This is a genomic window from Marinobacter oulmenensis (genome assembly GCF_014201735.1).
Lineage (GTDB): Bacteria > Pseudomonadota > Gammaproteobacteria > Pseudomonadales > Oleiphilaceae > Marinobacter > Marinobacter oulmenensis.
The window spans coordinates 571,400-629,070 of record NZ_JACHFE010000002.1 but is presented as its reverse complement, the minus strand read 5'-3'; the positions used below and the strand labels follow the sequence as shown (position 1 = coordinate 629,070).

General features: G+C 58.3%; 49 protein-coding genes and 3 tRNA genes (2 of these 52 running past the window's edge). 44 read left to right on the top strand and 8 right to left on the bottom strand.

Going from position 1 to position 57,671, the window contains the following annotated elements; genetic code table 11:
* The 4 genes from ybgF to nadA form a co-directional block, all read left to right on the top strand.
* On the top strand, nucleotides 1-42 hold the 3' end of the coding sequence (gene ybgF, locus HNR38_RS06115) for a tol-pal system protein YbgF (protein ID WP_183700790.1). It extends 732 nt beyond the left edge of the window; 42 of the gene's 774 nt are visible here — the last part of the coding sequence; the start codon falls outside the window, past its left edge; the stop codon is at nucleotides 40-42.
* A gap of 113 nt (nucleotides 43-155) precedes the next feature.
* Nucleotides 156-231 (top strand) — tRNA-Lys (locus HNR38_RS06110).
* A gap of 58 nt (nucleotides 232-289) precedes the next feature.
* Nucleotides 290-365, top strand: a tRNA-Lys gene (locus HNR38_RS06105).
* A gap of 193 nt (nucleotides 366-558) precedes the next feature.
* Entirely contained in the window at nucleotides 559-1,620 is a 1,062-nt protein-coding gene (gene nadA / locus HNR38_RS06100) for a quinolinate synthase NadA (RefSeq protein WP_183700788.1), read from the top strand.
* On the opposite strand, the gene HNR38_RS06095 is transcribed toward nadA, so the two are convergent.
* A complete protein-coding gene (locus HNR38_RS06095; protein WP_183700786.1) occupies nucleotides 1,621-3,093 on the bottom strand; it encodes a M48 family metalloprotease in 1,473 nt (490 codons plus the stop codon). It lies immediately after the preceding gene.
* Between the two features lie 174 nt (nucleotides 3,094-3,267).
* On the opposite strand from HNR38_RS06095, the gene HNR38_RS06090 reads away from it, so the two are divergent.
* From HNR38_RS06090 to HNR38_RS06070, 5 genes are all read left to right on the top strand, one after another.
* Nucleotides 3,268-3,495 carry a sulfurtransferase TusA family protein gene (locus tag HNR38_RS06090; protein WP_183700785.1) on the top strand — a complete coding sequence of 76 codons (228 nt, stop codon included), beginning with the start codon at nucleotides 3,268-3,270 and terminating at the stop codon, nucleotides 3,493-3,495.
* Nucleotides 3,496-3,510: 15 nt separating this feature from the next.
* Nucleotides 3,511-4,587, top strand: a complete 1,077-nt coding sequence (locus tag HNR38_RS06085) for an AI-2E family transporter (RefSeq protein WP_183700783.1) — start codon at nucleotides 3,511-3,513, stop codon at nucleotides 4,585-4,587.
* 68 nt (nucleotides 4,588-4,655) lie between these two features.
* On the top strand, nucleotides 4,656-6,224 hold the full coding sequence (locus HNR38_RS06080; protein ID WP_183700780.1) for a hypothetical protein: 1,569 nt from the start codon (nucleotides 4,656-4,658) through the stop codon (nucleotides 6,222-6,224).
* An 86-nt stretch (nucleotides 6,225-6,310) separates the two neighbouring features.
* Entirely contained in the window at nucleotides 6,311-7,453 is a 1,143-nt protein-coding gene (locus tag HNR38_RS06075; RefSeq protein WP_183700778.1) for a hypothetical protein, read from the top strand.
* 2 nt (nucleotides 7,454-7,455) lie between these two features.
* Nucleotides 7,456-8,733 (top strand): beta propeller repeat protein, encoded by a 1,278-nt coding sequence (locus HNR38_RS06070; protein ID WP_183700776.1) that lies wholly within the window; start codon nucleotides 7,456-7,458, stop codon nucleotides 8,731-8,733.
* A gap of 98 nt (nucleotides 8,734-8,831) precedes the next feature.
* Here the strand turns inward: HNR38_RS06070 and HNR38_RS06065 are convergent, their stop codons facing one another.
* The gene (locus HNR38_RS06065; protein WP_183700774.1) at nucleotides 8,832-9,299 is read right to left on the bottom strand and encodes a peroxiredoxin; all 468 of its coding nucleotides are present in this window, start codon (nucleotides 9,297-9,299) and stop codon (nucleotides 8,832-8,834) included.
* Between the two features lie 74 nt (nucleotides 9,300-9,373).
* Between HNR38_RS06065 and dapA the strand changes: the two genes are divergently transcribed.
* From dapA to HNR38_RS06045, 4 genes are read left to right on the top strand one after another with little or no spacing between them, the layout of a single operon-like run.
* Nucleotides 9,374-10,252 (top strand): 4-hydroxy-tetrahydrodipicolinate synthase, encoded by an 879-nt coding sequence (gene dapA / locus HNR38_RS06060; protein ID WP_183700772.1) that lies wholly within the window; start codon nucleotides 9,374-9,376, stop codon nucleotides 10,250-10,252.
* Between the two features lie 35 nt (nucleotides 10,253-10,287).
* Nucleotides 10,288-11,382 carry an outer membrane protein assembly factor BamC gene (gene bamC, locus HNR38_RS06055; RefSeq protein WP_183700770.1) on the top strand — a complete coding sequence of 365 codons (1,095 nt, stop codon included), beginning with the start codon at nucleotides 10,288-10,290 and terminating at the stop codon, nucleotides 11,380-11,382.
* Nucleotides 11,383-11,422: 40 nt separating this feature from the next.
* A complete protein-coding gene (purC, locus tag HNR38_RS06050; protein ID WP_183700768.1) occupies nucleotides 11,423-12,136 on the top strand; it encodes a phosphoribosylaminoimidazolesuccinocarboxamide synthase in 714 nt (237 codons plus the stop codon).
* Between the two features lie 40 nt (nucleotides 12,137-12,176).
* Nucleotides 12,177-13,184: an NAD-dependent epimerase/dehydratase family protein gene (locus HNR38_RS06045; protein WP_183700766.1), complete on the top strand. Its 1,008-nt coding sequence runs from the start codon at nucleotides 12,177-12,179 to the stop codon at nucleotides 13,182-13,184.
* 15 nt (nucleotides 13,185-13,199) lie between these two features.
* Here HNR38_RS06045 and HNR38_RS06040 read toward each other — a convergent pair whose 3' ends face one another.
* Nucleotides 13,200-14,003, bottom strand: a complete 804-nt coding sequence (locus HNR38_RS06040; RefSeq protein ID WP_183700764.1) for a pseudouridine synthase family protein — start codon at nucleotides 14,001-14,003, stop codon at nucleotides 13,200-13,202.
* A gap of 76 nt (nucleotides 14,004-14,079) precedes the next feature.
* Here HNR38_RS06040 and HNR38_RS06035 point away from each other — a divergent pair, with 76 nt between their 5' ends.
* From HNR38_RS06035 to HNR38_RS06025, 3 genes are all read left to right on the top strand, one after another.
* Complete coding sequence (locus tag HNR38_RS06035) at nucleotides 14,080-14,253, top strand: DUF2897 family protein (protein WP_183700762.1); 174 nt, start codon at nucleotides 14,080-14,082, stop codon at nucleotides 14,251-14,253.
* Entirely contained in the window at nucleotides 14,243-15,031 is a 789-nt protein-coding gene (locus HNR38_RS06030; RefSeq protein ID WP_246362414.1) for a fructosamine kinase family protein, read from the top strand. Before HNR38_RS06035 ends, HNR38_RS06030 begins: the two co-directional genes overlap by 11 nt.
* 152 nt (nucleotides 15,032-15,183) lie before the next feature.
* Entirely contained in the window at nucleotides 15,184-16,929 is a 1,746-nt protein-coding gene (locus tag HNR38_RS06025; protein WP_183700760.1) for a diguanylate cyclase, read from the top strand.
* Between the two features lie 95 nt (nucleotides 16,930-17,024).
* On the opposite strand, the gene HNR38_RS06020 is transcribed toward HNR38_RS06025, so the two are convergent.
* Nucleotides 17,025-17,101 (bottom strand) — tRNA-Val (locus HNR38_RS06020).
* A 163-nt stretch (nucleotides 17,102-17,264) separates the two neighbouring features.
* Between HNR38_RS06020 and HNR38_RS06015 the strand changes: the two genes are divergently transcribed.
* The gene (locus tag HNR38_RS06015) at nucleotides 17,265-17,681 is read left to right on the top strand and encodes a helix-turn-helix domain-containing protein (RefSeq protein WP_183700758.1); all 417 of its coding nucleotides are present in this window, start codon (nucleotides 17,265-17,267) and stop codon (nucleotides 17,679-17,681) included.
* Here the strand turns inward: HNR38_RS06015 and galU are convergent, their stop codons facing one another.
* A complete protein-coding gene (gene galU / locus HNR38_RS06010; RefSeq protein ID WP_183700756.1) occupies nucleotides 17,682-18,521 on the bottom strand; it encodes a UTP--glucose-1-phosphate uridylyltransferase GalU in 840 nt (279 codons plus the stop codon).
* 546 nt (nucleotides 18,522-19,067) lie between these two features.
* Between galU and HNR38_RS06005 the strand changes: the two genes are divergently transcribed.
* The 9 genes from HNR38_RS06005 to prpD all read left to right on the top strand — a co-directional run bounded on the left by HNR38_RS06005 (nucleotide 19,068) and on the right by prpD (nucleotide 32,535).
* Nucleotides 19,068-19,997 (top strand): ShlB/FhaC/HecB family hemolysin secretion/activation protein, encoded by a 930-nt coding sequence (locus HNR38_RS06005; RefSeq protein ID WP_183700754.1) that lies wholly within the window; start codon nucleotides 19,068-19,070, stop codon nucleotides 19,995-19,997.
* A 140-nt stretch (nucleotides 19,998-20,137) separates the two neighbouring features.
* Nucleotides 20,138-21,691, top strand: a complete 1,554-nt coding sequence (locus HNR38_RS06000; RefSeq protein ID WP_183700751.1) for an OpgD/OpgG family glucan biosynthesis protein — start codon at nucleotides 20,138-20,140, stop codon at nucleotides 21,689-21,691.
* Between the two features lie 303 nt (nucleotides 21,692-21,994).
* On the top strand, nucleotides 21,995-24,100 hold the full coding sequence (gene mdoH / locus HNR38_RS05995; RefSeq protein ID WP_246362412.1) for a glucans biosynthesis glucosyltransferase MdoH: 2,106 nt from the start codon (nucleotides 21,995-21,997) through the stop codon (nucleotides 24,098-24,100).
* Nucleotides 24,101-24,207: 107 nt separating this feature from the next.
* Complete coding sequence (locus HNR38_RS05990) at nucleotides 24,208-24,888, top strand: GntR family transcriptional regulator (protein ID WP_183700747.1); 681 nt, start codon at nucleotides 24,208-24,210, stop codon at nucleotides 24,886-24,888.
* A gap of 17 nt (nucleotides 24,889-24,905) precedes the next feature.
* Complete coding sequence (gene prpB / locus HNR38_RS05985) at nucleotides 24,906-25,793, top strand: methylisocitrate lyase (RefSeq protein ID WP_183700746.1); 888 nt, start codon at nucleotides 24,906-24,908, stop codon at nucleotides 25,791-25,793.
* 36 nt (nucleotides 25,794-25,829) lie between these two features.
* Nucleotides 25,830-26,963, top strand: a complete 1,134-nt coding sequence (gene prpC / locus HNR38_RS05980) for a bifunctional 2-methylcitrate synthase/citrate synthase (RefSeq protein ID WP_183700744.1) — start codon at nucleotides 25,830-25,832, stop codon at nucleotides 26,961-26,963.
* Between the two features lie 102 nt (nucleotides 26,964-27,065).
* On the top strand, nucleotides 27,066-29,690 hold the full coding sequence (gene acnD, locus HNR38_RS05975) for a Fe/S-dependent 2-methylisocitrate dehydratase AcnD (protein WP_183700742.1): 2,625 nt from the start codon (nucleotides 27,066-27,068) through the stop codon (nucleotides 29,688-29,690).
* A 51-nt stretch (nucleotides 29,691-29,741) separates the two neighbouring features.
* Complete coding sequence (gene prpF / locus HNR38_RS05970) at nucleotides 29,742-30,920, top strand: 2-methylaconitate cis-trans isomerase PrpF (RefSeq protein ID WP_183700740.1); 1,179 nt, start codon at nucleotides 29,742-29,744, stop codon at nucleotides 30,918-30,920.
* 130 nt (nucleotides 30,921-31,050) lie between these two features.
* The gene (gene prpD, locus HNR38_RS05965) at nucleotides 31,051-32,535 is read left to right on the top strand and encodes a 2-methylcitrate dehydratase (protein WP_183700738.1); all 1,485 of its coding nucleotides are present in this window, start codon (nucleotides 31,051-31,053) and stop codon (nucleotides 32,533-32,535) included.
* 36 nt (nucleotides 32,536-32,571) lie between these two features.
* Here prpD and HNR38_RS05960 read toward each other — a convergent pair whose 3' ends face one another.
* From HNR38_RS05960 to HNR38_RS05950, 3 genes are all read right to left on the bottom strand, one after another.
* Nucleotides 32,572-34,554: a PA14 domain-containing protein gene (locus HNR38_RS05960; RefSeq protein ID WP_183700737.1), complete on the bottom strand. Its 1,983-nt coding sequence runs from the start codon at nucleotides 34,552-34,554 to the stop codon at nucleotides 32,572-32,574.
* Between the two features lie 109 nt (nucleotides 34,555-34,663).
* Nucleotides 34,664-35,713 carry an ExeA family protein gene (locus HNR38_RS05955; protein WP_183700736.1) on the bottom strand — a complete coding sequence of 350 codons (1,050 nt, stop codon included), beginning with the start codon at nucleotides 35,711-35,713 and terminating at the stop codon, nucleotides 34,664-34,666.
* A gap of 22 nt (nucleotides 35,714-35,735) precedes the next feature.
* The gene (locus HNR38_RS05950) at nucleotides 35,736-36,644 is read right to left on the bottom strand and encodes an XrtA system polysaccharide deacetylase (protein ID WP_246362408.1); all 909 of its coding nucleotides are present in this window, start codon (nucleotides 36,642-36,644) and stop codon (nucleotides 35,736-35,738) included.
* A 261-nt stretch (nucleotides 36,645-36,905) separates the two neighbouring features.
* On the opposite strand from HNR38_RS05950, the gene HNR38_RS05945 reads away from it, so the two are divergent.
* The 18 genes from HNR38_RS05945 to HNR38_RS05860 all read left to right on the top strand — a co-directional run.
* Nucleotides 36,906-38,312, top strand: coding sequence for a TIGR03013 family XrtA/PEP-CTERM system glycosyltransferase (locus HNR38_RS05945; protein WP_183700735.1), 1,407 nt, complete (start codon nucleotides 36,906-36,908; stop codon nucleotides 38,310-38,312).
* A gap of 31 nt (nucleotides 38,313-38,343) precedes the next feature.
* Complete coding sequence (locus HNR38_RS05940) at nucleotides 38,344-38,982, top strand: XrtA/PEP-CTERM system exopolysaccharide export protein (RefSeq protein ID WP_246362405.1); 639 nt, start codon at nucleotides 38,344-38,346, stop codon at nucleotides 38,980-38,982.
* Nucleotides 38,982-40,553, top strand: coding sequence for an XrtA system polysaccharide chain length determinant (locus tag HNR38_RS05935; RefSeq protein ID WP_183700734.1), 1,572 nt, complete (start codon nucleotides 38,982-38,984; stop codon nucleotides 40,551-40,553). Before HNR38_RS05940 ends, HNR38_RS05935 begins: the two co-directional genes overlap by 1 nt.
* Nucleotides 40,553-41,428 (top strand): P-loop NTPase family protein, encoded by an 876-nt coding sequence (locus tag HNR38_RS05930; RefSeq protein WP_183700733.1) that lies wholly within the window; start codon nucleotides 40,553-40,555, stop codon nucleotides 41,426-41,428. Before HNR38_RS05935 ends, HNR38_RS05930 begins: the two co-directional genes overlap by 1 nt.
* Nucleotides 41,429-41,432: 4 nt before the next feature.
* Entirely contained in the window at nucleotides 41,433-42,782 is a 1,350-nt protein-coding gene (locus HNR38_RS05925) for a hypothetical protein (protein WP_183700731.1), read from the top strand.
* A gap of 76 nt (nucleotides 42,783-42,858) precedes the next feature.
* Complete coding sequence (locus tag HNR38_RS05920; RefSeq protein ID WP_183700729.1) at nucleotides 42,859-43,971, top strand: GNAT family N-acetyltransferase; 1,113 nt, start codon at nucleotides 42,859-42,861, stop codon at nucleotides 43,969-43,971.
* Nucleotides 43,968-45,197: a TIGR03087 family PEP-CTERM/XrtA system glycosyltransferase gene (locus HNR38_RS05915; protein WP_183700727.1), complete on the top strand. Its 1,230-nt coding sequence runs from the start codon at nucleotides 43,968-43,970 to the stop codon at nucleotides 45,195-45,197. Before HNR38_RS05920 ends, HNR38_RS05915 begins: the two co-directional genes overlap by 4 nt.
* On the top strand, nucleotides 45,194-45,784 hold the full coding sequence (locus HNR38_RS17490; protein WP_183700725.1) for an acyltransferase: 591 nt from the start codon (nucleotides 45,194-45,196) through the stop codon (nucleotides 45,782-45,784). The genes HNR38_RS05915 and HNR38_RS17490 overlap by 4 nt, the downstream gene beginning before the upstream one ends.
* A gap of 14 nt (nucleotides 45,785-45,798) precedes the next feature.
* A complete protein-coding gene (locus HNR38_RS05905) occupies nucleotides 45,799-48,264 on the top strand; it encodes a hypothetical protein (RefSeq protein WP_246362402.1) in 2,466 nt (821 codons plus the stop codon).
* A complete protein-coding gene (locus HNR38_RS05900; RefSeq protein ID WP_246362399.1) occupies nucleotides 48,261-49,211 on the top strand; it encodes a glycosyltransferase family 2 protein in 951 nt (316 codons plus the stop codon). Before HNR38_RS05905 ends, HNR38_RS05900 begins: the two co-directional genes overlap by 4 nt.
* Nucleotides 49,208-50,335 (top strand): glycosyltransferase, encoded by a 1,128-nt coding sequence (locus HNR38_RS05895; RefSeq protein WP_183700721.1) that lies wholly within the window; start codon nucleotides 49,208-49,210, stop codon nucleotides 50,333-50,335. Before HNR38_RS05900 ends, HNR38_RS05895 begins: the two co-directional genes overlap by 4 nt.
* The gene (locus tag HNR38_RS05890) at nucleotides 50,328-51,311 is read left to right on the top strand and encodes a polysaccharide deacetylase family protein (protein WP_183700719.1); all 984 of its coding nucleotides are present in this window, start codon (nucleotides 50,328-50,330) and stop codon (nucleotides 51,309-51,311) included. The genes HNR38_RS05895 and HNR38_RS05890 overlap by 8 nt, the downstream gene beginning before the upstream one ends.
* Nucleotides 51,304-52,353: a GNAT family N-acetyltransferase gene (locus HNR38_RS05885; RefSeq protein WP_183700717.1), complete on the top strand. Its 1,050-nt coding sequence runs from the start codon at nucleotides 51,304-51,306 to the stop codon at nucleotides 52,351-52,353. The genes HNR38_RS05890 and HNR38_RS05885 overlap by 8 nt, the downstream gene beginning before the upstream one ends.
* Before the next feature lie 11 nt (nucleotides 52,354-52,364).
* Complete coding sequence (gene asnB / locus HNR38_RS05880; RefSeq protein WP_183700715.1) at nucleotides 52,365-54,299, top strand: asparagine synthase (glutamine-hydrolyzing); 1,935 nt, start codon at nucleotides 52,365-52,367, stop codon at nucleotides 54,297-54,299.
* 18 nt (nucleotides 54,300-54,317) lie between these two features.
* On the top strand, nucleotides 54,318-55,484 hold the full coding sequence (locus HNR38_RS05875) for a glycosyltransferase family 4 protein (RefSeq protein WP_183700713.1): 1,167 nt from the start codon (nucleotides 54,318-54,320) through the stop codon (nucleotides 55,482-55,484).
* Nucleotides 55,484-56,356, top strand: coding sequence for a glycosyltransferase family A protein (locus HNR38_RS05870; RefSeq protein ID WP_183700711.1), 873 nt, complete (start codon nucleotides 55,484-55,486; stop codon nucleotides 56,354-56,356). Before HNR38_RS05875 ends, HNR38_RS05870 begins: the two co-directional genes overlap by 1 nt.
* Nucleotides 56,353-57,483 (top strand): glycosyltransferase, encoded by a 1,131-nt coding sequence (locus HNR38_RS05865; protein WP_183700709.1) that lies wholly within the window; start codon nucleotides 56,353-56,355, stop codon nucleotides 57,481-57,483. The genes HNR38_RS05870 and HNR38_RS05865 overlap by 4 nt, the downstream gene beginning before the upstream one ends.
* A 1-nt stretch (nucleotide 57,484) precedes the next feature.
* Nucleotides 57,485-57,671, top strand: the 5' portion of a protein-coding gene (locus HNR38_RS05860) for an O-antigen ligase family protein (RefSeq protein ID WP_183700707.1). The gene runs 1,091 nt beyond the window's last position; only the first 187 of its 1,278 coding nucleotides appear in the window; it begins with the start codon at nucleotides 57,485-57,487; the stop codon falls past the right edge of the window.

The window sequence follows — 57,671 nt, the reverse complement described above, 5'->3', positions numbered from 1 at the left end:
GCAGAACTTGCCCGGAAATACCTGGACAAGGCCTCTGGTTGAGCGTTTTCTGAGCGCATTGGTGGCGTGCTGACCAGCGACTGAAAAATTTGGGGCAATCCCGGAAAAAGGGGTTGATCAAGCAAAAAAATTCAGTACTATATGCGCCTCGTTCGGGGTCGTTAGCTCAGTTGGTAGAGCAGTTGGCTTTTAACCAATTGGTCGAAGGTTCGAATCCTTCACGACCCACCATTATTCAGGGGCCTGCCCGTGCAGGGCTCGCCGGATGGAAAGCCGGCAAACCAGTTGAGGGTCGTTAGCTCAGTTGGTAGAGCAGTTGGCTTTTAACCAATTGGTCGAAGGTTCGAATCCTTCACGACCCACCAACATGCAAGACCGGACTTATAACCGGATTGCGAAAAAAGAGCCTTCGGGCTCTTTTTTTTTGGCTGCACGAACCCATATTCCGGGACAGTGGGCATTGGCATTCGATAGACTGCCACCGCTGTATGACAGGTCCGTGAAGCCGGGCCTTGAAGTGATATACTCCTCCGGTAAATGTTATTCAGAGATCCAGCCATGACTCGAACGCAAGACCGTATTCTCGTTCAGGAACACCTGGCCCACCAGGCCGAGCCCAAACCTCTGACCGAGTCAGAGAAGGCCGAACTGGAAGCGCGCATCAAGGAGACCCTGAAGGAGAAGGATGCGGTTCTGGTCGCCCATTACTACACCGACCCCGATATCCAGCGGCTGGCTGAAGAAACCGGCGGCTGCGTGGCCGATTCGCTCGAAATGGCCCGTTTCGGTAACCAGCATCCGGCATCCACCGTGGTCGTTGCCGGTGTACGCTTCATGGGGGAAACCGCCAAGATCCTGAATCCGGAGAAACGCGTGCTCATGCCGACCCTGGAGGCAACCTGCTCCCTGGACGTGGGCTGCCCGGCGGACGAGTTTGCCGAGTTCTGCGATCAGCATCCGGACCGGACCGTGGTGGTTTATGCCAACACGTCTGCGGCGGTCAAGGCCCGCGCGGACTGGGTGGTCACCTCCAGTTGCGCCCAGGCCATCGTTGAGAATCTGGATGCCAGGGGTGAAAAAATCCTCTGGGCACCGGACAAGCACCTGGGCCACTACGTGCAGAAGACCACCGGTGCTGACGTCCTGCTCTGGGATGGTTCCTGCATTGTTCATGAGGAGTTCAAGTTCCGCGGGCTTGAGGATCTCAAGGCCCTCTACCCGGATGCGGCAGTGCTGGTTCATCCGGAGTCCCCGGATGCGGTGGTTGAGGCGGCCGATGTGGTGGGCTCCACGTCACAGCTGATTCATGCGGTGCAGACGCTGCCGAATGAAGAGTTTATCGTGGCCACCGATAACGGCATCTTCTACAAGATGCAGCAACTGGCGCCCAACAAGACCCTGATTGAGGCGCCTACAGCAGGCAATGGTGCAACCTGCCGCAGCTGTGCCCACTGCCCGTGGATGGCGATGAACGGTCTGGAAAACCTGTTGCGGGTGCTGCAGGAAGGGGATCAGGAAGTGCATGTGGACCCGGAGCTTCGGGAAGATGCACTGCGCCCGCTTCGCCGCATGCTCGACTTTACTGCCGATATGAATCTCAAGGCCGCCGGTAACGCCTGATTACCGGTTTCTGGCCTGCATCCGCTCGCTGATTTCGCCCAGGCGCTCGCTGATCACCTGACGTTCCGTGGAACTGGCCGGCAGGATGTCCTGGGCCTGGCGTAGTTGGCGCTGGGCGGATGTCAGGTCTCCCATCAGCAGGTAGTATTCCGCCCGCGCCCGGTGCACACCGACAATATTGCGGGCCATGCCTTCCGCTTCGGCCAGTTTCAGCCAGAGCAGCTCCTGCTCCGGGTGCTGGCGTGCGAGTTCCTCAAGCAGGTCGGCTGCTGTCGCGCCATTGCCGTCCCCCAGTTCGGCCATGGCCAGGGTGTAACTGATTGGATAATTCTCGGGGTTACGGGCCAGGGCCTGTTTGAGCAGTTCCCGGGCGCTATCGTAATTCTCATGGTCTATCAGTACTTCTGCCAGGGTCACCTGGAAAGTGATCCGGCCTGGATTGCCGTCAAGAAGCTCCCTCAGTACCTGTTCAGCCCGGTCATACTCCCGGTTCTCCTGATAGGCTACTGCCAGTCCGTAACGCAGGGCTTCGAGGTGATCAGGATCGTCTTTCTCGAGTTCGGATTCGAAGGTCCTGATCGCCAGCTCCGGTGATTTGGCGTAATGCACCTGCAGGCGGTGACGCATCAGGTGGTATTCCTGACTGTCGGCCACCCGTTGGCCCGAATACTGACTGGCCCGGTTCCAGGTGTCGGCCACCCGGCTCTGGGTCAGTGGGTGCGTGGAGAGGTATTCGGGCAGCCGGTTGCCCTGCAGGCGGTTGCGCCGCATCATGATTTCGAACATTTCCGGCATACCCCGGGGGTCCAACCCGGCACTGGCAAGGATTTCCATGCCCACCCGGTCGGCTTCCTTTTCGTGGGCCCGGCTATAGGCCAGCATGTTCTGCATGGTCATCGCCTGGGTACCGGCGATTGCGGCAAGCCCGATGTCGGACTGGGTGACGGCAGAGAGAATAATACCGGCGATCATGCCGGCCACGGTCAGGGGTGTTGTGGTCTCCTGCTGCTCCATGCGCCGCGCGAAGTGGTGCTGGCTAAGGTGAGCCAGTTCGTGGGCCAGCACAGAGGCAAACTGCTGTTCGGTGGCGGCATTCAGGAACAGCCCACCGTTGACGCCAACAATGCCGCCGGGCACGGCAAAGGCGTTGATCGCCGAGTTATCAATAATGACCAGCTGCAGATCCCGGTTTTCCAGCGGCGCCGAGGGTACCAGGCGATAGGTGATGTTGCCGAGATAGTCGTAGACCAATGGGTCCTGGATGGTGCGGGTCGAGCGCCGGATGGAGGACATGACCTGTTGGCCGATTTCATTTTCTAACTGATCGGAGAGCAGTCCGCCGTTACCTCCAATGTCCGGAAGGTTCTGGCTCTGGGCCAGTGCCGGGATGATGGCTGTGCTTAACAGAGCGGTCAGCAGTACCAGGATGTGTATGGCCCGGCAGTTAGCCAGACGGCTGATCGTGTGTTTCATGAAATCCTGCGTCACCCCTGATGCATTGGTTGCCGGTTCGTTACAGTGTCTCTTAGACACTGTTTCTCGGGCAAAAGTTCTCTGATTATTAGCAAGTCTTGAGATGCAATAGGGTAACACCCCCGGCATAATGCCCGCTTGTCTGTTATCTGAATGTTAATGGTAGAACGAATTATGGCTGAGCGAGTCTTGGATGCCAGTGGTCTTCGGTGCCCGATGCCGCTGCTGAAAACCAAACTGGAACTCAATGGTATGTCTGCCGGTGAACGGTTGCAGGTGATTGCCACCGATGCCGGCTCATCCCGGGACATTCCCGCCTGGGTGGATATGAGCGCCCACGCCCTGATCAGCCAATCGGAGGATCATGGCGAGTACCGTTTCGTGATAGAGTGCGGCGGTTAATTCCCGGAGTCTTACATGGTCAGAATCTTACGCGGACTTGCGCATAAATACTTTTCCGACGAGGAAGCGGTCATCCTGTTCCTGCTTCTGGTGGCGGGGACTGTCTTCATTATCTGGTTCGGCGCCATGCTGGCCCCGGCCATCGCGTCGTTGATTATTGCTTTTATCCTGCAGGGGCTGGTTGCCAAGCTTAACCGGCTGGGGATCCCCGAACTCCTGGCCATCATTGGTGTGTTTGTGGTCTTTCTGGGCGGGCTGATCGGTTTCCTGTTCGGTCTGCTGCCATTGATCTGGACCCAGGTCAGCAACCTGGCGGCTGAGGCTCCCCGCATTATCGGTGAGTTGCAGACCTATCTCGAACTGCTTCCCCAGCGTTACCCGCAACTGGTGTCGGTGGAGGCCGTTAACTCGGTGTATCAGGAAATATCCACCGAGGCCGGGCGTCTGACCCAGTGGCTGGTGTCTTTCTCCCTGTCCAGTATTCCGGATGTGGTGGCACTGCTGATTTACATTGTGCTGGTGCCGATTCTGGTGTTCTTTTTCCTGAAAGACCGGCGGGTACTGGTCAATTCCATCGCCCGGCTGCTGCCGCCCCAGCGGCCGATGATGGTGCGCATCTGGCACGAAGTGAATCTGCAGTGCGCGAACTACGTTCGTGGCAAGGCGCTGGAAATCGTCATTGTCGGCGGCGTTACCTACCTGGCCTTCAAGGTGCTGGGCATGCCCTACGCGGCGCTGTTGTCTCTGCTGGTGGGGCTGAGCGTGGTGATTCCCTATATCGGTGCGGCCGTGGTCACCATCCCGGTGGCCATGATTGGCCTGTTTGCCTTCGGCTGGGGCAGCCAGTTTATCTGGGTAATGGTGGCCTATGGCGTGATTCAGGCGCTGGATGGTAACGTTCTGGTGCCCATTCTGTTTTCCGAGGTGAACAATCTGCACCCGGTGGCGATTATCGTGGCGGTGCTCTTTTTCGGCGGCATTTGGGGTCTGTGGGGTGTGTTTTTCGCCATTCCGCTGGCCACCATGCTCAAGGCGGTGTTTGCCGCCTGGCCGGTGAAGGAAACAGTGCCACCACCGACCATTGAAGAATGAGGGGGTGCCCGGAGCGTTATAGGGTTTAGAGGCGGAGTTCCAGGGACAGGCTTGATGGATGTAAAAGGATGAGTTCGCCGGATATCTTGTATTACCACCATGATCGTGTCGATCTGCGTGGCGTGGCTTGGCTGGTCGCTATGGTCGGTCTGGCCGTGTTGGCGATCGCTCTACCGATTATCCACAAACACACCTCAGAGCCGGCCACGTTGACCATCGGCGTGATCGCCGTGGCCATCTGGCTCACGGTACTGGCGGTATTCGGCTGGCATATCCGTCGTGCACGGGGGCGTGCAGACACGATAACAATCGATGGTTCGGGGTTTGTTTCCCATCTGTTCGGGCGTGTCGATTTTGCCGATATTGAAAGCCATGCCGTTGACTGGGATGTCGGGCTCTTGCGCTGGGAGCGCAGTGCGCCGTCGTTACGGTTGACGCTGGCCGACCAGCGGCGTCTCTGTTTCCATCTGGATGCACGCCACTATTGCGAGGACCTTCTGGATTACGTGGCGTTTGTCGATACGGTGCGCGCACGAATTCAGGCGTTGTCGGACGAGGCTTCTCCAGCCCCTTCGGTGCTTGGCTGTGCAGGTGTGTTCGCCGATTCGCCGGCGGCTCGTCAGCAAGTTGCCAAGGCCGCAACCAGCACAGGTGATACGGCAACACGCGCCGATGTGAGCCAGGAGCCGGCGCCGCAGGCCACGTCCAACGACACTGTTTCGCACCGCCCTGACAGGGCCAGCGATGATCAAACGACGGCGCGCGATGATGCCCGGGGCGCGACGGCCGGTCTTATGAGTCGGGCCAACCAGCAGGCTGAACGCCAGTTCAGGCACCAGATGACGCGCCATAGCAAATGGGCTGCGTTGGCCATGATGCTGCTGCCGCTGACATACGCGATCCGCTCTTGCGACATGAACGGGCTCAGGTCCGGCCCGTTGGACGATGTCGCCGAGCGCGCTCCCGCGGCCCTCGAACAAAGCCGAAGTCTTCTTCAGAGTGCGGTCGCTGAAAAGGGCCCTGTCTATTTATGGAGTAACACCCAGGACGGGGCGGTCAAGCCCGTTCTGGTGCCGAATATCAAGATTCATGGTATTGGCATTGATTCGCTGGATACCATGAACACGGCCGGCAAAGTCCTGGACTTCATCATCAATGATGAGGCCGAAGGTTATCGGATGGGCATCCAGCATGATGCGGCCCTGTCGGTATCCCGCTATTCGAAGATTTCCCTGCGCCCGGTGCAAGGCGAGCAGACCTTGTTCTTTTTCCTGTTGCCGCCCAGGGGCGTGGATGCCGAAAGCCGCACCGGTCGGGCCCTGCCGGATATCAGTTGGCGTGTAAGCTATCGCAACGTCGACGACATCCCGGAACAGATCGACCTGGCCAATCAGCGTCTCCCAATGACGCTGATTGCACGTTGGAGTCAGATGACGCCCGCGCCCCGGCTAATGGTTATGGCCTCCCGTTATCACGGCATGACCGACGCCGCCTTCGATGCGGCGGTGACGCAGGTAAAAGCCGACTTCGAGCGTCGCGGCATTGATACCTCGAACTTTGAAACACGTCGGTTCGATACGGGCACGGTGCGACAGCCCGATGACGATTCCACACTTCGCTCAACAGAGGGTCCGTAATGGCAACCTGTGATTCCACACAGCCGGTTCCTCAGCGTACAGGGGCGATCTTCTTTGTACGCGTGGCCTGTCAGGATCTCAAGCGCATGGCGATCAATGACGGCATGACGGTTTACCGGCTCATCACCGACGGCGGGGTGTTTTTCTTCGATGCGAAACAGTTCGACGTGGAAAGCCTGCAACGCCAGCTACATCACGGCGATACGGTGCTCATCGGCGCGCATCGCCTGCGCGATGGCAGCGCCTGGCTGCACTGGATCAGCGATGCTGATAACAGGGTCTGGGCCGCTGAGCCGGTACGGCGGCGCTGGCTGCCCTCGTTTGCGCTCGCACTATGCTGGGTGCCGATCGCCATCGCGCTGATGTTACCCGGCACTGTTAATCTGGGCTGGAGCTTACTGAGGATCCTGCTGTTCGCGAGTGCCGCGGGCACATTGGGGTGGTCTTTGTATCGGCTGCTGCTGGAATGCCACCCCGGGCGACGCCGGCTGTGGGCCGCGCTGGATGGGCTTCGTAATGGCCGGCAGCCAGCCTTGTCTGCACCCCCGTCCTATGCGAGCGCCCCCGATCTGGCCCTGGCCGACGGTGTATACGATGGCATGGGACTGCTCCAGGGGCCGTTGAGCTATGTTGGCGTGGTGTCGCGCACCTACGGCAGTGGGCGCCACAGCTTTACCATGGACGAATACCAGTTGCGCTGTTCGGGCGAAACCTTCCACTTGCGCGCCGGGGCCTGGGACTGGCTCCGGATGATCGACCCGGTTCTGATCCGCCGGCAGCCGGTGTTCCTGGCTGAAGGTGACCGTGTCGTCCTGCTCACCTCTATGTGCGATGGCGAGGTGCGCGGCCTGCTTAATCATAGTGACGGCAATGCCCATATTGTGTACAAGGGGACACCGCATACGCCGATGGGGCGCCGTATTGTGCTGGGGCTTGCGGCCTTCATCCCGGTGTTCTTCTCGGTCCTGATGCTCAGTTTTGAGGTGTATGGCTGGTATGACCGCGGTGTTGGCCCCGACTACTGGGACTGGATCGGGTTGCTCCAGTTCGGCGGCACGGTGCTACTGATGCTGATGCTGCTCATTGGGGGTGTGGCCCTGATCGGCGAACGTTTCCATCATGGCTATTATCGAAAACGCGCCCACCCACCCATCGAAAGGATTCTGGGTATCGCGTTTCAGTGGCGGTTACGTCAGCGCCGAAGTCCAACGGTTAATGAGATGTTCTGACCATGGTCCCTGTATGGATACGGCCGTGGGTGCTCACGGCATTGCTCTGTTACGCGGTATTTGGCTTCTACTGGTACCTGTTTGTTGGCTATGCCGATGGCTGGCACAACCAGCCGAAACAGCATCTGGCCACGAAGCTGGCCGAGCCGGTGGACTGGAGCGAGCTGAAGACCGCGGCGGCGGGCGAAGATGTGTTGCTGAGCGTCGCCTCGACCGGCCGGGACGGAGAGGTCGAAGCCTGTACGCGTGAGGGTCGCTGTCCCGATGCCTGCCAGGCCGGTGGGCGCGTGGCGACAGGCGATGCGCGCCCGGTGCTCAACTGCCTGTTATCCACTCCTGAAGCCGATCCGAGCGATCCCGAGCAACAGGTTGAGCGCATGTTACGGCAGCGGGACCCGCTTGGCCTGAGCTATCTGTTGCGCAGCACTGATGGCCGGTTGGCCGTCGTCGCTCGCCTGCAGGGCGACGTCAAGAACCTGCAGTGCGGGCCGAATGGCGTGTGCTACCTCATTGCCGAACTGCCGGGTATCGCGAACCGGACGGTTTTCGTTTCAAACGATTTCGGCCATCACTGGCGTGTCGCCGCCCGGAACGTACTTGAAAAAGCCTATGTACCGAAAATCATCGGTATTGACGATCAGCGAGTCTGGGTCGATGGCTTCCAGACTATCTACCTGTCGGAAGACAGAGGCCAGCACTGGCGCATACTCGCGACCGACGACCGGCTGCGCGAATACGATGCCAGCGTGGTCGGCAAGGAGTCACACAGCGACCGCACGAGTGATCGCTTTCGGTGGCATCTGGATGATGCCGGCCAGCTTTATGCCTTCACCGGTGACCGTTACAGCACAGTTTCGGGGGTGGGTATCTACCGGCTCAATGCCCGCACTGGCGAGATCCTCTCCGCCGCCCGCCGCGACGGCAGCCTGACCAGGATCGAAAACGGCCCCGGCGGCCAGCTCTTTGGCCTCTACCGGAGTCCCGAACCCACTCGCCATACCCTGTATCGCCTGCATCAGGGGCAGTGGTCGCCGGTGCTTACGGCCGGTAATGCCCGACTGGGTAGCCTGTACGCCAGCGAGAACGCGCTCATCGTCGAAAAAGGCCGTGGCGATGGTCGCCATATGCTGCTCAGCCGCGATGGCGGCGAACACTGGCAAGCGATGGACGATATCTATATCGAAGGGCGTATGAGCATTGACCCGGCGGGCGTTGGCTGGCTACGCATGGGCTACCGCAATAGCGAGGGGTATTACGGTTATCGCTGGGTGCGGCCGTAGGCAGCAGGCGAGGCCTCATACCAGACCACTATCGTGATTTCCGGCACGGGTGCGCATCGCCTGTTTCTGCTTGCAGCTTTGCTGGTATGAGAGCGGGCCTAGAGCCCCCGCACGGCCTCCAGCACTTCGTCGGCATGGCCCTTGACCTTGACGCCGCGCCATTCCTGACGGAGAACGCCCCCGGCATCAAACAGGAAGGTGCTGCGCTCGATGCCCATGTGTTCCTTGCCATAAAGCTTCTTGGGCTTGATGACGTCGAACAGTTTGCACAGGGCTTCGTCCCGGTCAGAAATCAGGTGGAACGGAAAGTTCTGCTTGGCCCGGAAGTTTTCATGGGCTTTCAGGCCATCGCGGGACACGCCGAGGATGACAGTGTCCAGTTCCTCGAACTGTTCCATGCGGTCGCGGAAGTCCTGTCCTTCAGTTGTGCAGCCCGGAGTATTGTCTTTCGGGTAGAAATAGATGACGATGTTTTTCCCCCGCAGGTCCGCTGGCCGGATGGTCTGATCACCGGTTGCCGGAGCCTCGAAATCGGGAATGGGCTGGTTCAATGCTACGGATGACATGACATCTCCTTCAGTACTCTTGTGTCAGTTCAGGCCCAACATTACCATATCGGTTTTATTCGGACGGAGCTTTTATGATTACGGGTAGCCTTGTCGCACTGGTCACGCCCATGCACCCCAATGGTGACATTCACTGGGAGCATCTGGATAAACTGGTCGATTTCCATATTGAGAACGGCACCAATGGTATCGTGGCGGTTGGCACCACCGGTGAATCCGCGACGCTGGACCCGGATGAGCATATCCGGACCATTGGTCATATTATCGATCGCGTTGCCGGCCGGATTCCCGTAATCGCCGGCACTGGCGGTAACAGTACCCGGGAGGCCATCGAGCTGACCAGCCGTGCCGAAAAGCTGGGTGCCGATGCCTGTCTGCTGGTGGTCCCGTACTACAACAAGCCGACCCAGGAAGGCCTGTACCAGCACTTCAAAGCGATCGCCGAAGCCGTTCCGGGTATGAAACAGATGCTTTATAACGTGCCGGGCCGGACCGCCTGCGACATGCTCAATGAGACCGTTCTGCGCCTGGCAGACATCCCCAATATCGTGGGTATCAAGGATGCCACCGGTAATATCCCCCGGGGGGCGGAACTGATTGAGGCGCTGGATGGTCGGCTGGCCGTGTATTCCGGTGACGATGCTACGGCCGCAGACCTGATGCTGGCAGGCGGCAAAGGTAACGTCTCGGTCACCGCCAATGTAGCCCCCCGTGGCATGGCCGATCTGTGCGCCGCAGCGATCGCCGGTAATGAGGAAGAGACCCAGCGACTGAACGAGCTCCTGATGCCTCTCAACCGCAAGCTTTTCCTTGAAGCCAACCCAATCCCTGTGAAGTGGGCTCTGCAACGGATGGGCATGATCGGTGAGGGCATCCGTCTGCCGCTGACCCAGCTCAGTGAAAAGTTCCACGGTGAGGTGGAAGAAGCACTCAAGGCCTCAGGTGTTCTCTGAGGCCGCAGTAACCACCCCTTAACCGGAGTAACTCGATGCAGGTTCTTTCAGGAGCCCGTTCCAAGACATTGTCCGTTTCCCGGCCGCTGGCCGGGATTCTGTTTTTCTCCGCCCTGGCTGGCTGCAGCCTGGTGGAAGACCGTTCCGAACGTTATGTCAGTGCCCCTGAAGGGGAAATGATTGAGGTGCCGGAGGGCGCCGATGCGTCCCGCATCGGGCAGGCCATGCCGATCCGCAATATCAGTACCAGCGACACCCGCCGATACTATCCGTCCGAATTACCAACACCACCGGATATGACCTCGGAGATCCTCGATGAAAACTATGTGATTGAGGAACTGGATGGCCGTGCCTGGCTGCTGGTCAACGAGGTTCCCGGGCAACTCTGGCCCGCAGTCAGTGCCTGGATGAACGAGACCGGACTGGGAGTGGCGGAACAGAGCCCACAGGCCGGTGTTCTGCAAAGTGAACTGGCCAACTTCAGCAAGCGCAGCCGTGATCTTCTGGGGCTTCCGGGGGAACCGAGTGCCGACGAAGACCGTGTTGTGGTCCAGGCCCGTCTGACACCGGGGGTTCGCCGCAAGACGACGGAGATCCGTGTTCGCAAGCTGACGCTGGAAAGTTCTCCCGAGGGGCTTCTGCCCTGGGACGAGCGGGCATCGGTTTCAGATCAGGCGCTGGCGCAGCAGAAAGAGCTGCTGTCGGGCCTGAGTACCTTCCTGCAGGGAAGGGAGAACAGCAAGTCCGTTTCCCGGGCCGCTTCAGACATGATTTCCCGGCCCCAGGTTAGCCTCATGAAGCACAACGACGTACCGCTGGCGATGCGTGTCGAGCTTGGCTACGACCGTGCCTGGGCCGAGTTGAGCCGCTCTCTGGAAGCCTCCGATGTGGCGGTGGTGGACATGAACCGGGAAGAGGGCTGGTTCCGTGTCGATTTCCGCACGGCGGACGAGCGTGGTGGCGGCTGGCTCTCAAGCCTGGGTAGCTCTCCGGAGCTGGTTCATACCCACACCGTTGATGTGAAGGGTGGAGCCGACGCGGTTCTGGTCACCGTGGACCGGAGTGATGACTATACTGGTGATCACAGCTCCGGTGACCTGCTGACCCTGTTGTTTGACGACCTGAACTGATTCTGGGGGCGGCACAGGCCGCCTTCTTCTGGAGACAAGAATGGAAAAGCGCGAAGAATTGTATGCCGGCAAAGCCAAGTCGGTTTACCGGACCGATGATCCCGAGCGGTTTGTTCTGGCGTTCCGGGATGATACCTCCGCCTTCGACGGCGAGAAAGTGGAGCAGCTCGACCGTAAAGGCATGGTGAACAACAAGTTCAATGCCTTCATCATGGAAAAGCTGGAAGCGGCTGGCGTTCCCACCCACTTTGAACAGCTGCTTTCGAACACCGAGTCACTGGTGCGCAAGCTGGACATGATTCCGGTCGAATGCGTGGTCCGTAATGTGTCCGCTGGCAGTCTTTGTCGCCGGCTTGGTGTTGAGGAAGGCCAGGACCTGAACCCGCCGACCTATGAGCTGTTCCTGAAAAACGACCAGCTCCACGATCCGATGGTCAATGAGTCCCTGGCCGTCACCTTCGGCTGGGCCACGGCGGACGAGCTCAATCAGATGAAAACGCTGACCTATAAGGTCAACGATGTACTCAAGGCCCTGTTCGCCGACGCCGGCATGCTGCTGGTGGATTACAAGCTGGAGTTCGGTCGCAGTGGTGGCACCATCGTTCTGGGCGATGAGTTCAGCCCGGATGGTTGCCGGATCTGGGACCGGGATACCCGCAAGAAGATGGACAAGGACCGCTTCCGCCAGGGTCTTGGCAGCGTCATCGAAACCTACGAGGAAGTGGGGCGGCGCCTGGGCATCGACTTCGACTGATGCCGGGCAGGCGTCACCTGACCTGAAGGGAGAGTAACGGGTGAAAGTTCTGGTAACCGGAACCGCGGGCTTTATCGGCGCGCATCTGGCGCACAGGCTGCTGGATCGTGGCGATCAGGTCATTGGGGTGGATAACGTCAATGACTATTACGATGTGAACCTGAAAGAAGCCCGTCTCGATGGCTTGCGGGGAAAGCCGGGGTTTACCGAAATCCGCCAGGATGTAGCTGACCGTGAGGCCATGGCGGAACTCTTCAGGGCTGAACAGCCGGAGCGGGTGGTGCACCTGGCCGCCCAGGCCGGCGTTCGCTATTCCATCGAAAATCCGAACGCCTACGTGGACGCCAATCTGGTCGGTTTCATGAACATTCTGGAGGGCTGTCGCCACAACGATGTGCAGCATCTGGTGTATGCCTCCAGCAGTTCGGTCTACGGTGCCAACGAGACCATGCCGTTCTCGGTCCACGACAATGTGGACCATCCCCTGAGCCTTTATGCCGCCTCGAAAAAGGCCAATGAGCTGATGGCCCATACCTATAGCCATCTCTACAACCTGCCGACTACCGGCCTGCGCTTTTTTACGGTGTACGGCCCCTGGGGCCGGCCCGACATGGCGCCTTTTATCTTTACCCGCAAGATTCTGGCTGGCGAAACCATTGATGTGTTCAATCATGGCCATCACCAGCGTGACTTCACCTACATTGACGATATTGTTGAAGGGGTTGTTCTCAGTCTTGATCAGGTGGCCACGCCCAATCCGGACTGGCAGGGGCTTGAGCCGGACCCGGGCAGCAGTCGGGCCCCGTATCGGCTTTACAATATTGGCAGCAACAACCCGGTGGAATTGTCTCGATTCATCGAAATCATCGAATCCTGCGTGGGTAAAAAAGCCGACAGGAATCTTTTGCCCATGCAACCTGGCGATGTCCTGGCGACCTACGCCGACGTGAAGGATCTGACCAGAGATGTCGGTTATAGGTCGCAGACCTCCATTGAGGAGGGGATGGCCCGGTTTATCGACTGGTATCGCGGGTTCTACAACGTCTAGCGTTGCCCACCCGGCTCAGGTTGCTGCCGGCTCTTCTCCGAACGCTTGTTGCCGGTTCGTCAAAGGGCAGTGAAACGCCAGGTAAACCGCCTCCAGCCTCAGCCCGTCCGGGTGTGACTCGCCGTAAAGGCGGTCCCCCACAATGGGATGACCGATGCCGGCCAGATGCCGCCGGATCTGGTGCTTGCGCCCGGTCTCGATGATGACTTGCACCCTGCTGGTTCCGCCGTCGGGATCCGTTTTGAGGGTGGATACCCGCGATACCGCGGTTTTGCCATCCAGGGGTGTTTCAATCAGCCGGTCCTGGCAAATCAGTTCTCCTTCCACGCTTGCCTGATACACCTTGGTGACCGTTCGCCCTGAAAACAGTTGCGAAAGAGCTGCTGCCGCCTTGCCGTCATGGGCAATCAGCATCAGTCCCGCAGCGTCCGCATCCAGCCGGTGCACCAGAAAGCTGGGCGTCGCCAGGATGGTTTCCACCAGTCGTAACAGGCTGCAGTGATCGCCCCATTGTGAGCCCTGGGACAGCAGGCCGTGAGGTTTGTGCCAGACGCTGTAACGGCCGGTATTCTCCACCAGGCGAGGCTGCTCGGGATGCCTTGCCAGCACCTGGTCATCATAGAACAGCTGGATATGTGTGCCTGGTTTCAGAAGACGCTTGGCTTTGCGAAGACGGACCGTTTTGCCTTTCACCTGCCACCAGCAGGCACCCTTGGCCATCGCATCCTTTATTTTCTGCTTTGACAGACCGGAGATGTCCGCAAGGGCATCGACGGCTGTGGTGGGAGAGTCGACGGTGGTTTCAAACGTAGCGCGCATAGCCTGGGCTGCTCTGGTTTCCGGGATCAGTCGGGGGCATGTAAACTCATCATTATATATCAAACGGAGTGTGCTCATGCCCCTGATCGGATGGCTGATTCTACTGGCCGCTTTTGCGCTTGTCCTTGGAAGCCTGCTGTTTCTGAAAGACAGCGCCAATATGAAGATTCCCGAGCATCGTCTGGAAAAAATTCGGAAGCGCAAAGCGGAACTGGATGAGCAGGAAAAGCAGAACGGAGATGACTGGTAGTTTTATGGATACGTTCAGCAAAACCAATGAGTCGGGCTTTGCGGATGCCCTGACCTGCGAGGCTCGGGGCCTGGATCTTCTCCGGGAGGCAGTGCAGGCCAGTGGTACCGCCGGTGTTGCCATACCGGAGGTCCTGTCTGTGGATGAAAAGACTCTGGTGATTCCACGCATCTTTGGCAGGCCGGCCACCGCGGACCTGATGGCGGGTCTCGGGGAAGGGCTGGCCGGGATTCATCAGCAACAGGCAACGCGTTACGGTCTGGATCATGACAACTACATCGGGCTTGCGCGCCAGAAGAACACCTGGTCCGACGACTGGGGGCAGTTCTTTCTGGATTACCGGTTGGGCTACCAGGTGGGGCTTATCCGTAACAGTCAGGTGAGGGCAGAGTTTGAACAGGTGTTGTCACGCAATGCGGTGGCGCTGGTTGCCTTTCTCAACCGTCATTGCGACAGGCCGAGCCTGATTCATGGAGATCTCTGGTCGGGGAATGCTCTGTTTGACCGTGAACGGGCCTGGCTCATCGACCCGGCTGTTTACTATGGGGACCGGGAGGCCGATCTGGCGATGACCGAGTTTTTCGGTGGCTTCGAGCCCGCATTCTATCAGGCCTATGACCGGGTCTGGCCCCGGACGATGGCGTACCCCGCTAAACGTAGCATCTACAACCTGTATCATGCCCTGAATCACTACAATCTTTTTGGCAGTGGATATCTTGGCGCCTGCCGGCAACTGCTGCTAGATTTCGAAACTTGCCTGACTTCATCCGAGCGCTGATATTGGCCCTTCCTTATGTGGAATAACTCGATCAAGGGCCTGACCTGATTCGTGAGAAGGGTGGATATGAGGCGGCTGGAGGGGCTGCTCGCCGTATCTCATGAGGGTTTTCCACTGCCTGCGGGGCAGTCTTGGGAGTAGTAAACAATTTCGTGGCCAGGTTTCTTGTACTGATTATGCTGTTGTGCCTCCCGGCTGCGACGTTTGCCTCGGGGAGCGTCACTATTGGGGCCGGGGCGGTTGATCTTGATGTCTTCCCGATGGCCTATTTCGTCGATGAGTCTGGCAATCTCGATTACGAACAGGTCCGAACCCGGGACTTCATTCCGTCAGACAATGAGTTGGCGCTGGGCACCAGAGCGAAGACAACCTGGTCACGCATTCATCTGGTCAACGAGTCGGGACGCTCCCGGCAGCTTTTTCTCCATCATCCCTATGCCTACCACAATCGAGTCGCCGGGTTCTATCTGGAGCGGGCGGGCGAGTTGATTGATCGTCAGGTGCTGGATCTGGACAGGGATCCGGACAGCAGCCTGATGTATCGTGGGACCGCCATCTATGAATTCGAGTTGCCCGCGGGTGCTTCCCGGACGCTCTATGTAGAAAGTGTGTCCTATTCCCATCAATGGTTCTCGCTGCTGTTGCTGGACAAAGAACATTCGCGGCTTGCCCTGGTGGGCCAGTACAACGACATTGCGCTGCTGGTTGGGGTGTTGCTGGCCCTGATTTTCTACAACGTTCTGTTGTTCTTCGCCGCCAGGCGCAAGGAGAACGTGTTCTACTCGCTCTACCTGGTCTCGGGGCTGCTCTGGATTGCGCTTTCCTACGGTTTTATTGCCAACGTGTTCGAGGCCTACGGGGAGGCTGTGTTTCACCTGCACCTGACCCTGATCACCATGCCCATTTTCCTGATCCTGTTCATGACCTCGATTTTCGAGACCCGCCACCAGTATCCGACCGAACACCGGATACTGACGGTTCTGCTGGCGGTGCTGGTGGCCGACTTTATCTACGGTATTTTCGACATCCAGGGGGCGCTGGAGCCTGCAAGTTCACTGGCCGCGGTGATTATGTTTTTCACCATGTCGGTGGCGATCTCCCTGTTTCGCAAGGGCAATCCGTTTGCTGGCTACTTCATTGTCGGCCATTCGTTTTTCCTGTTGTTCAATGCCATTGCGGTGCTTTACTACAAAGGACTGATCGGATTCAGTTACGTTGCCAGCCACGGGGTGGGTATCGGTATCACGCTGGAAGCACTGATGCTGGCGTTCATTATTGCTCACAGAATCCGGATTCTGGAGCGGATCAAGGCTTCCCAGGCTGAGTTGAGGCGACAGGCCACAACAGACCCGCTGACGCGTCTGTATAACCGGCGGTACTTCATGGATGAAGCGGAACATCTTCGCTCACTGGCGCTGCAGGACCGCGTGCGGCTGTGCGTGCTTGCGATCGATGCGGACCGCTTCAAGACGATCAATGACAGCCATGGCCACCAGGTTGGTGACCGGGTTCTGGTAAAACTGGCGGACCTTTTACGCGCCCAGAGCCGGACGACGGACCTGTTGGCGCGCCTGGGCGGTGAGGAGTTTGTCATCCTGCTCCCCGGCTGTGAGGAAGGCGAGGCTGTTGTTGTTGCAGAAAAGCTCCGCAAAGCCGTCGAGGCGACGGATATTGAAGCAGACAGTGACGTTTCCCTGCGTTTTACGATCAGTGTGGGGGTTGCCAGCCTGACTCACGGTGTCGCTCTGGATGTTCTTCTGCACCGGGCGGATCAGGCGCTGTACCAGGCCAAACGCAGTGGGCGTAATCGGGTGAGTGTCTATTCCATAGAGGCGAGCGATGACGGCGAGCTGGTAAGAGCCGGGCAGGGCATGGTGGCCCGGGAGGAGGGCAACTGAGCCGGGGCGGTGTTCTGTGTTCCAGACAAGGGGCCCAGAAACAAAAAAAGCCAGCATTTACGGAACCCGTAACTTGCTGACTTTCCTGGCAGGATTGGTAGGACCACCCAGATTCGAACTGGGGACCTCTACCATGTCAAGGTAGCGCTCTAACCAACTGAGCTATGGTCCTGTGCCCTGCAACGGAGACGAAATATACGGATTTCGCGGGGGTGGGTCAACCTCTTTGGATGGAAAATTTTGCCCGGCCTGGGCGATTGTTTTCAGAGCTGTTTGTACGCTACATTCCCGGAGTGCATCCACCTTCTCCATTACCTGTTCAGGGATATCCGAGCATGCGCTATCTGCAGTCATTTAACCGCCGGTTGCGTCGTATCCGGGAAGCCGGCCACTGGTCCCTGACGGATATTGCTGACATGTGTGATGTGAATGAGGCAGAGGTGCGTTGTTGGGAAGCGATGGATGCCCGAAAGCGGCGTTATCCAGGGGTCGGTGAATTGCTGGACCTTTGCCTGAAAACAGAAACGCCGCTGGAAGATTTGCTCGACATGGACGAAGGGGCTGACAGTGGCCAGTTGGAGTTGCCGGGGCTGGCGTTCAGTAATGGCGATGACCTGTCGGCGGCCCTCAGACAGCTGGAGCAGGAAATCAGCCGAGTTCAGCTGTCTGAAGACGAAATGGAACTGCTGCGCCGGTTTCGTAAAAGCGATAACGATAACCGGCGCATGGTGATGCAGTTGCTGTCCCGCTAATCACGCCTTGCCTTTCTTGTAGACGTTCTCGTAGACATGGTTGGTGGCTTCGACAAAGCCGTCAATGCTGCCGCAGTCAAAACGCCGGCCCTTGAACTGGTAGGCCAGTACACAACCATTCTGGGCCTGTTCGAGCAGGGCGTCGGTGATCTGTACCTCGCCATTCTTGCCGGGCTTGGTTCGTTCAATGATGTCGAAAATATCCGGCGTCAGAATGTAGCGGCCGATGATAGCCAGGTTGCTCGGAGCATCCTCCGGGGCGGGCTTTTCCACCATGTCAGTAATCCGATAGAGGCCATCCTTCATAGCCTCGCCAGCGATTACGCCGTATTTGTGGGTCTCATCCGCCGGCACCTCCTCGATGGCGACGATGGAACAGCGGAACTGGTTGTACAGCCTGACCATCTGCGCCAGAACGCCGTCCCCGTCTTCCGGGCCCAGACAGAAGTCATCGGCAAGTACAACGGCAAACGGATTGTCGCCCACCAGGTTGCGCCCGGTCAGGATGGCATGCCCGAGGCCTTTCATTTCGTTCTGGCGGGTAAAGGCAAAGCTGTTGTTGTTGATCAGGTCCCGGATGGACGCGAGCAGATCTTCCTTACCGGTGCCGGCGATCTGATGTTCCAGCTCAAAGCTGATATCGAAATGATCCTCAATGGCACGTTTGCCACGACCAGTCACAAAACCGAATTCATGGACGCCAGCCTCGGCAGCTTCTTCTACGCCGTACTGCACGAGTGGCTTGTTGACAATCGGCAGGATCTCTTTGGGCATGGCTTTGGTGGCTGGAAGGAAGCGGGTGCCGTAGCCAGCAACGGGGAACAGGCATTTCTTGATCATGTCTTTCATCCTTAACGGTCAGGGTCCTAAGCGTAGCCGCTGCCTGCTTTTGATCAGCGGCATACTCAATGCCATTAGGCAGCACTCACAAATTGTGCCGAGTTTACCCAAGTTGTATTGATTAATGCACGGAGGTGCAATGATTGTAAGAAATGACAGGCCTGAAAGTTACATAATCTTAGGAAAGTAACCGGAAACAATTGATGTTATTTCTTGATATGTAGGTTTAACCGTCAGATTTTACGTAACATTAAAATTGTAAGTGTTGGCAAAAGGCTATGGCTTGTGGAGCCTGTATTTTTTAAAGTTCGTTAACTTATCGATTTTTCCAAGGGTTCCGGCTTGAAATTCTTTATTTTCATTGCCCTGTTCTGGTGCGTGCCAGTTGGCTCCGGGTACGCAATGGGGCAGGTTTCTCCCACAATAAATGAGCTTACCCGGTATTCACAGGATCTTGTGAAATATGCCGCCCGGTATCTTTCAAGTCACCTGGAGTTTTCGGACCATTCTACGGAGGCGAGGGATGAAACGGCTGTTCGCTTCACGATGTCTGAAGCTCACGACGTTGCCGTAAACTATCAGGACTCTGCCTCCCGTCGCCAGGAAGATGAGTCCAAGAGCCTGGAGCTGGATTACTCGTTAGCTATGGCAGGGGGGCGGTTTCACCTTTCCCTGGGTGGCAGTGAATACTCCACCGTTGTTCTGGGAGATGAGGATCGCTTTGACACAGAGAGCGATAACCGGACGCTGTCCTTTTCGGGAGCCCGACCGATGGGGGCCTGGCGAGGGATTGATGTGGAGACGGCCTTCCAGTACTCGACCTTTACCAGTCGCAACTACCGTGAGTCTGCGTGGGTCTCCGATACGTCTCATGAGCTGGCAAACTTCGGGGTTTATTGTTCCAGCGAACAGGCGTTGAAGGGCGGCTTTGTCTGGCAGGGCGATCTGGGGGTTCTGGGAGGCATTGAAAATCGCGAGTTCTCGGGCCCTGATGAGGAATCTTTAACGGACACTGAATATTACAAGATCAATCTGGCCGCTTCTTTGCGGCGCTCGGTTTTTGACTGGAATGTCGGGCTGGACGGGCGTTACCAGATTGCTCCGGATGACCTCGCTTCCTCGGAGTATGTGGTGCTAGCCGGGCCGTCGATGATGCAGGGGTTTAACGGCCAGTCGATGTCAGCCAACGAAGGTGGCTGGATACGGATGAAAGCGCGAAGCCCGGCGTACGCGTCACTATTTGGCAATGCCGTTAACTCCTATCTGGTGGTGTCCTTCCTGAAAGGATGGGCTGCATCCGAGGCAACCAGGGATGGCCCGCGGTTTGAAGCGAGCGCCGGAGAAGTTGCACTCCGCTTCCGGGGCAGGCGGTTTTACGCAGATCTGAGTGTCGGGCGTGTCTTGACGGTGTCGGGGGCGGCCCTGCAACGCCCATCCAATCCTGACATCTCACTATCAATGTCGCTTGGCATCTGAGACCGCCGTCAGCCTCATTCGAGGCTGCTTTAGCCGTTTTATTCACGGCACTTCCTTGCCTTGCTGTTACCAAGATGTCACTTGAGGCCTCGCGTACCCCTGATGCTACATTCTTGGAGTGTCCAGCGAGGGGAGTTCACATGAAAAAGTCTGTCCGTTTTGCCGCCACAACGATCCTGCCGGCAGTTTATCTTATAGCGTTGGCTGGCCATGCTCAGGCGTTTGGGTTTGAAAACGTTGTTGAGCGGGCGCAGGCGCTTTCCGATAAAGAGTACGAAGCTCCCCCTCAGGCGCCGGAATTTCTGCAATCGCTTGAATACCCGGAATTTCAGGCGATTCGATTCAAGCCTCAGGCCAGTCTTTGGCGGCAGGGTAAGTCACGGTATCAGGTGATGATGATGCCGCAGGGGCGCTATTACACCCACCGGGTTAATCTGAATGTCCTCGACCAGGAAGGTGTTCACTCTGTTCCATTCGATAAATCGGATTTCGAATACCCCAGCCCCGAAATTGCAAAGCGGATACCGGCTGATCTGGGGTATGCCGGATTCAAGCTCACTTATCCATTGGAGGGTGAGGGTGTTCAGAACCAGTTTCTGGTGTTCGGGGGAGCGAGTTATTTCCGCGGGGTTGGGGCCGGAGAGGGCTTTGGCCTTTCTGCACGAGGTATTGCCGTGGATACCGGGCTTGCGTCAGGCGAAGAGTTTCCCGCTTTCACCGAGTTCTGGTTGGAGCGTCCGGCTGCTGACAGCGAATCAATGGTGCTGTATGGGCTGCTCGATGGCCCAAGTGTCTCCGGCGCCTACAAGTTTGTGATTCATCCGGGCGAGCAAACCCGCATGGATATTACGGCCCGCCTGTTCTTTCGCCAGGATATTGAGCAGGTGGGGTTGGCACCTCTTACCTCAATGTTTTATTACGGCGAGAACACAGCCAGGCCCAGGGGCGAATGGCGTCCACAAGTCCATGATTCCGATGGCCTGTTGATTCATGAAGGCCGTAGCGGCGAGTGGTTGTGGCGCCCGCTGGTGAACCCATCGGCACTTAGCTTGAGCTTTCACGAGGTGGAACAGTTGAACGGCTTCGGGTTGATCCAAAGGGATCGCGAGTTTGGCCAGTTCGAAGATCTGGAAGCGCGTTACGAGCGGCGTCCCAGTGCCTGGGTTGAACCGAAAGCGGATTGGGGCAAAGGCAGTGTCGTTTTAGTGGAGATTCCGTCCGGCTCTGAAACAAATGACAATGTTGTCGCGTTTTGGACACCGGATGAGGCGGTATCGGCGGGTGAAGAGGTTCATTTTGAGTATTCATTGACGTTTGGCGACCCTTCCATCACTTCCCATCCATCCGGGCGTGCTGTCAAAACCTTTGTCGGTCATGGCAACCGGACAGGAGGGGGAACGGAGGAAGGAGCCCTGAGGTTTGTGGTCGATTTCGCGGGCAAGACGCTTGAGGATCTTGATTCCGAAGCCGCGATTGTCAGTCATGTGGATGGCTCCGATGGCCTGGAAGTTATCGAACATTTTGTGGAATACGTTGAACCAGAGAATGTCTGGAGACTCTCGATACTGGCCAAGCCCGCGCCGGATACCGCACCGGTGATAAGAGGGTACCTCGCCCTTGATGGGACTCCGCTCACCGAAACCTGGACGTATCTTGTGGAGGGCTCCACAAAAAGTCTGGTTGATCCCGAGTGATGGTGCAGGGGGAGGGCGTGGAGTATTCGGTATTTGAGCAGTCTGTTTTAAGAGTCTTCAGATACCTGAATGAAGGGGAGGGGGAGCTTTCCCCCTCCCATTATCGGGAGGTGCTGGCACTTGTTGATACCGTTTTGATTGAGTTTGAGGACGGCGGGTTGAATGACAACGATGCGTTTCTTTCGTTACTGATGGACCGGGTCCTGGCCCAACACTCCTGTGGCCGCATTGACATTCCGGAATGCACTCCACCCCTGAGGCGCGGAAGTATCGGGTATGAATAGGGTAAAGGAACCGGGCTCGTTGGAAGCCCGCCCTCCGAAATGGCGTCGAGTCGCGATTTTCAGGCGTCTGCTACTGGCGATGTTTGTCCTCTCCCAGACGGTTGTTGCCGTGTACTACCTGCTCTGGATTCTGCCCTACCACGGGGGAACCCTGCTTGAGGTGGGTATCGCGGGACTTTTCGGCATTCTTTATGCCTGGATTGCGGTGGGATTCTGGACTGCAGTATTTGGCTTCATGATCAGGTTGTTCGGTGGGGACCGATACAGCCTGTTACGCCGCCACCAAGACGATGAGCTGGAGGCTACGCCACTGGCCAGGACCGCGGTCATTCTACCGATATACCATGAGCCGGTCGGCTGGACGCTCAGTGGGTTGAAAGCGGTTTATCGGGATATTGAGCAGACGGGCAACATCGAGCACTTCGAGTTTTATATCCTGTCAGACAGTCGCGACCCGGATGTCTGGCTGGAAGAACAGGCCTGCTGGCATCGGCTTGTCGAAGAGCTTGGTGCCCAGGGGCGCCTTTTCTATCGCCGGCGAACGGTCAACCTGAATTACAAAAGCGGCAATGTGGCTGATTATCTGCGCCGGTGGGGGCGGCGGAGTAAGTACATGGTGGTATTGGATGCGGATAGCCTGCTTAGTGGCCAGACCATCGTCCGCATGGTGCGCCTGATGGAGCGCGAGCCAAACGTCGGTATTCTGCAAACCAACCCTACCATCATAAATGGCCAGTCGCTTTTTGCCCGCATCCAGCAATTTGCCAATCGCTTCTATTCAACCCTGTTCGCCACAGGCCTGGCGGCAGTACAAATGGGGGAAGCCGCCTTTTGGGGGCATAATGCGATTCTTCGTGTTGCTCCGTTCATGAAACACTGTGGTTTGCCAAAGCTGCGGGGTGTGGGCCTGTTCGGTGGCTCCATTATGAGCCACGACTTTGTTGAAGCGGCTTTTATGGGGCGGGCTGGCTACGAGGTATGGCTCGAACCGGAGCTGGGCCAGAGCTTTGAAGAGTCACCTCCCACGCTGGCAGATGAATTGGCTCGGGATAACCGATGGTCCAAGGGCAATCTTCAGCATCTCTGGATAATGCTCTTTATGCCCGGGCTGAAGTTTGCTCACAGGATGGCCTTCATGAACGGCATTATGGCTTATCTTGCCTCTGTCCTCTGGCTGTGTTTCCTGATTCTCACAACCATTGCTGCGGCGAAGCTGACCCTGGCGCCGATCGAGTATTTTCCCGAGGGGCATCAAAGCCTGTTTCCGCTTTGGCCGGAATGGCGACCGGGCTGGGCGTTGGGGCTGACATTGAGCACATTGGTATTGCTGTTCTTCCCCAAGTTCCTGGCCGTCGCTGATGCCGCCATTCACCGCAACACACGCCAATATGGAGGTGTTGCCAAGCTGCTCGCCAGCGTATTGATTGAAATCGTGATTTCAGTCCTGCTTGCGCCCGTCCGGATGTGGGCACACAGCCGTTACGTGGTGGGTGCCCTGCTGAACTTTTCGCTGAGCTGGGCCGGCCAAAACCGAACGGATGATATTTCCTGGCGTGGTGCCTTTGCGACTCACCTTCCGGGGATGGTGGTCGGTAGCCTGTGGTCCTCGTTCGCCTGGAGTCTTGATCCGGTGTTCTTCCTCTGGTCTTTACCTGTCTCGATTCCTCTGGTTCTTGCTGCGCCTACCGATGTCTGTCTGAGCAGAGTGGGGCCGGGTCGTGGTTTGATGTCTCTTGGGCTTCTTGCGATACCCGAAGAAACAGCGACACCGCTACCTGTTTTGTGGAATGCGCAGAATTTCCGGAAACAGAAAAACCAGGAATCCGGTTTGGCGAGGGGAAGCCGGGCTTTTGAGCAGGCAGTGCTTGATCCCCGTCTTAATCGCATACATCAGGGGCTCGCCCGGGACCTTAGAAGGGGGCGGCGGCGCCATTCACTGGAATCGACTGTTGCCCAATGTCTGGCAGATGGCCCTGGAGCTCTCAGTAGAGGGCAGCTTAGCCTTCTGATGCGGGATCGCCTGTCGCTGGAAGAGCTGCATGTCGGGGCATGGAAGAGTCCGATAAACAGTTATTGGGGACAGCAAATTGACGGTTGTAAACAAACCGAAGCGCAGTCCACCTGATTCCCGCCTTCTGTTAACAAGAAACAGGCCTAGCCTTAAGTATTGTTGACAATATCGAGCTGCAGACGTAGATTTGCCAGAAATCACCCTGATTTTGGTAACAAAACATGTCTGCTACCCAACCTTTAAGCCACACTCGCGCCGATGAAGCGTTTGATTGTCTGCAGACGGCCATCATTACCGGTGAGCTGGCGCCTGGCGAAAAAATTGGTGAGCTGGAACTCTGCTCCCGCTTCAACCTGACCCGGGGGCCGCTGCGTGAAGCCCTTGGGCGTCTGGAATCCCGAGGTCTTCTGGTGCGTCGGCCTCACGCCGGCGTCAAGGTGGTGTCGGTCAGTGCCGAAGAGTTGATGGAGCTCTACCGCATCCGGGAGGTCATGGAAGGACTGGCAGCCCGGCAGGCGGCAGAGCGCATGACTGACCAGGAAATCCGGGATCTGCAGGCCACCCTCGACAGTCACGAGAAGATGATTGATGAAGCCCAGGGTCAGGCCTACTACCAGGCTGAAGGGGATTACGATTTCCATCACCGGATCGCTACGGGCAGTCGCAATGCCAAGCTTGCCCAGATGCTGCTGGGCGATCTGTATTACATGGTGCGGATGTATCGGTATCGATTAAGCACCTCTGCCGGGCGCCCCCACCGGGCACTCGGTGAACATCGTCATATTGTAGAGGCCATCGCCCAGCGGGATGGGGAGTTGGCCGAGTTTCTGATGAAAAGACACATCAACGCCGCTCGACAGAACATCGAGGAAAAGATTCAGGAAGGCGTTCTAACCATTTGAACCGGGAGGTAATTTCCATGGCTAACAAACTGACTCCGGGGGCTCGCTTTCGCCGGGCTCTGAAAGAGAATCAACCCCTGCAGATCGTGGGCACCATCAATGCCTATGCGGCCATGATGGCTGAAAAGGTCGGGCACCAGGCCATTTACCTGTCCGGTGGTGGCGTTGCCAATGCGTCCTACGGTCTGCCGGATCTGGGTATGACCACCATGAACGACGTAGTCGAGGATGTGCGTCGTATTACCGCAGCAACTGATGTACCGCTGCTGGTGGACATCGACACCGGCTGGGGCGGGGCGTTCAACATTGCCCGTACCATCCGTGAGATGGAACGTGCCGGGGCGGCGGCCGTGCACATTGAGGATCAGGTGGCCCAGAAGCGTTGTGGTCATCGCCCGAACAAGGAGATCGTGTCCAAGGAGGAAATGGTTGATCGCATCAAGGCGGCTGCGGATGCCCGTGAAGACGACGATTTCTTCATCATGGCCCGCACAGATGCCTTCCAGAAGGAAGGGCTGGAAGCGGCTATTGACCGTGCCAGGGCCTGCATTGACGCCGGCGCCGACGGTATTTTTGCCGAAGCGGTCCACGAGCTGTCCGATTACAAGGCGTTTGCCGACGCGATTGATGCGCCACTGCTGGCCAACATTACCGAGTTTGGTGCGACGCCACTGTACAACAAGAAGGAACTGGCTGAAGCCGGTGCTTCCATGGTGCTGTACCCGCTGAGTGCCTTCCGCGCCATGAACAGGGCGGCCCTGACGGTTTATGAGAGCATTCTGGAGAAAGGCGACCAGAAGGACGTGGTGGACATGATGCAGACCCGTATGGAACTGTACGATTTCCTGAACTACCACGACTTTGAGCAGAAGCTGGACGAGCTCTTCGCCCAGAAAAAAGACTGATCACAATAGCAAGAATTGATAACGAGGGAGATCATCATGGCTGAAGGTAAGAAACTCGGTGGTGCCGGCCTGCGCGGCCAGGTTGCTGGTGAAACCGCGCTGTGTACTGTTGGCAAGTCCGGTGCCGGCCTGACCTACCGCGGTTACGACATCAAGGATCTGGCGGAAAACGCCCAGTTCGAAGAGATCGCCTATCTGCTGCTGCGGGGCAAACTGCCCAACCGCAAGGAGCTGGATGACTACAAGGCCAAACTGGTCAGTCTGCGTGCATTGCCGGATGCCCTGAAACTGGTGCTGGAACAGATTCCCGCCAACGCTCACCCGATGGACGTGATGCGTACCGGTTGTTCCATGCTGGGCAACCTGGAGACCGAGGAAGATTTCAGCCAGCAGGACGACAAGATCGACCGCATGCTGGCGGTATTCCCGGCCATCATCACCTACTGGTACCGCTTTGCCCATGACGGTGTCCGTGTGGATACCACGACCACTGAAAGTGATTCCATCGGTGGCGTGTTCCTGGAGCTGCTGCACGGCAAGAAGCCGAGTGAACTGCATGAGCGGGTGATGAACGTCTCCCTCATTCTGTACGCCGAACACGAGTTCAATGCCTCCACGTTTACTGCCCGGGTCTGTGCGTCAACCCTGTCCGATATCCACAGTTGTGTGACCGGCGCCATTGGCTCTCTGCGCGGCCCGCTGCATGGTGGTGCCAACGAGGCCGCCATGGAGCTGATCCAGAAGTTCAAGACGCCGGATGAAGCCGAAGAAGGGCTGATGGGCATGCTGGAGCGCAAGGACAAGATCATGGGCTTCGGCCATGCTATCTACAGCGATTCCGATCCGCGCAATGCCATCATCAAGAAATGGTCTGAGAAGCTGGCCCAGGAAGTGGGCGATACCGTGCTTTACCCGGTATCCGTGCGCTGCGAGGAAGTCATGTGGCGCGAGAAAAAGCTGTTCTGCAACGCGGACTTCTTCCACGCCTCGGCCTATCACTTCATGGGCATTCCCACAGAGCTGTTCACGCCCATCTTCGTGATGTCCCGCGTCTCCGGCTGGACCGCCCACGTCAAAGAACAGCGGGCCAATAACCGCATCATCCGTCCGAGTGCCGACTACACCGGCCCGGCGGATGCCAAGTGGGTTCCGATCGACGAGCGCCCCTAAGCCTTTTCCGGCCACGGAATTGTCACCTGCCGGCTGGCCATGCCCTGAACGAGGGGCGTGGCCCGGCTTCCGTGGTCCCAGCTTTCCGAGAGAGTCCAGACCATGAACACCGAGTACAGAAAGCTCCTGCCGGGCACCAGCCTGGAATACTACGATACCCGCCAGGCGGTGGAAGAGATCCAGCCCGGGTCCTACGACAAACTGCCTTACACCTCCAAGATCCTGGCCGAGCAACTGGTTCGCCGCTGTGATGCGGCATCCCTGACGGAATCGCTCCGGCAGCTTATCGAGCGCAAGCGCGAGAAGGATTTTCCCTGGTATCCCGCCCGCGTTGTCTGCCACGACATTCTGGGGCAGACCGCACTGGTCGATCTGGCCGGCCTGCGGGACGCCATCTATGAGAAAGGCGGCGACCCGGCCAAGGTCAACCCGGTGGTGCCCACCCAGTTGATTGTCGACCACTCGCTGGCGGTGGAGCATGCCGGTTTTGAAGAAGACGCGTTCGACCAGAACCGTGCCATCGAGGACCGTCGTAACGAAGACCGGTTCCACTTTATTGACTGGACCCGGACCGCGTTTAAAAACGTGGATGTGATCCCGGCCGGCAACGGCATCATGCACCAGATCAACCTGGAAAAGATGTCCCCGGTCATCCAGCATCGTGCGGATGATGACGGTCACCAGATCGCCTTTCCGGACACCTGTGTGGGTACTGACAGCCACACCCCGCACATTGATGCCCTGGGTGTGATCGCCGTGGGCGTGGGTGGCCTGGAAGCGGAAACCGTCATGCTGGGCCAGCCGTCCATGATGCGCCTGCCGGACATCGTCGGTGTAAAGCTGACCGGTGAACGCCAGCCGGGTATTACTGCCACCGATATCGTTCTGGCCATCACCGAATTCCTGCGTAAAGAGCGCGTGGTGGGTGCCTATCTGGAGTTCTTTGGTGAGGGTGCTTCCAGTCTGACTATCGGTGACCGTGCCACCATCTCCAACATGACGCCGGAGTATGGTGCCACCGCCGCGATGTTCTACATCGACGAACAGACCACCGACTACCTGAAGCTCACCGGTCGTGAGCCGGAACAGGTGGATCTGGTTGAGAAATACGCCAAAGAAACCGGCCTGTGGGCCGACGAGATGACCGGTGCCGAGTACGAGCGTGTGCTGGAATTTGACCTGTCCACCGTGGTTCGTAACGTGGCTGGCCCGTCCAACCCGCATCGCCGTGTGGCGACGTCCGCACTGCATGACCAGGGCATTGCCGTGAACCTGGACAAGGCGCTGGAAGAAGAGAAGAAAGGTCTGATGCCGGACGGCGCGGTGATCATCGCCGCCATCACCTCCTGCACCAACACCTCCAACCCTCGCAACGTAGTGGCCGCCGGCCTGCTGGCCAAGAAAGCCAACGAGTTGGGCCTGATCCGCAAGCCGTGGGTGAAATCTTCCTTTGCTCCGGGGTCCAAGGTCGCCCGTCTTTACCTGGAAGAAGCCGGCCTGCTGCCGGAACTGGAAAAACTGGGCTTCGGTATCGTGGCGTACGCCTGCACCACCTGTAATGGTATGTCCGGCGCGCTGGACCCGAAAATCCAGCAGGAAATCATCGACCGTGACCTGTACTCCACGGCCGTGCTTTCCGGTAACCGTAACTTCGATGGCCGGATTCACCCGTACGCCAAGCAGGCGTTCCTGGCCTCGCCGCCGCTGGTCGTGGCCTACGCCATTGCCGGCACCATCCGCTTCGATATCGAGCAGGATGCCCTGGCGTATGACAAGGACGGTAACCCGGTGACCCTGAAGGACATCTGGCCGTCCGATGAGGAAATCGACCGCATCGTCGGTGAGTACGTGAAGCCGGACCAGTTCAAGTCCGTCTACATCCCGATGTTCAACCTGGACGAAGTGGAGCAGGCCAAGAGCCCGCTGTACGACTGGCGCCCGATGTCCACCTACATCCGTCGCCCGCCTTACTGGGAAGGTGCCTTGGCAGCCGAGCGCACCATGACCGGCATGCGTCCGCTGGCGGTACTGGGTGACAACATCACCACCGACCACCTGTCGCCGTCCAACGCCATCATGATGGACTCTGCTGCCGGTGAATACCTGCACAAGATGGGCCTGCCGGAGGAAGACTTTAACTCCTACGCAACCCACCGTGGCGATCACCTGACCGCCCAGCGTGCGACTCTGGCCAACCCGAAACTACTGAACGAAATGGTTCGGGATGAGAACGGCGAGATCATCCAGGGCTCCCTGGCGCGCCTGGAGCCGGAAGGCGAAGTGAAGCGCATGTGGGACGTGATCGAGGCCTACATGGAGCGCAAGCAGCCGCTGATCATTGTCGCCGGCGCCGATTACGGCCAGGGCTCGTCCCGGGACTGGGCCGCCAAGGGCGTTCGCCTGGCGGGTGTGGAAGTGATCGTGGCCGAAGGCTTTGAGCGCATTCACCGCACCAACCTGGTGGGCATGGGCGTATTGCCGCTGCAGTTCAAGGAAGGCGAGACTCGCAAAACCTACAACATCGACGGCACCGAAACCTTCGATGTGAAGGGTGAGATTGCCCCGGGTGACGAGCTGACCCTGGTAGTTCATCGCCAGAACGGCGAGAGCGTGGAAGTGCCGGTGATCTGTCGCCTGGACACCGAAGCGGAACTGAACATCTATTCCGCCGGCGGTGTGCTGCAGCGTTTCGCCCAGGACTTCCTTGAAGCCGAAGGCGCCGCGTAAGAATGTATCTGGCCATGGATGGCCGGAAACGCTTTAACAAGAGGCTTTCACATGAGCTTTCCCAAACAGATCAAGATACCCGCTACCTATATGCGTGGTGGCACCAGCAAGGGCGTTTTTTTTCGCCTGAAAGACCTGCCGGAAGCCTGTCAGGTTCCCGGTGAGGCTCGTGACAAGCTGTTGCTGCGGGTGATTGGCAGCCCGGACCCTTACCAGAAGCAGATTGACGGTCTGGGCAACGCCACCTCCAGCACCAGCAAGTCGGTCATCCTGGCCGAGCCCACCCAGCCGGACCACGATGTGGATTACCTGTTTGGCCAGGTGTCCATCGACAAGCCGTTTGTGGACTGGAGCGGTAATTGCGGCAACCTGACCGCGGCCGTGGGCGCATTTGCCATTCATGGCGGCTTTGTCCCGAAAGAACGGATTCCGGAGAATGGCATCTGCACCGTGCGTATCTGGCAGGCCAATATCCGGAAAACCATTGTGGCCCATGTGCCCATGACCGATGGCGAAGTCCAGGAAACCGGCGATTTCGAACTGGATGGGGTCACCTTTCCGGCAGCGGAAATCCAGGTGGAATTCATGGACCCGGCCGACGGCGACGGGGCCATGTTCCCGACGGGTAATGTCGTGGACGATCTGGACGTACCCGGCCTTGGCACCCTCCAGGCAACCATGATCAATGCCGGCATTCCCACGATCTTCCTGAACGCAGAAGACATTGGCTACCGCGGCACCGAGTTGCAGGACGACATCAACAGTGACCCGAAAGCGTTGGAGATGTTTGAAACCATCCGGGCGCACGGTGCGCTGAAAATGGGGCTGATTGCCGATCTCGCCGAGGCCGCCAGCCGTCAGCACACGCCGAAAGTCGCATTTGTGGCAGAGCCTAAGGACTATCAGGCTTCCAGCGGCAAACAGATCCGGGGTGATGACGTGAATCTACTGGTTCGGGCGCTGTCCATGGGCAAACTGCACCACGCCATGATGGGCACCGCCGCCGTGGCGATTGCGACGGCCAGCGCCATTCCCGGCACGCTGGTGAACCTGGCTGCGGGTGGGGGTGACCGCAAGCATGTCACCTTCGGTCATCCGTCCGGGACGCTTCGGGTTGGTGCCGAAGCTCAGGAAATCAATGGCCAGTGGAGCGCCACCAAGGCGATCATGAGCCGCAGTGCCCGCATCATCATGGAAGGTCAGGTGAGGGTGCCCGGCGATACCTTCTAGCCCGCTGCCGGCCAAAGGTACTCTGGAACCTGGCGCCCCCGCTCCACGGATCCTCTATCCTTTCGGATAAAGGTCGGTGGCCGGGGGCGTTGCGTTCCGGCATTCACGAAAACGAGCAGGAGAGCAAAAGATGTCAGCAACTTTCGATGTCAACGAGCGTCCCGATTACGATGACGTTCTGCAGACAATTGCAGATTACGTGCTCAGCTACCGGATCGACAGTGATGAGGCCTGGGATACCGCCCGGAACTGCCTGATCGACACCCTGGGCTGTGGCCTTCTGGCCCTGCGTTTTCCTGAGTGCACCAAGCACCTTGGCCCACTGGTGCCGGGAACCGTGGTTCCGTCTGGTGCCAGGGTTCCCGGAACCCAGTTCAGCCTGGATCCGGTCAAAGCCGCCTGGGACATCGGCTGTATTGTGCGCTGGCTGGATTACAACGATACCTGGCTGGCGGCTGAGTGGGGCCACCCCTCGGACAACCTGGGGGCAATACTGGCGGTGGCCGACCATCTGTCCCAGCAGCGGCTGGCGAAAGGGCAGGCGTCGCTGACCATGCGGGACGTGCTCGAGGCGATGATCATGGCCCATGAAATCCAGGGTGTGCTGGCGCTGGAAAACTCGTTTAACCGGGTGGGGCTGGATCACGTCGTACTCGTCAAAGTGGCATCTACCGCCGTGGCCGCCAGACTGATGGGGGCGGACCGGGAACAGATGCTGTCGGCGCTTTCCCACGCCTGGGTAGATGGCCAGGCGCTGCGCACCTATCGTCATGCCCCTAACGCCGGTTCCCGGAAATCCTGGGCTGCCGGCGATGCCAGTAGCCGCGGGGTTCGCCTGGCGGATATGGCGATGCGCGGCGAAATGGGCATTCCGGGGGTTCTGAGCGCGCCCCAGTGGGGCTTTTACGACGTGCTGTTCAGCAAGACCAACAAGGATCAACAGCTCAAGCCGGAAGACAAACGCCAGTTTTCCCTGCCACAGCCATTCGGCAGCTATGTCATGGAAAACATCCTGTTCAAGATTTCCTTCCCGGCGGAATTCCATGCCCAGACTGCAGCGGAAGCGGCAGTGACCCTGCATCCGCAGGTGAAGGACCGGCTGGATGATATCGACAGAATCGTGATCACCACCCACGAATCCGCCATCCGGATCATTTCCAAGGTAGGCAAGCTGGCCAACCCGGCAGACCGGGACCACTGCCTGCAATACATGACAGCGGTGCCGCTGATTTTCGGCAATCTGACGGCGGAACACTACGAAGACAGTTTCCACGAGGCCCATCCGGAAATCGACCGCCTCCGGGACTGCATGGAAATCGTGGAGGATGAGCGCTATACCCGCGAATACCTGGAGGAGGACAAGCGCTCCATCGCCAACGCGGTACAGGTATTTTTCAAGGATGGCTCCAGCACGGATCAGGTGGCGGTGGAATACCCCATCGGTCATCGTCGTCGCCGGGAAGAGGGCATTCCGTTGCTGGAAGATAAGTTCCGGGCCAATCTGGCCACACGATTCCCGGCCGGGCAAGGTGACCGAATATTCGACCTTTGCCGGGATCAGAAAGCCCTGGAGGCAACGCCGGTTCCTGACTTCATGGAACTGTTTGTCATCTAGGTGCTGGCCGGCTTATGGCCGGCCAGCTTTCGGACACTAGGGCACCGAGTAACTGATGACATCGGAAGGCTCGCTGACCAGCCCTTCGGTATCGATCACCCGGATGGCAAAGTACCAGGTGCCGGATTCCAGTCCGGTGATTTCGGCACTGGTTTCTGCCCCGGCAATGCTGACGGTCTGATTCAGAGCATCCGGTGAAGTGCCGTAGAGGATGTCGTAGCTGTCAATCTCGCTCAGGGCAATCGCACTGCCGTCCTCACGGGTTGACGGGGCCGTCCAGGTGAGTGTGGCCGAGCCGCTGGCGGGAGGTGGGCTTGTGTTGGCTCCGCCACCGGTGGACGAGTTCGGGGGCGATCCCACGGTTTCCAGTGTCCAGGGACTGATGGCACTCTGGTAAGCTTCCAGGTTGGTTACATCAGACGTGTTATTGACCGCCGAGGCGTCATCGGCGTAGGGATTCAGGCCATAGCGCAATTCCCAGGTATCCGGGATGCCATCACTGTCAGAGTCGATTGTGCTGCTGGAGGCCTGGTCCGGTGAAGTAATGGTCTCCGCCTGTGGAACATCCGTCCCGTTGCTGTCTGTAATAAACAGCTGGGCCACAGCCGCGCCGCCTTTCTCGTAGTACTCCATGACCAGATCCACTGTCTGCCCCGGTTCAAGTGCAGTGGTTGCGGTGTACCGGGTCGCCCCCTGGTCAATCCAGGCCGATATCACTCTCTGGCCATCGATATAGAGGCGGGTGCCGTCATCTGTCCGGGTAGTGAAGTTGTAGTCACGGGTGCCACTGGAATGGGGCGCGGTAAAGCGGCCAACCCAGCGGACACTGAAGTTGTCGACCGGTAATTCCTCGACCATTGCACCGGTTCCGGCATCGAATAGTACTGCGGAGTCCCTTCGCGCCAGCACGAAGTCATCAAATCGAATGCCATTGAAGTACTGGCCAACAAAGCCCGCGGTGAGAGGCAATTCGCTGTCCGGCGCCTGATCCGGGGCCGGTGTGGATGTCTCGTCTGACAGGTCGGTACCGGCAATGTACTCATCGAGGTTGGTGGCGCCGTCTCCATCAAGATCCCCTGAGGCATCGGATGCAGTCAGTGGGTCCAGCCCCACGGCAAATTCGGTCCCGTCGGGAATGCCGTCGCTGTCGCTGTCCGGGTTGTTTTCGGCGGTACCCAGCAGGAATTCCTCGGCTGCGGAAAGCAGGTCGCCATCGGGATCGGATACCGCGTCGGAAGAGTCATTCGGGTTCAGGCCGTGAACAACTTCCCAATTGTCATAAAGGCCATCGCCGTCACTGTCGGTAGGAGGATAGCCGGGGACAAAGGCGAGGTTTTCCGAGCCATCCAGATAACCCACTGAATAGCCCAGACGATAAGCTTCTTCGGCTGAGCGGTCGTCGCTGGCGGAACCGGCGGCATAACTGGCAAGTGCGGATCCGGGGATGACCTGGCGGCCAAAGCCCGGCCCCTCCCAGGCTGCAGTAAAATGATCGTCCCCGCCGGCTTCCTTGAACAGGAGCTCAAAGTAGTACCGATTACCGGCTTCCAGATCGATGCTTACTGATCGCTGGGCACTGTATTTGTTGAATTCGGAAGATCCTGTCCAGCCCGGTACCGAGGCAATCAGACGCTTGTCCGAGGGCTGATTTGAGGTGCTGAGCCAGAGTTCGGTCTCATCATCGCCGGCCACATAGAAGGTGTACTGGCCGGTTGCTGGCGGTATCAGGTAACCCGGGATCAGAACCCCATAACTGTCACCCCGGTTGGACAATTGGCTGAGCTGGTTAATGGTGTTGAGATCGTCGGGCGAATCCGGAAATCCGGAAGCGGAGCGCAGGTCGTCTACTGCCACGCCATCAATGCCGTCCCAGTAGTAAATCCAGACCTCTCCGTCGACGCTGGTTTCAGGCAACAGTTCAGAAGGGGGCAGGGTGTTGGAGTTCTCCTGTGCCCAGGCCTGACCAACGGCCAGTGTGAGCACAAGGCAACCAAGCGTTAGCGAGACAGGCCGTAGCATGACGACTCTCCCTGGTCAGATGAATCCATGTAAGCAAGTATTGTGGGGGGAGCCTGGGGCTGCCACCCACCTGATGGAACGTTTTTCTATGATCCCCGGCCCTGTTAGATCATTTCCGGGAGGGTGACAATGGTTTGACGTTGTTCGGTGTTTTGTCGGGCTGGTTTTCTGTCTCCCTGTCGTGGCCAGCTATCTGGGCCAATCGCGAGTCGATGCTCTCGAGTGCCAGGGCGATCCGCGTCAGTGCATCCTGACCCCCGTGCTGGCCGTCGCCATCGCTTGGCTTCCGGAACGGACTGATGCCGGCGGTTTCGGGCCGACCGCCACCGGTGTCCGCTTCATGTCCGGCCAGTGCCGGGTCTTCCACCAGCAGATCGTGCTGAATGGTTTTGAGATCGTCCGGATCGATAAAGGGGCGGTCTTCGGAATAAGCGCACATCATCATGCCGTCGCAGAGCTTGTTGATCAGGCGTGGTATACCTTTGCTCAGACGATGGATCTCACGGACGGTTTCGTCATCAAACAGCTTGTTGCCGCCCTGACCAGCGAGCAGTAGACGATAATCGATGTATTCGGCGGTCTCTGCGGCACTAAGCCCCTCGAGATGAAAGAACAGTTTGACCCGTTGGGCCAGTTGGGGAATCGCCGAGACTGCCTTCTTGAGTTCCGGCTGGCCAAGCAAAATCACGCGCATTGAAGGCCCCCCCATGCTCTCCATGCCGGTCAGCATTCGGATATCCTCCAGGTTTTCCCGGCTGAGATTCTGGGCTTCATCGATGGCCAGTACCACCGGTGTTCCGGCCGCTGCCATATGCTCCAGATACTCGGTCACCTGAAACAGCATGGACACCTTGCTTTCGTTGGTGACCTCCAGACCGGCCTTGCGCAGGATCAGCCCAAACAGGTCCCGGGATTCGAGGTTGGTGTAGGAGATGTTCAGCAGCTTGAGGTTGCCCTCAAGGCTCTTGATGGTTTTTTTCAGCAGAGTGGTTTTGCCCGACCCGATCTCCCCGCTGATGACGACGAAGCCCTCCGAGCTCCAGATCGCGGAGGACATGTAGACATAAGCCCGGGAGTGCTGCTGGCTCATGTAAATAAAATCATCCTCAGGGGTGATCCGGAACGGGTGCCTGTGCAGGCCGAAGAACTCAAGATACATCGTGGCTCCTTTAACGCTCGGTTCAGGCCAGCCGGACCGCCGGGTCCGTGGGCGCCGGAGGCGCTTCCGCTTTATAGGCATTATAGCTTTCGGTGACGGAACCAAACCGGAAATCTTTCAGTAGTCGTTCCAGGCGAGCCTGGCAGAGATCAAGGTTGGTGTAGTGGCGGAATCGCGATAGCCAACTGGCGTTCCGATACCGGGGCTGATCCGGGTCAATTTCCCATGGGTGCAGGTAGAAGACCACCGGCCGGTTGCCCCGGCAGGATGCGTTGCGAAACAGGTAACGGAAAACCGGGTAGGGAAACTGTCGGAAGTAACCGCCGCCTGCCGCAGGAACGGACAGGCCCAGAACACGCGCAGTGGTCAAAGGAAATTCCCGGATGGTATGGCCGCCCGGTGTACTGAGGGTGTAGGGCGCCTTTGGTGAGTCCGGAATACCGTACCGATCATGGCGAATGGGGAATATGCTTGAATCCCATGTGAAGCCGGCTTCGCACAGAATATCGAGTGCCCACAGTGAATCACGGGTTATGGAATAGCTGGCCGCCCGGTAGCCATGAACGCTATGCCCCGTGATGTCTTCGAGCAGGGCTTTGGCTTTCAGCGTTTCCTGCCGGAATGTCTCCGGCGACTGGTTGTAAATCAACTGGTGACTGTAACCGTGGGAGGCGATTTCATGTCCGTGATCAGAGAGCTTGCGCACCAGGGCTGGATAACGTTCGGCAACCCAGCCAAGGACGAAGAAGGTCGCGGTGACCCCATGCCCGTTAAAAAGTTCGAGAAGACGTTCGGTATTGCGTTCCACCCGGCTAGGTAGTGACTCCCAATGCTCGGGTCGTATCACGTTGGAGAGGGCGGCAACATGGAAATAGTCTTCCACATCAATGGTCATGGCGTGCAGGGATGAACTGGTTTTCGCGCCTGGCATCTCCGGTACTCCTTTCCGGTGTTTCAGCAATCCGATGAAATTTTTGTGGCTGCTGGACAAATCCGATGACTACCTGCTACAAAATAGACACTGACTGTAAAATATAGAAAAGTAAAGTTACAAAAAGATACAATAATATCGGTTATTGAGTGCTTGGTGCGTAGCGGTCCTGTCATTGAAGCTCTGGATTCCTTTTGAGGAACTTCTTCGGGGCGGGGCTGCGTATCGCTGATTGTCAATGAGTCGACAAGGAAGTTCAGCGTGTCTTACATACGGTTCAGAAAGCATTACCTCCATCTTCCGTACGTGGTGCTAGGGCTGGTTGAGTTTGGCGTGTTGTTTGCCATTTTCTCGCTGTTGGCCCTGTTGCTGGCGCCACTGGGGCTGGCACAACTGCCCACGCCTCCGGATCTGGCCTCTGCGCTTATGTTCGCGGTGGTGATGAGTGCAGGAACGCTGGCTATGGGCGGATACCTGGCCATGGTTCAGGAAACCGCGTTGTCACTGTTCCTGCGCACCCTGGTTGCCTACTGCTTTATCGGCGGGCTGGGTCTGACCATTCTGTATTTTCTTTTTCCATCGGCGGATCCGGGCAGCACCGGTCTGTTCTGGGCCGTGGTGCTGGCATCCTTGTCTGTCCTTCTGATCCGGCTCGTGTTCCAGAGAGTGGTGGATTCCGAGCAGGTGGTCCGGCGCGTTGTGATTTTTGGCGCCGGTGATCTGGCGGCCTCGCTGCTTGAGGAATACCAGACCAACATGCGGGCTCTGGGCATCCGGATCATTGGCTGCATTGCCGACAGTCCGAATCGAACGGTCGGTGACGAACAGCTGATTCCGCCGCCCGGCGACTTTTACCGCTTCTGCCTTCGCAATGAGGTTTCGGAAATCGTGATTGCCCAACAGGAGCGGCGCAGCGCTTCTGGCGGGTGGCTGCCGGTGCCGGACCTCATGGAATGCAAGCTTCGCGGGATTGCAGTGACAAACGGCATCGATTTCTACGAGCGCGAGCTCAAGAAAGTGAAGCTCGATATGGTGCATCCGTCCTGGATCGTGTTCTCCGATGGTTTCAAGGCGTCGCGTACCCGTGCTTTTGCCAAGCGGTTGCTGGATCTGACACTGAGCCTGTTCATCCTGTTGGTGGCATGTCCTTTCATGATTCTCACGGCGCTTGCTGTGTGGGCGGAAACCGGCCGTCCGGTGCTGTATAGCCAGAACCGGGTGGGCATGCTGGGCCGGGAGTTCCGGATCTATAAAATCCGGAGCATGAGACTGGATGCTGAAAAGGATGGCAAGGCCCGGTGGGCGAGCAGTAAGGATGATCGCATTACCCGCGTTGGCGCATTCATACGCAATACCCGCCTCGATGAATTGCCGCAGATCTATAATGTTATCAGGGGCGAAATGAGCATCGTGGGGCCACGCCCGGAGCGGCCGGAATTTGTCTCAGAACTCACCGAAAAGATTCCGTTCTATGACACCCGCCATTATGTCAAACCAGGCCTGATGGGGTGGGCGCAACTGAAATACCCCTACGGCGCGTCGGTAGAGGATGCCAGACACAAACTCGAGTATGACCTTTACTACTCGAAAAACCATAGCCTGATGATGGATCTGCTGATCATGATCCAGACCGTGGAGGTCATCCTCCTGGGCAAGGGCGTACGTTGATGATCATAAAAGGGATTCTGGAGGGATGGTCATGATGACAGCAAAACACGTGTTCGGAACGCTACTGGCCGCTTTGGTGGTGATGTTAACGGGATGCTCCGGGCTTCCCTCATCCGGGGATATGCCACCGGTATCGACTCTGGAGCCGGAGCCTTATGAAATCGGGGTGGGCGACACGATCTCGATTCATGTCTGGCGGGACCCGGAGCTCAGCCAGTCGATTGTTGTCCGTCCGGACGGTTTCATTTCCATGCCCCTGATGGGGGATGTGAAAGCCGAAGGCAAGGAGCCGGAAGCCCTGGCTTCCGAGATCGGTACGGCACTGAGTGAATACATCCGGACACCGGAAGTCACCGTGATGGTGACCAGTCCCGCCAGCAAGGAATTCCGTAACCGTATCCGGATTACCGGACAGGTTGCCCAGCCGCAGTCGGTGGCCTACCAGCCGGGCATGACCGTGCTGGATGTCGTACTGATTGCTGGTGGTGTTACCGATTTCGCCGCAGAGGACAGGGCGGTACTGCATCGCCAGATTGATGGCAAGTACCAGAGCTTCTCTCTCGACCTGGAGGCGGTACTGGAAGATGGCGACATGCAGACCAATCACCCGCTTCAGCCGGGGGATGTCATCAGTGTGCCGCGCAAGGCGCTGTTTCGGGGTGAGCTCTGATGGATCTTCAGTACCTGCTGGATACCCTGAAGGCGATCCGGCTTGAGCTGTACAGCAAGAAAACGGTGGCCCTGCTTGTGTTCATGCTGGTCACCGCCGGCGTGCTGGCCTTCGGCTATGTCATGCCCAAACAGTATACCTCCGAGGCGGTTCTGTATGCCGATCAGTCGAGCATACTCCAGCCACTGCTGGCGGGGCAGGCTGAGGTGACCCAGATCGAGCGGCTTAATGAAGCCCGGGAGATGTTGCAGAGTCGCTCCTTTCTCGAACAGATCGGAGTGGACACCGGTTTGATGTCCGGTGTCGACAGCGATGCCGTCAAATCGGCAACCATTGCCCGGCTGCGACAGCAGATCCGGATGCGTGTCACCAGTGGCAGCTTCCTGGAACTCCGCTATACCAGCCCGGATGCAGAGGAATCCTTCCGGGTACTCAGTGCCGTACTGAACCGCTTTATTGAGCGGACCGTCCGCAAGAAACGCTCCGAGAGCCAGGGTGCCTTTGAATTCATTGATTCCCAGGTTCAGGCCTATCAGCGCCAACTGGAGGATGCCGAGCAGCGCCTGAAAGAATTCAAGTCCGGCAATCAGGAAGGCACCGAACGCAGCGCTCTGACACGCATTGAAACGCTGCGCCAGGAAATCGAAAACCTGAAGCTCGAGATCCAGCAGAGTGAGGCGGAAATCCAGTTGCGCCGCAACCAGTTGGCGCAAGAGGAACCGGTGCGCCGGGTCACCGTCGACCCTGGTAAATCATCTGCAGAGCGTCGTCTGGCGTCACTGCGACAGGAACTGGACAGTCTGCTTCTGCGTTTCCACGAAAAACACCCGGATGTGGTCAGTGTGAAGTCGCAGATTGCCGATCTCGAAGCGCAGGCAGACAGTCCGGATGAGGGCAGTCGGGAAGGGGCGGTGACCGAGGTCATGGAAAACCCCGTCTACGAGAATCTGAAAATTGAACTTTCCGAGAGCACAACCCGTCTTGCTGTGCAGAAAAAACGCCTGGCGTCTCTGGAAAACCTGCTTCAGGACGCCTTCCAGCGATCCGAAAAAGTGGCCGAGAATCAGGCCGAACTGGCCGAACTGACCCGGGACTACGACGTTACCCGTGGTGTCTATGAAGACATGCTGCAGCGCCGGGAAAAAGCCCGTCTGTCCATGACCCTGGATGTGCAGGGAGAGGGCATCAGTTACCGGATCCAGGAACCGGCGACCTATCCCACCAGTTGGGACGGCCTGCAGCTCTACCAGTTTGGTATTGCCGGCCCGTTCCTGGGGAGCGCGTCTGTATTGGGCCTGTTGGGTATGCTGGTCATGTTCGATCAGCGCATTCGGTCACCGCGGGCATTGCAACTGGCGTTACCGGAAAACGTCCCGGTACTGACTTCGATTCCCAGGTATCGCAGCACCTGGCGTGACCGGCTACTGCGCAGGGAGGTGCTTGTGCCATTGTTGGTGCTGGCGGTCTTTATGGCGGGCTATCTGGCGGTGCTTGTCTTCAACATTCTGGGCATTGATCCCCGACAGTTGGTGATCCAGGCCACGGAACTGCTTGCCGGCGGGGGCAATTGATGGACGATAACAAGCTATATAACGCCTTGCTGAAAAGCGAGGAAGAACGTCGCCGCAAAGGTCAGCATGAGGGTGAAGCCCGGCCGGAGGACAACTTCCGGAAGGAGCGGCCCTTCGCCGGTTCCGGCAGGAAAGAGCCGAACTGGGTCAGGCTGGATGTTGATGCTGGGGAGCACCCGCCTACGGTATACGATTCCTCACTGTCGCTCGCTCTGATCAGTAATCCCGCTCCATGGAGCCGGGAGCAACTGCGTGAGCGGAAAATCATTTACCCGGGTATGCCCGACAAGGCTGTAATGGATGCCTACCGGGAGCTTCGGATCCAGTTACGAAACCGGGCGGGGGAGGCAAATTTTACCATCATGCTTAGTAGCCTGGGCCGGAACGGCGGTTCAGTACTGACGGCATTCAATCTGGCAGCGGCGTTTGCCATGGACTCCCACACCTCCGCCTTGTTGGTGGATTGCGACCCATACTCCGGAGCTCTGGGCTATTTGGTGTCCACTCCGATCGCCAGCGGGGTCACGGATTTTGTGGCGGATCCTGCCATACCCATCAAGGACATCCTCTACCCAAGTGGCGTGGCCAGACTGACGGTGATTCCGGCGGGAACCCAGGTCTCCTCGGCGGTGGAACTGTTCTCATCGGTACGGATGCGCCAGTTGATGGTGGAGCTCAAGGAAAAGTACCCCGATCGATGCATCGTCATCAACGCGCCGCCCTTCCGGGACAGCACCGAGGCCCGGATTCTGGAGCGTTTTTCCGATCAGATTGTGTTTGGCATTCCTTTTGGGCAGGTGACCGGGGACGAAGTTGCGGATTCGATTGAAGCTCTGGATTCAGACAAGTTTGCGGGTCTGATTTTTGAGGAATAATCCTATGAATGTGCACACAGGGAAGTTCGTCTGGAGTCGGCTGGCAGGCCTGGGCATGGTTGGGCTGATCAGCGCAGGAGCATCCGCCCAGAGCCTTGATGACAGTATTCAGGCCATATCCGGTTCTGCCTCCGTGTTTGCCGGCGTTGCCCACAGTCGGGCGGACGGAGCAAACGGTGCGAATTCCACCACAGAACCCAGCATCGGTGTTTCTGGCAGTGTGGGCGGCGGCATGCGCAGCGGTGCCAACGCGCTCGATCTTCGGTACAGCGGCACCCTGGAGATGGAGCGGGATCTGGCCAATGGTGGTCAGTCTGACAGCAGCTCCCTGGTTGGTGCCACCCGATTCAACCACTGGGATCCGGCCAGCCCTTTTGATTTCAACCTCGGTCATACAGTGAATTCCGTTCGTAATGACACTGGGTTTGTGGCCAACCCCTCCGAATATGATACCCGCCACAGCCTCAGTGGTGGAGCGGGGTTGCGGGTTTATCGGGGCGAGCTGACCGAGCTTCGGATTTCCGGGCAGGCCGGGCGCAGTTACGGTGAAGGGGATGTGGGCGGAGATAGCTCCTACACGGGCTCCGCCACACTATCGAGGCGACTGAGTGAGCGTTCTTCGGCGAGTCTGGTCGGTTCCCGGAGTATCTCGGACGAGTCGGATACCGACACTACGATTGATTCCCTGCAGCTGTCCTACAATCGCGTTCTGGAAACGGGCAGTTTCGGTATAGGCGTTGGTGTCAGTCAGGCGGAAACGGAGTACAACGACGGAACCGCCTCCGACTACGAGGCTGGCACCGGGTTTATCACCCGTTCCTGGATGACTCCGGACTCCCAGACCATCGTGGAGTACAACCGCCGCCTGACCGACAGCACGATTGATCTTTCCCTGGATGTTCCGGAATTCCTGTCCTTTTTGCCCGATAGCGTGCGTCTGACCGAGTTGGTGCTGACTGATTCCCTTTCTGTCGCCCACAACACCACCCGGCTGTGTGATGTCTGTACGCTCGGTTTCGTTATCGAGGGATCCGTACTGGAGTCCCAGTTGTCGGAGACCAGGCGCCATGAATACCGGACCAGTGCCAATCTGGGAGTGGAGCTTACCTCACTGCAGACGCTGACCATAGGCTACACCTGGCAGGGCGATGCTGGTGAGGATGCCGGCACAATCGAGGAACAGGTACACCGGATCAATACCCGCTGGACCCGGGAACTGGCTGAGAATACATCTTTCAGCGTTGATTTCACCCAGTCGTATCTTCGCAGCCGTGTTCCCGGAGATGATGAGGAAGAGTTTTTGCTGCGACTGATGTTTAGCCACGGCTTTTCACTGACGAATGTGGGCGGTTGATTTGTCGCAGCCCGGTTTAAGGATAGAGAGGAGTCTTCAACCCATGGATTGGCTAGGGCGGGGAGTTGGCCAGCAAATGCATGAGACCGAGCTCTTGGACGTACAAAGTAACTGGGTGACGGATAACTTCCACACGCTGGCGGGTGACTGGATTGGGCTGGAAGAAAAGGCTCAGCCAGAAGTGTTTCTGTCATGGCACTGGATTGGCAACTGGCTAAGGGTCTACCGGCCGGAGGTTCTGGTGCTGAGGGTATGGGACCGGGGCAGCCTGGTGGGTATGGGCCTGCTGTGCTCGGATGCCGAGCGACGGCATGGGGTATTGGTATCCCGGTGCCTGAAGCTGCATCAGACGGGTTTGCGCCATCAGGATCAGATCTGGATTGAGTACAACGGCTTTTTGGCGGAACGCGGATATGAACCGCTGGTCGCGCGGGCCTGCGTCGATCACCTTCTTCAACATCACCGGGGCTGGGACGAACTGGTCCTAGGCGCCAGCGACCGGGAATACATTGATGAACTGTCCCGTCTTACCGGTCTGACGTCACATATCAGGTGGCAGGCCCATTGCTATGGCATCGATCTTCAGGCCCTGCGGAAAGAAGGGAGCAGCTATCTTGCCAGCCTGTCAGGTAACACCCGACATCAGATCCGCCGTGCATGGAGACTGTATGAGGAGACAGGGGCTCTGCATCTGGAGCGGCCGAATACGGTGGCTGAAGCCCTGGCGCTGTTTGACGCCATTGGCCCCTGGCACCTTCGTCGCTGGGGAGACGGTGGCGCTGGCAGCGGCTATGCCAATGCCCAGTTCACCAACTTTCATCGGCAACTGATTGAAACTCAATGGGAGAAATCCGGAGTGGACCTGATCGTGGTAAAAGCCGGCGAGAGAACGATCGCACTGTTCTACAACCTGCTGTACCGCCGTCGGGTCTACTTCTATCTGGCCGGATTCCCGGCAGAAAACGATAACCGACTCAAGCCCGGTCTGCTGGGCCATGCCCTTTGTGTCGCCGACTACCTGGAGCGTGGCTTCAATTACTACGATTTCATGGGGGGGGACGAGCGCTACAAGGCCCAGTTGGGGCAGCAGAAAGGAGAGCTGGTCCAGGCCGGACTGCAGCGCCAACGCCTGAAACTCCGTGCGGAGCAGACCGCCCGCCGTCTGAAACACTGCTGGTTAGCGCCGTGAACATACTTCTGCTGTCACACCGGATTCCGTTTCCGGCCAACAAAGGTGAAAAGATCCGCACCTACCATCAGCTCCGGTTTCTGGTGGAACGGGGCCATCGCATATCTGTTCTGTCGCCTATTGAAACGCACGAGGATCATGATTATGGCGACCAGTTGATTCAGCAACTGGGTATTGATGTCCGGCTGTTCCCCCTTGGGCCGAAGTGGCCCCGGATGGCCTGGGGATTGCTCTCGGGCCAGCCGCTGTCGGTGACCCACTTCTACAGTCGGTCTTTGCAACGGGCTTTCGACGAGGCCCTGGCTTCGCAACAGTTTGACGCCGTAATCTGCACCAGTTCGGCCATGGCGTTTTATGTCCTGCACAGTGACTCCCTCAATGCTAAGCACCGATCCGATAGGCCGCGATTGATCCTGGATTTCATGGATCTGGACTCTGATAAGTGGCGCCAGTACCAGGCCCGTTCCAGTCAGCCCATGGCCTGGGTATATGGCCGGGAAGCGCGGCTTTTGAGCCGGCTGGAGTTGCGTTGCTATGACGTTTTCGATGAGTGTTTCTTTATCTCGGACAATGAGGTCGCGCTTTTCTCGACGCTTCTGGCTGACACCGGCAAAGTCTCGGTGCTGGGCAATGGCCTGGATACCCAGGTGTTTTATCCCGGGCCAGAACGGGAGGATCCGGGCCACCCGGTGTTCCTGTTCACCGGCGTGATGGACTACAAGCCCAACGTTGATGCGGTGTGCTGGTTTGCGGAAGCCCTTTGGGAATCGATTCGCTCGCGCTGGCCTGATGCAGAATTCGTGATTGCGGGTATGGCGCCAGCGCCGGAGGTGAGACAACTGGAACGGAAACCCGGTGTCACTGTCACCGGCTTTGTTGACGACATCCTGCCCTGGTATCACCGGGCGGACATCTTCGTGGCGCCTTTCCGGCTTGCCCGGGGTGTCCAGAACAAAATACTGCAGGCGTTGGCCTGCGGGTTGCCGGTGGTCACCACCTCGCTGGGTCTTGAGGGCATCAGCGCAACGCCTGGCAGGGACATTGTGGTGGCGGACGACGAACACGGCCTCCTGGCCGGTATTGCCCAGATCCTCGACAGCCCGGAGACCCGGCGGCGCATGGCTGATCGGGGCCCCGAAATTATCCGGCTGGACTACAGTTGGGAGTCCAGACTGCAAGGCCTTGCCCGGGCTCTCGAAACGGCAGACCTGAGGAGCGGGGTATGAACTCGTTCCTGAAGTCTCTGTTCCGTCTGTTTATGACCCTGCTGGCGGCACCGCTGATTGTGATCTACTGGCTGTTGAGGCCGGTCAGCCGAGCAGATCAGCTGTTTGCCGGCTTTTCACAATTGCTGTCTCTGGTGCCGGGCCTGAGCGGCAGCTATCTGCGGGTTGCCTTTTACCGTTTCACCATGGGGGCCTGCTCACGGGATCTGTATATCGGTTTTGGCACCCTGTTTTCACAGCAGCCCACAGAACTGGGCAGTGGCTGTTACATCGGTCCCCAGTGCAATATCGGTCTGTGCACCATCGAGAAAAACTGTCTGTTGGGTAGCGGGGTTCACATACTCAGTGGTCGCAACCAGCATCGTTTTGACGGTTCCGATACGCCCATTCGCCTGCAGGGTGGTGTCTTTACCCGGGTGACGGTGGGGGAGAACAGCTGGATTGGCAATGGCGCGATTGTTATGGCCAACATCGGTAGCCGCTGTGTTGTCGGCGCCGGAGCGGTGGTTACCCGGGATGTGCCCCCGGGGTCGGTTGTGGTGGGTAATCCTGCCAGAGTCGTCGATGCCGGAGGGGAGCCGCGATGACGGGACACCCTGGAATGCTGGTCGGTCGAGTCGATAACCCCGGCGGAACAAAGCAATGGCTGCGCTTCGCGTTGCCATTGCCGGCAGGGCAGTTTCCCGCCCATGCCTTGCCGTCGGTTTATTCGCCGGATGGCGGGCTGCTCCATATTGATATGAAGCCCCTGAGAAACTGGCCTGACCACTCTGCCCAGTGGCTGTTGGTTGATGCCGTGACCGATCGGATCTGCAGGCTGTTCCTCAGGGATCAGACTGGCCAGGCGGGTGTTCAGGCCAGCGCAACCTCTGCGCTTGATGGAGCCGTTTTTGTCGATGACGAAAACCCTTCCCGGGTTCATGTCGGGGAGGCGCTGGCGATTGAACCACGGTTGATGATCGGCAGCCGTTGGCGGCCCCTGGCGCTCGCCTCGCAGAGCGTTGAGTCGGGCAGTCTCGCCAGCCGTTACCGTTTGCTGTTTGAGGTGGATGGCCAGGCCGATCTGGTGATCAGTCTGGAGCTGATGCAGGTGCCACTGGCGAACCAGAGTCGTTGTACGCTGACCGTCCATAACCAGGCCGCCAGCCGACACCCGGGTGGCTGCTGGGATCTGGGGGATCCAAACAGCATCGACATCGATCGCCTGGCGCTTTGCATCCAGTGCACCCAGGCGAAGGGGACCCGGCTCACCGTTGTCGAAGACGCCGAGGAAGGGCTAGCACGGCCGGTCACACTGGAAACCGGTGAGCTGCATCAATTTGGCAGTGGTGGCCCGAACTGGCAGTCCCCCGTTCATGTTGATCGTGAGGGTGGAGTCGCGGTTCATGAACGTGGTTTCCGCTTGGACGGAGGGCCGGAAACAGAGACGGTTCAGGGCCTGCGCGCGCGCCCCGGGGTGTCGTTCCAGACCGGAGAAAGCGACACTCTGACCCTGACGCCCCATCGGTTCTGGCAAAATTTCCCCGCGTCTCTGGTTGTTGAGCCCGGGCAAGCGGAGTGGGTGCTGTTTTCTGCTCGCACGGAATTGCAGCCGGGGGAATCAAAAACCTGGTGTTGTGACCTCGGGCCCGCGCAACCCGAGGCCTGTTTTGTTCATGAGCCAGGCTGGGTTGATGGCACCCGGGTATTGCCCGGTTACCAGGTGTCTGTGGATAACGAACTGTCCCGCCTGCTGGGCAGTGGAGTGGATGGCCCGGATTCCTTTTTCGATAAGCGCGAAGCCTGTGATGAATACGGCTGGCGTCATTTCGGCGAGCTCTATGCGGACCATGAGGCGCTGAACCAGCCCGGCGACGGCATTTTCGTGTCCCACTACAACAATCAGTACGACCCGATCTGGGGGTTCTCCCATCGCCATCTTGCCACCGGCGATCCGCGCTGGAGTGAACTGGCGACTGACCTGGCCAGGCACGTGGTTGATATCGATATTTACCGGACGGACCGGGACAAGGCCGAATACAACAACGGTCTGTTCTGGCATACCGACCATTACCTGCCGGCGCTGACCGCCACTCACCGGACCTATTCGAGACACCACATTTACGCTTATGAGGGACACCAGGGCGGCGGCGGCCCGGGTGGACAGCACTGTTACACCAGTGGCCTGGCCCTGCGCTATCTGTTGACGGGCGAGCCTGTCTACCGCCAGACCGTACTGGGCCTGCTGGACTGGATACGCTGTTTCTACAACGGTGCGCCCGGTGTCCTCGCCCGACTGCACCGATTGGCGAGCGTGGACCTCAAGAACGGCCAACTGACCAACATCGGCTTTATCGAGAAGGGATTCAAGTATCCCCTGGACCGGGGGACGGGCAATTATCTGAATGCCCTGATTGATGCCTGCCTGGTGTCCGGAGATGCCAGCCTGACCGGGGAAATGCACGCGGTGGTCCAGCAGACGGTGTCTCCACAGGATGACCCCGGCGCCCGGCAACTGGCCGACGCGGAGAATCACTGGTTCTATATCGTTTTTCTGCAGGCGCTCGCCCGTTATCTGGTGCTCAAGGAACAGCTGCAGCAGGACGATGCACGGTATGCCTATGCCCGGCACTGCTATAACCATTACGCCGACTGGGTCCTGAAAAACGAACAGCCGTATCTGGATCATCCGGAAGCACTGGAATTTCCGACCGACACCTGGGCTGCTCAGGATATCCGAAAGGCAAACGTTCTTTACTATGCCGCCTATTTTGCGCCGGACAGGGCCGAGGAGTTTCTGGAGCGGGCGGAAGCCTTCTGGCAGTACTGTGTGTCCGTCCTGACCCGCTCGCCAGAGCGGCATACCACCCGGATTCGAGCCATTGTGGCCCAGAACCTCGGGGTACGGGAATGGGTGCTTGAGAACCATATATCCCCTTATCCGCTCACTGACCTGGAGCCGGGAACTCTCCGGCGGCCGGGTACCGCAGGTCTTTTCCTGAGAGACCTCGGGCGGGCTTTGCCCGGCTTTTCCCTGACTCAGGAAGTGCGCTGGATGAAAAGCCGGCTAACCGGGCGGGGGCAATGACCATGGATCGAGTGGACTTTGTTATCCCCCACATGGGGCGGCCGGAGATGCTGCGGGAAACGGTGGATTCTATCCTCGGGCAAACGGTTCCGGAACGGATTGCGAGCATCACGGTGGTGACCCGCAATACCGGCGATCTGACCTTGCCGGCTGACCCACTACTGCGGGTAATCCATGCCCCGGGCGCATCGTCCATTTCGGAACAGCGAAACCTGGGAACGGCGGCTGGCTCGGCCGCACTGATTGCCTACCTGGACGCCGACATTGAGCTGGACCCGGACTGGCTGGAAACCTGTGTCCCGCTGCTGTCATTGAATCCGGACCGGGTTCTGGTGAGTGCCATGCAGAAGCCATCGGGGCACGCCGGAAAAGTGGAGCAACTGCGGACCGCCCTGAGTAACCTGGCGCTGGATCAGTCGGTCCAGTTCCTTCCGGGCCGCAACCTGCTTGTGTACCGATGGGCCAATGAACGGGTCGGGGGCTTCCCGGAGTATCTGCAGACCTGTGAGGACTATTACTACACAGACCAGTTATCCGGCGTTGGCGAACTCTTTTACACCTCTGCCTGCGGCTATGTGCACCTGGGCGAGGACCGGTCGCTGGCCCAGACCTTCCATAAAGAGATCTGGCGGTCTGAAAGCAACCTGATGTCGATGGCTGGCCGGCCCATCCCGCTGCGGGAATGGCCCAGTATCCTGCTGCCGTTCTGGATGCTGTGTGCCTACCTCTTCCTGGTCCTGGGACTACTGGCACCGGTGTGGCTGATGACCGGTGCCATCATGCTGGTGATGCCTCCGGTTCTCTATGCTCTGAGACTCTACCGCCATCCACGGAACCAGCAGCCGCTATACTTTCTGTTGTTGTTCTATCTGGTTTATTTCACAGCCCGTTCCATTGGCACCCTGAAGGGTGCAAGGCATCTGTTCAGAAGGAAGCTCACGGAATGAGTGTCAAAGTTCTTCATCTTATCTGTCCTACTGGATATTACGGTGCCGAGCGCTGGGTCAACGCGCTGGTGGGTGCCAATGACGACCCGAACATTGAGTATCATCTGGCGATCACTGACGAGCCGGGTGCCTCGGATGAGGTGCTGGAGAGGACCAGCCTGGCGGCCCGTTATCATCATCGGGTTCCGATGGGGTCGAAATTCGACCTGAGAGTAATTGCACGGCTAGTGACTCTGTTGAAAGAACACCGGATTGATGTTCTTCATAGCCATGGATACAAGTCGGACATTCTCGGCGTGGCCGCTGCCCGCCTTGCCGGCGTGGTTTCCGTATGTACGCCCCATGGTTTTGAAAATGCCAATGACTGGCGTCTGAAAACCTACATGTGGCTGGGTGGCAAGAGTTTTCACTGGTTTGATCGAGTCTGCCCGCTCTCCGGTGATATTGCCCGCGAACTGATCCAACGGTATCAGGTTGACGCCCGCCGGATACGCCAGATTGACAACGGGGTCGATCTGGGAGAAGTGGAGCGTGCCCTGGTGAAGCCCGAGCCACGCCGGGATAGCCTCTTTACCATTGGCTACATTGGCCAACTGATCAGTCGCAAGAACCTGACAGCAACCCTGGAAGCTTTTGCTCATTTTTATGGCCGCCATCCCCGTTCCCGCCTGGTGCTGATTGGTGATGGTGAAGAACGGTCGGGCCTGGAACATCGCTCCAGCGAACTCGGCATCAGCGGCGCGGTTGAGTTCCTGGGATTCCGGGACGACCGCCTTGGCTTCCTTCCGACCTTCGATGTCTTTGCCCTGACGTCCTCACTGGAAGGTATTCCCCGTTGCCTGATGGAAGCCATGGCGGCCGATGTCTGTGTGACCGCTTTTGACATCCCGGGGGTGGATCAGTTGGTGGATAACGGGCGTACCGGCGTACTGGTCAGCAATGGCGATACCCTGGCACTGTCCCGGGCCTGGTCTGAATTGGCGGCAGCCCCGGCCAAGCGGAGCGAATTGGCCGGGGCAGGCCGCAACTGGGTATACCAGCGGTTTTCCGCATCCGCGATGGCCGCCAGTTACGCCAGCCTGTACCACGATCTGATGTCCCGGCAGGTGGCCAGCCATGCGTAATGTCCGTTTTGTGCTGAGTGTGGATACCGAGGAGGAATGGGACTGGGACGGTCCATTCCCCAACAAGGTGATCTCAGTGGACAATGTGGGCCACTTGCCCGAGTTTCACGATCGGATTAATGAACAGGGCCTCAGGGGCAGTTATTTTCTGGACTATGCCGTTCTGGAGAATGACGAGTCCCGGCAGATTCTCGAGAACCTGTATAACCGCTATCAGGATGTGGAGTTTGGCGCCCATCTTCACCCCTGGGTGACGCCACCGGTGGTCCCGGTCAATGCTGAAGCGGACTCCCACATCGTCAACCTGCCGATTGAGGTGGTCTCAGCACAACTGGAATCATTGACGGCCCGGTTGAGGGATCTGACCGGCCAGCAGCCAACGGCTTTCAGGTCCGGTCGCTGGGGGATCAACGACGCGATCCTCAAGGTGCTGGCAGACCAGGGATACAGTGTCGATTCAAGCATCTATCCTTTCTATGAGAATGACTGGTTCAGTTGTACCCGGTACGACAGCTGGCCCATGGCCATGTCGTACCTGAAGACGGAACCGGAATTGATCGAGTTGCCGGTAACGGCCGGTTTCAATCATCGCCCCTTTGACCAGGCCCAGCGACTGCACAAGCGTCTGGAACGCCCTGCCTGGGCCCACTTTCATGTGATCGGCATCCTGTGGAAGCTGGGTCTGCACCGGAAAATCTATCTCAGTCCGGAATTGTCATCTGCCCGGGATATGATCGCCCTGTGCCAGCAGGTGCTGGATCAGGGGTGTCCGGTCATCCATATGTATCTGCACAGTTCCAGCCTGCTGCCTGGATCCACCCGTTACGTTCGCTCAGACACGGACAAGCACAGGCTGATGGAGCGGATTGACCAGGTGGTGGCGTTTCTGCGGTCCGAATGTGATCTAAAGCCGGTCACGATTTCCGAAGCCGCCTGGCAACTCAGAGATGAAGGAGTGCTGAAGGAGCATGACTGAGGTTGTCATTATACCACCGGAGCGGAAGGCGGAGTGGAACCGATGCGTCGAGAGCCTCGATCATTCCACTCCCTATCATCGCTACGACTGGCTCGAAGCCGTCAGTGAGAGCTATGGGCACGACGTCCTGGCGTTGGCGGTAGAGGACCGTGGCGCCCTGTGCGCGCTGCTGCCGCTGGTGCATATGGCCAGGCCTCTGTTGCCGGGCGCTCTGATCAGCCTGCCTTTCTGTGACCTGGGAGGTCCGATTGGTGATTCACGGTATTTCTGGCTGCTTGAAGAACAGGCGCTGGCAATGTCGAGGGCACTGGGGTGCCGATCTCTGGAAATCCGGTCACGTGATCCTGTGGCGAGGGTTGCCGACGACTCCCAAACGGCAGCATTGCATGGACAGAAAGTCAGCATGTTGCTGGCCCTGGAGGAGGGGGGAGAGCGTCAGATGGCGGCGTTTCGTCCAAAGCTTCGCAGCCAGATCCGGAAGGCTGAAAAAAACGGCTGCCGAGTAATGCTTGGTAATAACGAGGTGCTGATCAATGACTTCTATCAGGTGTTCTGCTGCAACATGCACGCCCTGGGATCACCCGTTCATAGCCGTGCCTTCTTTCAGGCGGTGGGGCGGGCTTTTGGCGCCAAGGCCCTGGTGGCCGTTACCTATCTGAATGAGCAGCCTGTGGCGGGTGGGATTGTCCTGCGCAACGGCCCACGGGCGGCCATTCCCTGGGCGTCCTCGTTATCGGAATACAACCGGCTGGCGCCCAACATGCTGTTGTACTGGGCATTCCTGGAAGCCTGTGCCAATGACGGAGTCAGGGTCTTTGATTTTGGCCGGTCGACCTGGGGCGAGGGCACGTTTCGGTTCAAACGCCAGTGGGGCGCTCAGCCGTACAGGCTCGAATGGACGGACCTGCTGGCTGCTCCGGAAGCCTCCGGTCAGGCAGGCTCCGGCAGGGTGAGAGAGTTGGTGGCCGGGGCCTGGCGACGGATGCCTCTGGGCATGGCGAATGCCATCGGGCCGGTATTGCGCAAACACATTTCCCTATAGGTGCAACGGACATGTGCGGAATAGCAGGATTTACGACTTCACAGGCCGGTGATAGCCAGCTCGCGACGGCTCAGGCCATGGTCGAGGCGATCCGCCATCGCGGCCCGGATGCCCAGGGGGCGGAGTTGCTCCGCGGCGCGGTTTTTGGTCACGCCAGGCTGAGTATCATTGACCCGGGGCCGGCCGGCAATCAGCCGTTTATCTCGGAGGATGGTCGCTACGCCCTGGTTTTCAATGGCGAAATCTATAACTACCAGGGCCTGCGTCAGGAACTGGTTGAGGCCGGAGTCCGCTTTCGCACCGGCACCGACACCGAAGTCGTACTGCATCTGATGGCCCGTGAAGGTCCGACGGCAATCGACAGGCTCAATGGCATGTTTGCTCTGGCCTTCTGGGATAACCAGTCGGGTACGCTGGACCTGGTGCGTGATCGCATCGGTAAAAAACCGCTGTACTACGCCGAGAAGGATGGAGAACTGGTGTTCGCATCAGAGCTGAAGGCCCTGCTGGAATACCCGGATATGCCCAGACGGATACGCGCCGATGCCGTTCATGATTTCTTTGCCTACCAGTATATCCCGGAGCCTAAAACCATCTTCGAGGGTATCCACAAGCTGGAGCCCGGCAGCCATCTGCGTCGGACACCCGAAGGACAGATTCATACCCGGCGGTACTGGACGCCCGACATGGGGGAGCCGGCCAGTATTGGTGCAGAGCAGGCGCGCGACCGTTTGCTCGATCTGCTTCAGGAGGCCACCGATCAACGCATGGTCAGCGACGTGCCGTTGGGGGCTTTTCTGAGTGGCGGGGTAGACTCCAGTGGGATTGTGGCGCTGATGGCCCGTAACGGGAAGACCGTCACTACCTGTTCCATCGGTTTTTCCGACGAGGCATTCGACGAAAGCCAGTACGCCGATGCCGTGGCCCGGCAATATCAGACGGATCACAGAGTGCATACGGTCCGTGATGGCGTCGAGGACCGTCTGCTTGATATCTGCCGTTTTCTCGATGAACCCTTCGCCGATCCAAGCCTGGTGCCGACCTTCCTGGTTTCCGAGTTGGCCCGACAGGATGTCACCGTCGCCCTGACCGGTGACGGCGGCGATGAAGTGTTTGCCGGCTACCAGAAATACGTGAAGGATTGGCAGGAGCAGAGACTCAGGCGGCGGTTTCCGTCGGCTGCACGGCGTGTCATGGGAGAGTTGGCCCCGATGCTGAGGAAAGTGCCTTCACGTTGGCTGAGGCGGGCGGGGTCACTGATGCAGAGTCTGAGTCTTGACCCGGCCAAGGCGTTTTATGTCACCAACAGTTTTCTGGATGAACACCTCTGGCAGGCTCTGATAACCGATGACTTTCGCCGGCAGTTGGGGGATTACCACCCGTCGGAGCTGACCGAAGCGGCCTATCACCGTTGTGACGGGCCGGATCATCTGTCACGGATTCTCTACACCGACATGACCACCTTCCTGCCCGGGGACATTCTGTTCAAGGCCGACCGCATGAGTATGGCCAACTCTCTGGAACTGCGTTCCCCGTTGCTGGACTACCGCATTATCGAGTTTGCCAACCAGTTGCCGTCCAGCCTGAAATTCAACGGCGGTGAAAAGAAAGTGGTTCTGCGCCAGGCCCTGGAACCGCTGTTGCCCCGGGAGATCCTGAATCGGCCAAAAATGGGGTTCTCCACACCCTTGGCCGGCTGGTTCCGTGGGCCGCTCAAATCCCTGGCGGAGGGCGTCATGCTGGAGAGGGGCGAAGGGCTTGGTGAACTGTTTCGGCCGGAAAGCATCCGGACGATCTGGAACCAGCATCAGAGCGGTGGCTTTGATCACTCGTCACTGCTCTGGAGCCTGCTGATGTACGAGTTGTGGTGGCAGAACACTTTCAATACAGCAACGGCAGAAGCGCCAGCGATGGCGGATGAACGCGTTGCCCTGATGGATACGTGACAGGAACAGACGTCGGATATGTCGATTCTCCTTATCAGTGAGATTTTCCCGCCCAGGCACGGCGGCAGCGGTCGCTGGTTTCACGAACTGTACCGGCGGTTGCCGGAGCAGTCGGTGACGATCATTACCGGTATCAACGATACCGGGCGGGATAATGAGCTGGATGCGGGGTTTCCTCAGGTTATCCGACGCATCAACCTGTCCTCCCGGCACTGGGGCCTGCTGAATCTGGCCGGTCTTTTGTTTTATCTGCGTACGCTCTGGCGTGTTTTCAGGCTTCGGCCAAAGGATCTCGCCCAGATCCATTGCGGCAGGGCCATCCCGGAGGGCTTTATCGGGCTTATTCTGGCCCGGCTGCTTGGCAAACCGCTGGTGTGTTATGTCCATGGCGAGGATATTGAGGTTGCCCGTACCAGCCGTGAACTGACCTGGATTGTCCGGAGAGTGCTGGGCGGTGCCGAGCGTCTGGTCTGTAACAGCCTCAATACCCAGTCTTTGCTGACGGATTACTGGCAGGTGCCCCGGGAGAGAATAAGGGTGCTCAATCCGGGAGTGGATGAGCAGACCTTTATCCCGGTCGCGGCTGATACCGGATTCCGGCAACGCTCGGGATGGCAGGGGCGCTTTGTCTGTCTGACGGTGGGGCGTCTTCAGCGACGCAAAGGCCACGACCGAATGATCGAGGCGATCCCGGAGCTGATCCGGGAGGTGCCGGATTTCCTCTACGCCATTGTGGGCCAGGGCGACACTTACCCTGAACTTCAGGCCACGGTCGAGCGCCTGAGTCTGCAGGAGCATGTCCAGTTCCTTCAGGATATAGACGACAGCGACCTGGTGAAATGTTACCAGCAATGCGATCTGTTCATTTTGCCGAACCGAACCGACGGCAATGATATCGAGGGGTTTGGCATGGTTCTGGTGGAAGCCCAGGCTTGCGGCAAACCTGTGATTGCCGGGGATTCCGGAGGCACCTCCGAAACCATGGTACAGGGGCAGACCGGGCTGATTGCCGACTGCACCGATCCTCTCACCATCGCCCGGGCCGTGAGCACAATGCAGCGGGACATGGAACGGGGCGCATTTCAGCCCGATGCCTGCCGTTTGCACGTTCTCGATAACTTCACCTGGTCATCGCACACGCGCAAGGCGCAGGAGCTGTTTCGTGAACTCGGGGGTGTCAGCTAATGGCAGGTTATTCCGTCGTCACCTTTGCCTTTAACGAGGAAGCCAACCTCGGCCAAACCCTGGCCAGCATCCGGGCTGCAACCGACGACGCTTTGGTTAAGGTGACCGTTGTGGCGAACGGCTGTACCGACAAAACCGCCGATGTAGCCCGGCAGGCGATGCAGGCCTGGGAAGTGCCCCACCAGGTGATCGAACTGGCTCTCGGCGACAAGTGCAACGCGTGGAATACCTATGTGTATGATCACTTGCCGGAAGCCGATGTCCACTTCTTCGTGGACAGTGATGTGACTTTTTCCGACCGGGCGTTTCCACAGCTTTATGGCCAGTTGACACAGTCCCCGGGCATGAATGCGGTAACGGGCCTGCCGTGCTCCGGTAGGAATGCGCCGCAATATCTGGAGCTGGCAACCCAATACTCATGCCTCTTCGGTAACCTCTATGGCCTGACCCATGAGTTCCTGCAGCGCCTGAAAGGGCAGGGGATCCGGCTGCCGGTGGGGCTGAGCTGGATCGATGCCCAGATCACCAAGCTGGTGAACGATAATCTGGAATACGCCAAAGACGATTATCGGGGACGAGTGACGTTTGTGGCCGGTGTAGGCTACCGGTTTGAAAGCCTGAAACCGTGGAAACCGGACCATATAAGGCTCTATATCAACCGGATCTGCCGCTACAAGGCAGGGCAGTTGCAGGAACCTTACCTGGATGCCCTGCCGTTTGTGGACTGGCCCGAAACGATGGAGCCGATCAATCGGACGATTCTGGAAAAAGGGCTGAGCCTGCGTTCGCTCGGGAAACTCGCGCCTTTGCGCGCCAGGATTGTCCGGCGGCTTGGCAAAAAGCTGGCATCGCCATCCGGAGCGCCTTCATGAGAGTGCTGTATGTTCATAATGTTGGCAAGATCGGTGGTGCCGAACGGGTCACCCTCGATATCATTGCCGGGCTGGATCCTGCAACTGACCAGCCCCTGCTGGTTACGCCGGAGGACGGAACCTTCCCGGAACAGGCCCGGGCACTGGGGGCCAGTACCCACGTACTGGACATCCGGCAGCCCGACCTGCGACACCCTCTGGCGAGTTTTGCCGGTCATCGGCAATGGCTCCGCTTTCTGGCAGAGCAGCAGATCGACCTGATCCACACCGGGGACCTGTTTGTGACCCGCACGTTGATCCGTGCGGCCAACCGTTACCGGATTCCGTTGGTGTGTCACGTTCATTTTCCGGTGCAGGAGAGTGCGCTGGCCTGGATTTTCCGTACCCAGCCGGTGACCTGCCACTTTGTCTATTGCAGCAAAGACCTCCACGACCATGTCCGTCCCCGGACACGGGCCATACTGCCCCGGGCCGAGCACCACATTATCCATAACGGTGTGGATACCCAACGCTTTGTGCCCTTTGAAGCTGCCAGCCGCTTGCTATCAGACGCCACTTTCAACATTGGCATCATTGCCAACCTCCAGGAACGCAAAGGCCACCAGGATCTGATCGAGGCGATCAGCCTACTTAGACCGGATCACCCGGACATCCGGCTTCATGTTCTGGGTGGCGATCTTTTTGGTGAATCGCGGGAGCCTGCCCTGAGGGAACTGGTGAGCAACCTGGGGCTTGAGGATGTTGTTGTGTTTCACGGCCAGGTCGATAACGTCCGGAACTACCTGAACGAGCTTGATCTGGTGGTCTGCGCCTCCCATGAAGAAGCTTTCCCGATATCCATCCTCGAAGCCATGGCCTGTGGAAAAGCGATTGTATCCACGGATGTTAACGGCATACCTGAGGCGATTGTCGACGGCGAGTCGGGGGTTCTCGTTTCGCCCCGAATGCCTTCCGAGCTCGCTCGTGGCATCGCGCAATTGCTCGGAGATACCGCTCTGACGGAGCATCTGGGGATGGCTGCCCGGAAGCGGGTTGAGCAGAATTTCGCCCTTGATGTTTTTCGGGAAAAGATCGGGGCGCTTTACGGTTGTATGGCCGATCAGGCCCTTCCGGGAAAGGGGAACTGACATGGGCCGGCTTTTACTGCTCCTGCTGATCGTACTCACAGGTCTGTCTCTGTTTTTTGCCCCCTGGCTATCGGGGCTGGCCTATGTATTCAACAGCTTGCTTCAGCCCCAGTACCTGTGGCCATGGATTTTTGATGGTATTCCTATCTACAAGATTACTGCGGGGCTAGCCATTCTCGGTCTGGTAT

Coding starts and splice junctions, on each gene's coding strand:
- prpC (WP_183700744.1), top strand. CDS start 25,830: ATGGCTGAAGGTAAGAAACTCGGTGGTGCCGGCCTGCGCGGCCAGGTT.
- HNR38_RS06095 (WP_183700786.1), bottom strand. CDS start 3,093: ATGAAACACACGATCAGCCGTCTGGCTAACTGCCGGGCCATACACATC.
- HNR38_RS06090 (WP_183700785.1), top strand. CDS start 3,268: ATGGCTGAGCGAGTCTTGGATGCCAGTGGTCTTCGGTGCCCGATGCCG.
- HNR38_RS06030 (WP_246362414.1), top strand. CDS start 14,243: ATGACTGGTAGTTTTATGGATACGTTCAGCAAAACCAATGAGTCGGGC.
- HNR38_RS06015 (WP_183700758.1), top strand. CDS start 17,265: ATGCGCTATCTGCAGTCATTTAACCGCCGGTTGCGTCGTATCCGGGAA.
- prpF (WP_183700740.1), top strand. CDS start 29,742: ATGAGCTTTCCCAAACAGATCAAGATACCCGCTACCTATATGCGTGGT.
- HNR38_RS06080 (WP_183700780.1), top strand. CDS start 4,656: ATGAGTTCGCCGGATATCTTGTATTACCACCATGATCGTGTCGATCTG.
- HNR38_RS05960 (WP_183700737.1), bottom strand. CDS start 34,554: ATGCTACGGCCTGTCTCGCTAACGCTTGGTTGCCTTGTGCTCACACTG.
- prpD (WP_183700738.1), top strand. CDS start 31,051: ATGTCAGCAACTTTCGATGTCAACGAGCGTCCCGATTACGATGACGTT.
- HNR38_RS06065 (WP_183700774.1), bottom strand. CDS start 9,299: ATGTCATCCGTAGCATTGAACCAGCCCATTCCCGATTTCGAGGCTCCG.
- HNR38_RS05990 (WP_183700747.1), top strand. CDS start 24,208: ATGTCTGCTACCCAACCTTTAAGCCACACTCGCGCCGATGAAGCGTTT.
- HNR38_RS06040 (WP_183700764.1), bottom strand. CDS start 14,003: ATGCGCGCTACGTTTGAAACCACCGTCGACTCTCCCACCACAGCCGTC.
- acnD (WP_183700742.1), top strand. CDS start 27,066: ATGAACACCGAGTACAGAAAGCTCCTGCCGGGCACCAGCCTGGAATAC.
- HNR38_RS05875 (WP_183700713.1), top strand. CDS start 54,318: ATGTCGATTCTCCTTATCAGTGAGATTTTCCCGCCCAGGCACGGCGGC.
- HNR38_RS05940 (WP_246362405.1), top strand. CDS start 38,344: ATGATGACAGCAAAACACGTGTTCGGAACGCTACTGGCCGCTTTGGTG.
- HNR38_RS05865 (WP_183700709.1), top strand. CDS start 56,353: ATGAGAGTGCTGTATGTTCATAATGTTGGCAAGATCGGTGGTGCCGAA.
- HNR38_RS05950 (WP_246362408.1), bottom strand. CDS start 36,644: ATGCCAGGCGCGAAAACCAGTTCATCCCTGCACGCCATGACCATTGAT.
- galU (WP_183700756.1), bottom strand. CDS start 18,521: ATGATCAAGAAATGCCTGTTCCCCGTTGCTGGCTACGGCACCCGCTTC.
- asnB (WP_183700715.1), top strand. CDS start 52,365: ATGTGCGGAATAGCAGGATTTACGACTTCACAGGCCGGTGATAGCCAG.
- HNR38_RS05890 (WP_183700719.1), top strand. CDS start 50,328: ATGCGTAATGTCCGTTTTGTGCTGAGTGTGGATACCGAGGAGGAATGG.
- HNR38_RS17490 (WP_183700725.1), top strand. CDS start 45,194: ATGAACTCGTTCCTGAAGTCTCTGTTCCGTCTGTTTATGACCCTGCTG.
- bamC (WP_183700770.1), top strand. CDS start 10,288: ATGCAGGTTCTTTCAGGAGCCCGTTCCAAGACATTGTCCGTTTCCCGG.
- HNR38_RS06070 (WP_183700776.1), top strand. CDS start 7,456: ATGGTCCCTGTATGGATACGGCCGTGGGTGCTCACGGCATTGCTCTGT.
- HNR38_RS05900 (WP_246362399.1), top strand. CDS start 48,261: ATGACCATGGATCGAGTGGACTTTGTTATCCCCCACATGGGGCGGCCG.
- HNR38_RS05885 (WP_183700717.1), top strand. CDS start 51,304: ATGACTGAGGTTGTCATTATACCACCGGAGCGGAAGGCGGAGTGGAAC.
- HNR38_RS05930 (WP_183700733.1), top strand. CDS start 40,553: ATGGACGATAACAAGCTATATAACGCCTTGCTGAAAAGCGAGGAAGAA.
- HNR38_RS05935 (WP_183700734.1), top strand. CDS start 38,982: ATGGATCTTCAGTACCTGCTGGATACCCTGAAGGCGATCCGGCTTGAG.
- HNR38_RS05955 (WP_183700736.1), bottom strand. CDS start 35,713: ATGTATCTTGAGTTCTTCGGCCTGCACAGGCACCCGTTCCGGATCACC.
- HNR38_RS05895 (WP_183700721.1), top strand. CDS start 49,208: ATGAGTGTCAAAGTTCTTCATCTTATCTGTCCTACTGGATATTACGGT.
- purC (WP_183700768.1), top strand. CDS start 11,423: ATGGAAAAGCGCGAAGAATTGTATGCCGGCAAAGCCAAGTCGGTTTAC.
- HNR38_RS05870 (WP_183700711.1), top strand. CDS start 55,484: ATGGCAGGTTATTCCGTCGTCACCTTTGCCTTTAACGAGGAAGCCAAC.
- nadA (WP_183700788.1), top strand. CDS start 559: ATGACTCGAACGCAAGACCGTATTCTCGTTCAGGAACACCTGGCCCAC.
- HNR38_RS05920 (WP_183700729.1), top strand. CDS start 42,859: ATGCATGAGACCGAGCTCTTGGACGTACAAAGTAACTGGGTGACGGAT.
- HNR38_RS06085 (WP_183700783.1), top strand. CDS start 3,511: ATGGTCAGAATCTTACGCGGACTTGCGCATAAATACTTTTCCGACGAG.
- HNR38_RS05925 (WP_183700731.1), top strand. CDS start 41,433: ATGAATGTGCACACAGGGAAGTTCGTCTGGAGTCGGCTGGCAGGCCTG.
- HNR38_RS06000 (WP_183700751.1), top strand. CDS start 20,138: ATGAAAAAGTCTGTCCGTTTTGCCGCCACAACGATCCTGCCGGCAGTT.
- prpB (WP_183700746.1), top strand. CDS start 24,906: ATGGCTAACAAACTGACTCCGGGGGCTCGCTTTCGCCGGGCTCTGAAA.
- HNR38_RS06005 (WP_183700754.1), top strand. CDS start 19,068: ATGTCTGAAGCTCACGACGTTGCCGTAAACTATCAGGACTCTGCCTCC.
- HNR38_RS06075 (WP_183700778.1), top strand. CDS start 6,311: ATGGCGATCAATGACGGCATGACGGTTTACCGGCTCATCACCGACGGC.
- HNR38_RS05905 (WP_246362402.1), top strand. CDS start 45,799: ATGCTGGTCGGTCGAGTCGATAACCCCGGCGGAACAAAGCAATGGCTG.
- dapA (WP_183700772.1), top strand. CDS start 9,374: ATGATTACGGGTAGCCTTGTCGCACTGGTCACGCCCATGCACCCCAAT.
- HNR38_RS06035 (WP_183700762.1), top strand. CDS start 14,080: ATGCCCCTGATCGGATGGCTGATTCTACTGGCCGCTTTTGCGCTTGTC.